52 protein-coding genes are annotated in these 51,935 nt (G+C 64.1%); 30 read left to right on the plus strand and 22 right to left on the minus strand.

Annotated elements, in window-relative coordinates; all coding sequences use genetic code 11:
- Positions 1–46: 46 nt before the first annotated feature.
- Genes OCL88_RS14690 through OCL88_RS14700 form a run of 3 tightly spaced genes read right to left on the minus strand, consistent with a single transcriptional unit; the run spans position 47 to position 2,694 of the window.
- Positions 47–880: an alpha/beta fold hydrolase gene (locus OCL88_RS14690; protein WP_062094554.1), complete on the minus strand. Its 834-nt coding sequence runs from the start codon at positions 878–880 to the stop codon at positions 47–49.
- A 58-nt stretch (positions 881–938) separates the two neighbouring features.
- The gene (locus OCL88_RS14695) at positions 939–1,793 is read right to left on the minus strand and encodes an alpha/beta fold hydrolase (RefSeq protein ID WP_264962985.1); all 855 of its coding nucleotides are present in this window, start codon (positions 1,791–1,793) and stop codon (positions 939–941) included.
- A 10-nt stretch (positions 1,794–1,803) separates the two neighbouring features.
- Positions 1,804–2,694: an alpha/beta fold hydrolase gene (locus OCL88_RS14700; protein WP_264962986.1), complete on the minus strand. Its 891-nt coding sequence runs from the start codon at positions 2,692–2,694 to the stop codon at positions 1,804–1,806.
- Positions 2,695–2,750: 56 nt separating this feature from the next.
- On the opposite strand from OCL88_RS14700, the gene lysS reads away from it, so the two are divergent.
- From lysS to OCL88_RS14730, 6 genes are all read left to right on the plus strand, one after another.
- Positions 2,751–4,280, plus strand: coding sequence for a lysine--tRNA ligase (gene lysS / locus OCL88_RS14705; protein ID WP_264962987.1), 1,530 nt, complete (start codon positions 2,751–2,753; stop codon positions 4,278–4,280).
- 2 nt (positions 4,281–4,282) lie between these two features.
- A complete protein-coding gene (locus OCL88_RS14710; protein WP_264962988.1) occupies positions 4,283–4,456 on the plus strand; it encodes a hypothetical protein in 174 nt (57 codons plus the stop codon).
- Positions 4,457–4,583: 127 nt separating this feature from the next.
- Positions 4,584–4,910 carry a histone-like nucleoid-structuring protein Lsr2 gene (locus OCL88_RS14715; protein WP_264962989.1) on the plus strand — a complete coding sequence of 109 codons (327 nt, stop codon included), beginning with the start codon at positions 4,584–4,586 and terminating at the stop codon, positions 4,908–4,910.
- A 174-nt stretch (positions 4,911–5,084) separates the two neighbouring features.
- Complete coding sequence (locus OCL88_RS14720; RefSeq protein ID WP_264962990.1) at positions 5,085–7,577, plus strand: ATP-dependent Clp protease ATP-binding subunit; 2,493 nt, start codon at positions 5,085–5,087, stop codon at positions 7,575–7,577.
- A 118-nt stretch (positions 7,578–7,695) separates the two neighbouring features.
- Entirely contained in the window at positions 7,696–8,910 is a 1,215-nt protein-coding gene (locus OCL88_RS14725) for a glycosyltransferase (RefSeq protein ID WP_264962991.1), read from the plus strand.
- 65 nt (positions 8,911–8,975) lie between these two features.
- The gene (locus tag OCL88_RS14730) at positions 8,976–11,078 is read left to right on the plus strand and encodes a prolyl oligopeptidase family serine peptidase (protein WP_264962992.1); all 2,103 of its coding nucleotides are present in this window, start codon (positions 8,976–8,978) and stop codon (positions 11,076–11,078) included.
- A gap of 30 nt (positions 11,079–11,108) precedes the next feature.
- Here OCL88_RS14730 and OCL88_RS14735 read toward each other — a convergent pair whose 3' ends face one another.
- A complete protein-coding gene (locus OCL88_RS14735) occupies positions 11,109–11,921 on the minus strand; it encodes an IclR family transcriptional regulator (protein WP_264962993.1) in 813 nt (270 codons plus the stop codon).
- A 275-nt stretch (positions 11,922–12,196) separates the two neighbouring features.
- On the opposite strand from OCL88_RS14735, the gene OCL88_RS14740 reads away from it, so the two are divergent.
- The 11 genes from OCL88_RS14740 (at position 12,197) to OCL88_RS14790 (ending at position 18,977) form a co-directional block, all read left to right on the plus strand.
- Entirely contained in the window at positions 12,197–12,844 is a 648-nt protein-coding gene (locus OCL88_RS14740; protein WP_264962994.1) for a YegP family protein, read from the plus strand.
- 124 nt (positions 12,845–12,968) lie between these two features.
- On the plus strand, positions 12,969–13,274 hold the full coding sequence (locus OCL88_RS14745; RefSeq protein WP_264962995.1) for a DUF3040 domain-containing protein: 306 nt from the start codon (positions 12,969–12,971) through the stop codon (positions 13,272–13,274).
- Between the two features lie 9 nt (positions 13,275–13,283).
- The gene (locus OCL88_RS14750; protein ID WP_264962996.1) at positions 13,284–13,793 is read left to right on the plus strand and encodes an amino-acid N-acetyltransferase; all 510 of its coding nucleotides are present in this window, start codon (positions 13,284–13,286) and stop codon (positions 13,791–13,793) included.
- Between the two features lie 206 nt (positions 13,794–13,999).
- Positions 14,000–15,388 carry an FAD-binding oxidoreductase gene (locus OCL88_RS14755; RefSeq protein ID WP_264962997.1) on the plus strand — a complete coding sequence of 463 codons (1,389 nt, stop codon included), beginning with the start codon at positions 14,000–14,002 and terminating at the stop codon, positions 15,386–15,388.
- A gap of 9 nt (positions 15,389–15,397) precedes the next feature.
- Complete coding sequence (locus OCL88_RS14760; RefSeq protein ID WP_021471353.1) at positions 15,398–15,583, plus strand: hypothetical protein; 186 nt, start codon at positions 15,398–15,400, stop codon at positions 15,581–15,583.
- Positions 15,584–15,669: 86 nt separating this feature from the next.
- Positions 15,670–16,671 (plus strand): dihydroxyacetone kinase subunit DhaK, encoded by a 1,002-nt coding sequence (gene dhaK / locus OCL88_RS14765; protein WP_021471352.1) that lies wholly within the window; start codon positions 15,670–15,672, stop codon positions 16,669–16,671.
- A gap of 3 nt (positions 16,672–16,674) precedes the next feature.
- Positions 16,675–17,328 carry a dihydroxyacetone kinase subunit DhaL gene (dhaL, locus tag OCL88_RS14770; RefSeq protein ID WP_264962998.1) on the plus strand — a complete coding sequence of 218 codons (654 nt, stop codon included), beginning with the start codon at positions 16,675–16,677 and terminating at the stop codon, positions 17,326–17,328.
- Positions 17,325–17,999, plus strand: coding sequence for a dihydroxyacetone kinase phosphoryl donor subunit DhaM (gene dhaM, locus OCL88_RS14775; RefSeq protein WP_264962999.1), 675 nt, complete (start codon positions 17,325–17,327; stop codon positions 17,997–17,999). The genes dhaL and dhaM overlap by 4 nt, the downstream gene beginning before the upstream one ends.
- Before the next feature lie 89 nt (positions 18,000–18,088).
- The gene (locus tag OCL88_RS14780) at positions 18,089–18,265 is read left to right on the plus strand and encodes a CsbD family protein (protein WP_021471349.1); all 177 of its coding nucleotides are present in this window, start codon (positions 18,089–18,091) and stop codon (positions 18,263–18,265) included.
- An 84-nt stretch (positions 18,266–18,349) separates the two neighbouring features.
- On the plus strand, positions 18,350–18,610 hold the full coding sequence (locus tag OCL88_RS14785) for a DUF4235 domain-containing protein (RefSeq protein ID WP_166184763.1): 261 nt from the start codon (positions 18,350–18,352) through the stop codon (positions 18,608–18,610).
- Positions 18,611–18,614: 4 nt separating this feature from the next.
- Positions 18,615–18,977, plus strand: coding sequence for a VOC family protein (locus OCL88_RS14790; protein ID WP_264963000.1), 363 nt, complete (start codon positions 18,615–18,617; stop codon positions 18,975–18,977).
- Between the two features lie 14 nt (positions 18,978–18,991).
- Here the strand turns inward: OCL88_RS14790 and OCL88_RS14795 are convergent, their stop codons facing one another.
- Positions 18,992–19,504, minus strand: coding sequence for a VOC family protein (locus tag OCL88_RS14795; protein ID WP_264963001.1), 513 nt, complete (start codon positions 19,502–19,504; stop codon positions 18,992–18,994).
- Positions 19,505–19,574: 70 nt separating this feature from the next.
- On the opposite strand from OCL88_RS14795, the gene OCL88_RS14800 reads away from it, so the two are divergent.
- Positions 19,575–20,387 (plus strand): helix-turn-helix transcriptional regulator, encoded by an 813-nt coding sequence (locus OCL88_RS14800; protein ID WP_264963002.1) that lies wholly within the window; start codon positions 19,575–19,577, stop codon positions 20,385–20,387.
- A 69-nt stretch (positions 20,388–20,456) separates the two neighbouring features.
- On the opposite strand, the gene OCL88_RS14805 is transcribed toward OCL88_RS14800, so the two are convergent.
- The 6 genes from OCL88_RS14805 to OCL88_RS14830 all read right to left on the minus strand — a co-directional run bounded on the left by OCL88_RS14805 (position 20,457) and on the right by OCL88_RS14830 (position 27,987).
- Positions 20,457–22,433, minus strand: coding sequence for an amino acid transporter (locus OCL88_RS14805; RefSeq protein WP_264963003.1), 1,977 nt, complete (start codon positions 22,431–22,433; stop codon positions 20,457–20,459).
- Between the two features lie 149 nt (positions 22,434–22,582).
- A complete protein-coding gene (locus tag OCL88_RS14810; RefSeq protein WP_264963004.1) occupies positions 22,583–23,263 on the minus strand; it encodes a response regulator in 681 nt (226 codons plus the stop codon).
- A complete protein-coding gene (locus OCL88_RS14815) occupies positions 23,260–25,848 on the minus strand; it encodes a DUF4118 domain-containing protein (RefSeq protein WP_264963005.1) in 2,589 nt (862 codons plus the stop codon). The genes OCL88_RS14810 and OCL88_RS14815 overlap by 4 nt, the downstream gene beginning before the upstream one ends.
- 86 nt (positions 25,849–25,934) lie before the next feature.
- The gene (locus OCL88_RS14820; RefSeq protein ID WP_264963006.1) at positions 25,935–26,426 is read right to left on the minus strand and encodes a hypothetical protein; all 492 of its coding nucleotides are present in this window, start codon (positions 26,424–26,426) and stop codon (positions 25,935–25,937) included.
- A 95-nt stretch (positions 26,427–26,521) separates the two neighbouring features.
- Positions 26,522–27,004 (minus strand): hypothetical protein, encoded by a 483-nt coding sequence (locus OCL88_RS14825; RefSeq protein ID WP_264963007.1) that lies wholly within the window; start codon positions 27,002–27,004, stop codon positions 26,522–26,524.
- Between the two features lie 32 nt (positions 27,005–27,036).
- Positions 27,037–27,987 (minus strand): A/G-specific adenine glycosylase, encoded by a 951-nt coding sequence (locus OCL88_RS14830; RefSeq protein WP_264963008.1) that lies wholly within the window; start codon positions 27,985–27,987, stop codon positions 27,037–27,039.
- A gap of 127 nt (positions 27,988–28,114) precedes the next feature.
- Between OCL88_RS14830 and OCL88_RS14835 the strand changes: the two genes are divergently transcribed.
- Positions 28,115–28,783, plus strand: coding sequence for a hypothetical protein (locus tag OCL88_RS14835; protein ID WP_264963009.1), 669 nt, complete (start codon positions 28,115–28,117; stop codon positions 28,781–28,783).
- Positions 28,784–28,799: 16 nt separating this feature from the next.
- Here OCL88_RS14835 and disA read toward each other — a convergent pair whose 3' ends face one another.
- Positions 28,800–29,876 (minus strand): DNA integrity scanning diadenylate cyclase DisA, encoded by a 1,077-nt coding sequence (gene disA / locus OCL88_RS14840; RefSeq protein ID WP_021471338.1) that lies wholly within the window; start codon positions 29,874–29,876, stop codon positions 28,800–28,802.
- Between the two features lie 247 nt (positions 29,877–30,123).
- Positions 30,124–31,503 carry a TrkH family potassium uptake protein gene (locus tag OCL88_RS14845; RefSeq protein WP_413775465.1) on the minus strand — a complete coding sequence of 460 codons (1,380 nt, stop codon included), beginning with the start codon at positions 31,501–31,503 and terminating at the stop codon, positions 30,124–30,126.
- Between the two features lie 386 nt (positions 31,504–31,889).
- Between OCL88_RS14845 and nhaA the strand changes: the two genes are divergently transcribed.
- The 3 genes from nhaA (at position 31,890) to OCL88_RS14860 (ending at position 35,975) form a co-directional block, all read left to right on the plus strand.
- Positions 31,890–33,266: a Na+/H+ antiporter NhaA gene (nhaA, locus tag OCL88_RS14850; protein ID WP_264963010.1), complete on the plus strand. Its 1,377-nt coding sequence runs from the start codon at positions 31,890–31,892 to the stop codon at positions 33,264–33,266.
- Between the two features lie 163 nt (positions 33,267–33,429).
- Complete coding sequence (locus OCL88_RS14855) at positions 33,430–34,353, plus strand: ABC transporter ATP-binding protein (RefSeq protein ID WP_264963011.1); 924 nt, start codon at positions 33,430–33,432, stop codon at positions 34,351–34,353.
- Positions 34,353–35,975: an ABC transporter permease gene (locus tag OCL88_RS14860; RefSeq protein WP_264963012.1), complete on the plus strand. Its 1,623-nt coding sequence runs from the start codon at positions 34,353–34,355 to the stop codon at positions 35,973–35,975. Before OCL88_RS14855 ends, OCL88_RS14860 begins: the two co-directional genes overlap by 1 nt.
- A gap of 89 nt (positions 35,976–36,064) precedes the next feature.
- On the opposite strand, the gene radA is transcribed toward OCL88_RS14860, so the two are convergent.
- From radA to OCL88_RS14895, 7 genes are all read right to left on the minus strand, one after another.
- Positions 36,065–37,438, minus strand: a complete 1,374-nt coding sequence (gene radA / locus OCL88_RS14865; RefSeq protein ID WP_021471333.1) for a DNA repair protein RadA — start codon at positions 37,436–37,438, stop codon at positions 36,065–36,067.
- A gap of 94 nt (positions 37,439–37,532) precedes the next feature.
- A complete protein-coding gene (locus tag OCL88_RS14870; RefSeq protein ID WP_264963013.1) occupies positions 37,533–37,814 on the minus strand; it encodes a hypothetical protein in 282 nt (93 codons plus the stop codon).
- Positions 37,815–37,843: 29 nt separating this feature from the next.
- Positions 37,844–39,142, minus strand: coding sequence for a Y-family DNA polymerase (locus OCL88_RS14875; RefSeq protein WP_264963014.1), 1,299 nt, complete (start codon positions 39,140–39,142; stop codon positions 37,844–37,846).
- Positions 39,135–39,566, minus strand: a complete 432-nt coding sequence (locus OCL88_RS14880) for a LexA family protein (RefSeq protein ID WP_031216180.1) — start codon at positions 39,564–39,566, stop codon at positions 39,135–39,137. Before OCL88_RS14880 ends, OCL88_RS14875 begins: the two co-directional genes overlap by 8 nt.
- A 129-nt stretch (positions 39,567–39,695) precedes the next feature.
- On the minus strand, positions 39,696–40,181 hold the full coding sequence (locus OCL88_RS14885) for a GNAT family N-acetyltransferase (RefSeq protein ID WP_264963027.1): 486 nt from the start codon (positions 40,179–40,181) through the stop codon (positions 39,696–39,698).
- A 23-nt stretch (positions 40,182–40,204) separates the two neighbouring features.
- On the minus strand, positions 40,205–40,558 hold the full coding sequence (locus OCL88_RS14890) for an ArsR/SmtB family transcription factor (protein WP_264963015.1): 354 nt from the start codon (positions 40,556–40,558) through the stop codon (positions 40,205–40,207).
- Between the two features lie 47 nt (positions 40,559–40,605).
- Positions 40,606–41,343, minus strand: coding sequence for an aquaporin (locus tag OCL88_RS14895; RefSeq protein WP_264963016.1), 738 nt, complete (start codon positions 41,341–41,343; stop codon positions 40,606–40,608).
- Between the two features lie 45 nt (positions 41,344–41,388).
- Between OCL88_RS14895 and OCL88_RS14900 the strand changes: the two genes are divergently transcribed.
- The 4 genes from OCL88_RS14900 to OCL88_RS14915 all read left to right on the plus strand — a co-directional run bounded on the left by OCL88_RS14900 (position 41,389) and on the right by OCL88_RS14915 (position 45,172).
- The gene (locus OCL88_RS14900; RefSeq protein WP_264963017.1) at positions 41,389–42,063 is read left to right on the plus strand and encodes an ArsR family transcriptional regulator; all 675 of its coding nucleotides are present in this window, start codon (positions 41,389–41,391) and stop codon (positions 42,061–42,063) included.
- 181 nt (positions 42,064–42,244) lie between these two features.
- The gene (locus tag OCL88_RS14905; protein WP_264963018.1) at positions 42,245–42,667 is read left to right on the plus strand and encodes an arsenate reductase ArsC; all 423 of its coding nucleotides are present in this window, start codon (positions 42,245–42,247) and stop codon (positions 42,665–42,667) included.
- A 37-nt stretch (positions 42,668–42,704) separates the two neighbouring features.
- Entirely contained in the window at positions 42,705–43,682 is a 978-nt protein-coding gene (gene trxB / locus OCL88_RS14910) for a thioredoxin-disulfide reductase (protein WP_264963019.1), read from the plus strand.
- Positions 43,683–43,783: 101 nt separating this feature from the next.
- Positions 43,784–45,172: an FAD-dependent oxidoreductase gene (locus tag OCL88_RS14915; RefSeq protein ID WP_264963020.1), complete on the plus strand. Its 1,389-nt coding sequence runs from the start codon at positions 43,784–43,786 to the stop codon at positions 45,170–45,172.
- Positions 45,173–45,477: 305 nt separating this feature from the next.
- Here OCL88_RS14915 and OCL88_RS14920 read toward each other — a convergent pair whose 3' ends face one another.
- Both OCL88_RS14920 and OCL88_RS14925 read right to left on the minus strand, forming a co-directional pair.
- Entirely contained in the window at positions 45,478–46,185 is a 708-nt protein-coding gene (locus tag OCL88_RS14920; protein ID WP_264963021.1) for a phosphatase PAP2 family protein, read from the minus strand.
- A gap of 59 nt (positions 46,186–46,244) precedes the next feature.
- The gene (locus OCL88_RS14925) at positions 46,245–47,372 is read right to left on the minus strand and encodes an FUSC family protein (RefSeq protein ID WP_264963022.1); all 1,128 of its coding nucleotides are present in this window, start codon (positions 47,370–47,372) and stop codon (positions 46,245–46,247) included.
- 217 nt (positions 47,373–47,589) lie between these two features.
- Here OCL88_RS14925 and pstS point away from each other — a divergent pair, with 217 nt between their 5' ends.
- The 4 genes from pstS (at position 47,590) to pstB (ending at position 51,726) form a co-directional block, all read left to right on the plus strand.
- On the plus strand, positions 47,590–48,711 hold the full coding sequence (gene pstS, locus OCL88_RS14930; RefSeq protein ID WP_264963023.1) for a phosphate ABC transporter substrate-binding protein PstS: 1,122 nt from the start codon (positions 47,590–47,592) through the stop codon (positions 48,709–48,711).
- 137 nt (positions 48,712–48,848) lie between these two features.
- A complete protein-coding gene (gene pstC / locus OCL88_RS14935; protein WP_264963024.1) occupies positions 48,849–49,781 on the plus strand; it encodes a phosphate ABC transporter permease subunit PstC in 933 nt (310 codons plus the stop codon).
- Positions 49,782–50,885 carry a phosphate ABC transporter permease PstA gene (pstA, locus tag OCL88_RS14940; protein WP_264963025.1) on the plus strand — a complete coding sequence of 368 codons (1,104 nt, stop codon included), beginning with the start codon at positions 49,782–49,784 and terminating at the stop codon, positions 50,883–50,885.
- Between the two features lie 61 nt (positions 50,886–50,946).
- Entirely contained in the window at positions 50,947–51,726 is a 780-nt protein-coding gene (gene pstB, locus OCL88_RS14945; protein ID WP_021471317.1) for a phosphate ABC transporter ATP-binding protein PstB, read from the plus strand.
- The last annotated feature ends 209 nt before the right edge of the window (positions 51,727–51,935 follow it).

Below are 51,935 nucleotides of genomic sequence, written 5' to 3' on the forward strand. Positions count from 1 at the left end.
GCCCCGCCAACAGACGGGGCTTTCAGCGTTTAACCACCCAGACGGGCTACCCCGCGAAGAACTCCGACAACTCCGTGATCAGCTTGTCCGGAGCCCTGTTCGGACCGTCATGGCCGAACCCCGGGAGGATGGTGTAGCTGGAGCCGGACAGGACGTCGTGGATCTGGCCACAGGCCACCCCGAAGTACGCCGGGCTCTTCTCGCCCACCACAATGAGTGTCTCCAGCGGCAACTCCAGGAACGGCTCCGCCGGCATGTCCGCCGCGATCACTGCTTTGATCTCGCGCACGCCACAGGTCATCAACTCCCGCATCTGCTTACCCAGTGGAGTGCCGGCCGTCAGCTTGGTGGCCAGTGTCAGCATGGACAACGGCATGCGCGAGAAAGCGCCGCCGGTCTCAACCCCCTTGATCAATACGGCAAGGCCGCGGTCATAGTCGCCGGCCGCCGTCGCGCGTTCATACTCCGGGGTCCAGTCCGCCTTGACACTGTGGTTGACGGAAACTGCGGGGTCGTAGACGGCCAAGCGCTCCACGGGTAGGGTCCGAGCGGCGTGCAACGCCACTGCGCCGCCGAACGAGTGGCCGAACACATCGGTGCTGGAGGTGTGCTTCATGACGGCATCCAGGTCCCGGATGTCGGCCTCGAGTGTGTAATCCTCCGGCTGCGGAGACGAGTCGCCGCGCCCCCGGCGGTTGAACGTATGAACGGGACGGCCGAGGGATTCGCTCAGCTTCTGCGCGAACCGGGTGTAGTCCGAAGCCGTCACCATGGAGGCGGGCACGACGACGACGCCGGACCCCTTCGCCGCCAGGTCACCGCCCGTGGTGAAGAGTTCGAGGTGTCCGCCGTCAGGTGTGGTGATAATCTCGCGCGTCATGAACCGAGCCTAGCTGAGGCACCTGAACACGAACACTGTGTCCACCGACCGCTGAAACCTACTTCTTGAAGTACTCGGAGATATCGCTGACCAGTTCCTTGACGGCCGCGGGGACCGAACCATGGAAGCCTTTTGGCGAGACCTCAAGCGTGCTGCCCGGGACCGCCCTGTTGAGCCGGGACGCAGCCACCTTGTAGAACTGCGGACTCTTTTTACCCACCATGAAATGCGTCGTGGGCGGGAGTACGGAGAAGTCCCGGGGCGTGGCGTCGGCTTCGAAGGCAGCCTTGAGTTCTCCTACGCCCGAAGGCAGGAGATCGCGGAACAGTCTGTTGACCTTGGTCCTGGAGACCACTGCCATGAGTCCTGCGAGGATGGGCTCGGGCACGCGGGAGAGCGCGGTCCCGGGATTCATTCCCCGCTTCATTCGGGCCATGGCGCGGCTGACGTCGCCTTTATTCACGGCATCGGCAAAGCCGTCCAGCCAGTCCGTGTCCATGCTGCCGTCGATGTTCACGGCGGCGTCATAGACGGCGAGCTTGGCCGGCTCATTGCGTGTACCGGCAAAGGCTTGTGCAGCGTTGAGGGCGACCGCCCCGCCAAGGCTGTGGCCAAGGATGTTCCGGGCGTCGGTGGCGTCCATGATGGTCCGGACGTCGGCGATCTCCGTGGCCATGGAGTAATTGTGCGGCTGGTCTGTGGATTTGCCCCGGCCGCGGCGGTCATAGACGTCCACGGCCCAGCCCTCGCCCAGTCCCTTCGCCAAGGCCACAGAGAACGGGCGGTAAATCAAAGCTGTCAGGAATGCCCCGCCGATCAGGATCACGCGTCGTTCCCCGGGCGCGTCCGCCGTCCCGTAGCTGTACAAGGCGAGTTTGCCGCCGTCGTGCGTTCTGACTTCCTGTTCCCTCACCCGGATTATCCTAGGCGCCTACGGACGCGGGGACGTGACCTCCGGAGAGGAACCGTGCCACCCGGGAGGCCAGCCGCCGGCCCGGACGCAGCGGACCTTCGTGGAATTGCAGGGGGACGATCGCGAAGTCGATAGCGGAAACGGCGTTGGCGAGGGTTCTCCCGGTTTCGGCGAAGTACGAGGGACTCCACCCTCCACTCAACATCAGTGTCGGTGTGTGCAGTGACCGGAAATCGTTGAGTGAAACGTCCGCTGCCAGGACCGCGCGCATCTCGGTCACCGCGGTGGGCAGAAGCGACCGCATCTCGAACCCCAGCCGGGTCTGGGCGGAGATGATACTGAGTGTTCGCAATGCGCTCATGGGCAGGTAGGAAATGGGTCCTGCGGTGCCCAGGCCCTGGACCAGATGGGCCCAGGCTTGGTCCAGCTGCCCCGCCGTGACGGCTTCTTCCAGTTCCGGGCGCCACCGGCCGTGGAGGTTGCCGGACAGGGACACCGCGGCGTCGTAGGTCACCAGGCGGTTCATCTTCGACTTCAGCACCGCGTTCAGGGCAACGAAGCCGCCATAACTGTGAGCCACCACGTCAGTGGAACCGCTCTTGTCCATCACTGCGGCGAGATCGGCAACCTCAGTCTCCACTGAGTAGTCCGGCGGCTGCGGTGCGGACCTCCCTCGGCCGCGTCGGTTGTAGCAATGAACGGGGCGGTTCAGCATGCGGCTCAGGTTCCGCGCGAACGGCCAGTACAGGGAGTCGGTCACCAGGGTGCCATGGATCATGACGACGCCGGACGGTTCAGCGGGTGCCTGCGACCCCGGAATGGCGGCATTCGACAGGGGTCGGAAGGTGTGCACCTCAAGCTGCCCACCGCCGTCGTTCGTTTCAACAGTCCACGTCTCCACAGCCCGAGTCTATGTCCGGAAGTAGTGGCCCGTAATCAGCGGTAAACTTAAGGACTGTGACTTCCGCAAACACCCCCGCCCTGAACACCTCCGCAGAGCCTGCCGATGCCAGCGAACAGATGCGCATCCGTATGGAGAAGCGCGCCAAGCTGATTGAGCGTGGTTCGGAGGCCTATCCCGTGGGCGTTGAGCGGACTCATTCCCTTGCCGAAATTCGTGAAAAGTACGCCCACCTCGAGGCGGACGACACCACCGGCGACGTCGTCGGTGTGACCGGACGCGTCGTGTTCATCCGCAACACCGGCAAGCTGTGCTTCGCCACCCTCCAGGAAGGCGGCGTGGACGGCAAGGCCGTACGCCTGCAGGCGATGCTGAGCCTGGCGAACGTCGGCGAGGAAGCTCTGGCCGAATGGAAGGCCCTGGTTGACCTGGGCGACCACGTGTTCATCAAGGGCGAAGTGATCTCTTCCCGCCGTGGCGAACTGTCCGTCATGGCCGAGTCCTGGTCCATGGCGTCCAAGGCCCTCCGGCCCCTCCCGGTGCTCCACGCGGAACTCAACGAGGAGACCCGGGTCCGTCAGCGCTACGTGGACCTGATGGTCCGCGACGAAGCCCGTGAAATGGTCTACACGCGCGCTGCAATTACCCGCTCCATCCGGGACACCCTGGACCGCCGCGGTTATGTGGAAGTCGAAACCCCCATGCTGCAATTGGTGCATGGCGGCGCAACGGCCCGCCCCTTCGAAACCCACATGAATGCCTTTGACCAGAAGATGACGCTGCGCATTGCCACCGAGCTCTTCCTGAAGCGCGCTGTGGTGGGCGGCATTGACCGCGTTTATGACATGGGCAGGGTTTTCCGCAACGAAGGCGTGGATTCGACGCACAGCCCGGAATTCACCACCCTGGAATGCTACGAAGCCTGGGCGGACCAATTCGTCATGGCCGAGCGCATGAAGGAAATCATCCTGAATGTGGCTGACGTCGTGGGGACGCGCACCATTCAGACGGAAGCCGGCGAGATCAACCTCGACGGCGAATGGTCCTGGCTTGCGGTGTACCCGGGGCTTTCCGAAGCAGTGGGGGTCGAAATTACCCCGGACACCACGGTGGAGGAATTGCGGGACATTGCAGCCCAGCATGAGGTCAAGGTGGATCCCAAGTGGGATGCCGAGAAGCTCGCGGTGGAATTGTTCGGGGAAATCGTCGAGCCAACCCTGTTGAACCCGACGTTCGTTTATGATTACCCGCCGTCGGCGCAGCCCCTTGCCCGTCCGCACCGTGAGGACGGCCGGTTGATCGAAGCCTGGGACCTCATTATCGGCGGCATGGAGCGTGGCACGGCGTTCTCCGAGCTGATTGACCCGGTCATCCAGCGCGAGCGTCTCGTGGAGCAGTCAAGGCGCTCAGCGGCCGGTGACGACGAAGCCATGCACCTGGATGAGGACTTCCTCCGCGCCCTGGAATACGGCGCTCCACCGATGGGCGGCATTGGCCTGGGCATTGACCGCCTTGTGATGATGTTTACCGGCGTGGGCATTCGGGAGACCATCCTGTTCCCGTTGCTGAAGCCTGAGGGGCACTGATCATGGAGTACATTGCCGTCCTGGCGCCCTCCGTTGTTGTTGGTTTGATCTTCTGGTTTGCCATGAAGTCCATATTCAATGCCGACAAATCCGAGCGCGAGGCTGAAGCCCGGGCGCAGGCGGAAGCAAATCTGCGCAATTCGGGTCCTGATGCCGAGGGCCCTGCCGCTAAATAGCCTGTGAATTGGCTGGCATTGGGGTTTTATCCACATATGCCTTTGACGCGCATGGTTGCTGTGAACGATAATCAGAAATACAACATGGGGATTTCTGATTATCAACCCTCCAAAAGAGAGGCTACTCATGGCACAAAAAGTAAAAATCATCCTTGTCGATGACTTGGATGAAGGGGCAGCTGACGAAACTGTCCGTTTTGGCCTGGACGGCGTGAGCTACGAGATGGATTTGTCTTCGGCCAACGCTGCTTCCCTGCGTCAAGCCTTGGAGCCTTACGTCGCCAAAGCCCGGAAGACCTCTTCCGGACGCGCAACGAGGGGCCGCACTGCAGCCACCCGTAACCAGGATTCCGCGCAGATCCGCCAGTGGGCCCGTGACAACGGTTACACGGTAAACAGTCGCGGACGCATTCAAGCTGAAATTCAGGAAGCGTACCAGAAGGCGAATTCCTGAGTCGCCGCCTCAAAGCCCCGGCCAAGTGCCGGGGCTTTGGTTTTAACGCGGACGTTCAAGAACCCGCTTCCCGGGCGGGAGCAGGGGTCCATGTTTCCCCTGTGGCGAACACGCTCCAAAAGTCCTGCTTCGGCACGTAGCATCAAAGTACGTCGTAGCTAGGAGTGTGGCGAAATGTTTGAGAGATTTACGGACCGTGCCCGTCGCGTGGTCGTCCTTGCCCAAGAAGAGGCACGGATGCTCAATCACAACTACATCGGTACTGAACACATCCTCTTGGGTTTGATCCATGAGGGTGAAGGTGTTGCCGCCAAGGCGCTTGAGTCCTTGAGCATTTCGCTCGACGGCGTCCGGGAACAGGTGCAGGAGATCATCGGCCAGGGCCAGCAGGCTCCGTCCGGTCACATCCCCTTTACCCCGCGTGCAAAGAAGGTGCTGGAGCTTTCGCTTCGCGAGGCCCTTCAGCTCGGACACAACTACATCGGCACGGAGCACATCCTCCTCGGCCTCATCCGTGAGGGCGAAGGCGTGGCAGCCCAGGTGCTGGTGAAGCTCGGCGCGGACCTCAACCGTGTGCGCCAGCAGGTTATCCAGCTGCTCTCCGGCTATCAGGGCAAGGAAACCGCGGGTTCGGGATCCGGCCAGGGCCAGCAGGAAGGCACCCCTGCCGGTTCCGTGGTCCTGGACCAGTTCGGCCGCAACCTGACGCAGGCTGCACGCGAAAACAAGCTCGATCCCGTGATCGGCCGCGAGCAGGAGATGGAACGCGTCATGCAGGTCCTCTCCCGCCGCACCAAGAACAACCCGGTCCTGATCGGTGAGCCCGGCGTCGGCAAGACCGCCGTCGTCGAGGGCCTTGCCCAGGCGATCGTCCGCGGGGACGTTCCGGAGACCATCAAGGACAAGCAGCTCTACACGCTGGACCTTGGCTCCCTGGTTGCAGGTTCCCGCTACCGTGGTGACTTCGAAGAGCGCCTGAAGAAGGTCCTCAAGGAAATCCGCACCCGTGGGGACATCATCCTGTTCATCGATGAGATCCACACCTTGGTTGGTGCGGGTGCTGCAGAGGGCGCCATTGACGCTGCGTCCATCCTCAAGCCGATGCTGGCCCGTGGCGAACTCCAGACCATTGGTGCCACCACGCTTGACGAATACCGCAAGCACATCGAGAAGGATGCTGCGCTGGAGCGCCGCTTCCAGCCCATCCAGGTCAAGGAACCTTCGGTTGCGCACGCGATCGAGATCCTGAAGGGCCTGCGGGACCGTTACGAGGCACACCACCGCGTGACGATTACCGACGGCGCCCTCGCCTCCGCAGCGCAGCTGGCCGAACGCTACATCTCGGACCGCTTCCTGCCGGACAAAGCGATTGACCTCATCGACGAAGCGGGCGCCCGCCTGCGCATCCGTCGCATGACCGCTCCGCCGGAGCTCAAGGCCATGGACGAGCGCATCGCCGACGTGAAGCTGGAGAAGGAATCGGCCATTGACGCCCAGGACTTCGAAGGCGCCGCTTCGCTGCGCGACAAGGAGCAGAAGCTCATTGCCGAGCGCGCAGAGAAGGAGCGCAACTGGAAGTCCGGCGGCATGGACGACATCTCCGAGGTTGACGAGGACCTGATCGCAGAAGTCCTCGCGAACTCCACGGGCATCCCGGTCTTCAAGCTCACCGAGGAAGAGTCCTCGCGCCTGCTGAAGATGGAAGACGAGCTGCACAAGCGGGTCGTCGGCCAGGACGAGGCCATCAAGGCCCTGTCGCAGGCTATCCGCCGTACCCGTGCAGGCCTGAAGGACCCCAAGCGTCCGGGTGGTTCGTTCATCTTCGCCGGCCCCACCGGCGTCGGAAAGACCGAACTCGCCAAGGCACTTGCGGAGTTCCTGTTCGGTGAAGAGGACGCCCTCATCACGCTGGACATGTCCGAGTACTCCGAGAAGCACACGGTTTCGCGCCTCTTCGGTGCCCCTCCGGGCTACGTCGGGTACGAAGAAGGCGGCCAGCTGACCGAGAAGGTCCGCCGTCGTCCGTTCTCCGTGGTGCTGTTCGACGAGGTTGAGAAGGCGCACGCCGATCTCTTCAACTCGCTCCTGCAGATCCTCGAAGACGGCCGCCTGACCGACTCCCAAGGCCGCGTGGTGGACTTCAAGAACACCGTGATCATCATGACCACCAACCTGGGTACCCGCGATATCTCCAAGAGCGTCGCAACCGGCTTCCAGTCCGGCACGGACACCCAGACCGGCTACAACCGGATGCGTGCCCGGGTCACGGAAGAGCTGAAGCAGCACTTCCGTCCCGAGTTCCTCAACCGTGTTGACGACGTCGTGGTGTTCCCGCAGCTGACGCAGGACGAGATCATCGAGATCGTGGACCTGTTCGTCACCCGCCTGGAGCGTCGCCTCAAGGACAAGGACATGGGCATCGAGCTCACCAAGGCCGCCAAGGTCCTGCTCGCTACCCGTGGTTACGACCCCGCAATGGGTGCCCGGCCGCTGCGCCGCACCATCCAGCGCGAGATCGAGGACCAGCTGTCCGAGAAGATCCTGTTCGGCGACATCCACACCGGCGACATCGTTGTGGTGGACGTCGAGGGTGAAGGTGACGACGCCAAGTTCACGTTCGAAGGCAACGCCAAGCCGCGGATTCCGGAGATCGCTCCGTCCGCATAAAGGTGGAAGCGCCATAAAGCAGAGTGCCCCGCACATTCTCCTAGGAGTGTGCGGGGCACTTGCTTGTTGTCGGGATCTGGAATCCCGCGGGCCCGGGTAACAGGCAGCAGGAGGGTTGATGCGGGTATTGATGGTGGCCCCGGGAACGCGGGGAGACGTGGCTCCCATGGCGGGACTGGGCAGCAAGCTGCAGGAGCACGGGTTTGAGGTTGCCGTGGCCGGCAATCCTGCCTACGAATCGGTGGTGGTGTCGGCAGGATGCGAGTACAGGGAACTCCCTGGCAGCCTGACCCGGATTATCCAACGCGGTTCGGCGGGAGCGGAGCCGGCCGTCAGCGGGATGCTTGAGTCCTGGCGTGGGTTGCGCACCTACATGGACCAGGCAGCCACGGGAACTTTGGCTGCGGCAGAACGTGGAGCGGACCTCATCATGGCCAACTCCGTGGCGCCCTACGCTTATGACGTCGGTGAAGCGCTGGGCATCCCGGTCCTCGGTGCCCACCTGCAGCCCGTTGAGCCAAGCGCCGCGTATCCGCCGGTGATGTTGGGATCCGCCCGCAACCTGGGGCGGCTGGGCAACAGGCTGATTGGCGAACGGGTGGCTGGCGGACCCGCGCCGTACGACGCCCCGAGCGCACGTATACGCCGGGAGTTGGGGCTTCCGAAGCTGTCGCGCCAGGCCGCTGACCGACGTCGGCGCAGCAACAAGGCGACCATCCTCCATGGCATCAGCCCCACGGTCCTGCCGCGCCCGGCGGATTGGCATGACGGCCTGACGATGGGCGGCTACTGGTGGCCGCCGGCAAGGCCGGAGTGGAAACCGGACTCCTCATTGGTGGATTTCCTTGCCGCCGGACCGCCCCCTGTCTACGTGGGATTTGGCAGCGGCGCGCAGCTGGACGCAGACCTGGCGCTGGAAGCCGTCAGGCTCGCCGGTGTGCGCGCCGTCTTGCAGGGCGGGGGCGTGCAGGAGCCTGACGCCATCAGCGTCGGGGATGTGCCGCATGAGTGGCTTTTCCCGCAGATGGCGGCCGTCGTGCACCATGCCGGATCAGGTACGACGGCGGCTGGTCTCCTCGCCGGGGTCCCGACCGTTTGCGTACCGGTCTTCACGGACCAGCCCTTGTGGGCCTCCCGGGTGGCCGCCCTTGGTGCAGGCCCTTGGCCCATCCCTTTCAAGCAACTGGCAGCGGGGCGCCTCGCAGCGGCAATCAAAGCCGCGGTCAGCACGCCGTCGTACGCTGACCGGGCGCGGGTCCTGGCCGCCAGCATCGCCGCGGAAGACGGCGTGGCTCCGGTGCTGGATGCACTCCGGAGAGTCCAAAGGATGTGAAAGCACTGTTTCACTCTTAGTGAACTACCCTGTGATGCGCGGCACATTCCCTGTTGAATCAGAGCATGGACTCGACTGACTCTCACAACCCGGGCAGGCAACCGGAGACGCCTTTCCACGATCTGGAGCACTATCTTTCAGTTCCTCGCGTGGGCGGACTCACCCTCAGCCCCGACGGCAAGCGGCTGGTCACCACCGTTGCCACCCTCAATGGCAAGGGAACCGAATACGTCACGGCTCTGTGGGAGCTGGACCCGGCCGGGGAGAAGCAGGCCAGGCGCATCACCAGGAGTGCCAAGGGAGAGGCCGGCGCCGCCTTCGCAGCCAACGGCGACCTCTACTTCACGTCGGCGCGCCCCGACCCGGAGACCCCCGATGAGGACCCTGTCAGCGCCTTGTGGTTGCTGCCGGCGGACGGGGGAGAGGCCCGGGTGGTGCACTCGCGGGCAGGCGGAGTCAATGCAGTCCTCGCCGCCAAGGACGCCGATGCGACGTTCGTTGTGGCGGAGGTCCTGGCCGGTTCCACCAACGAAGAGAATGACAAGGAGCGGCGGAAAGCCCGCAAGGACAACAAAGTTTCGGCGATCCTGCACAGCGGCTACCCCGTCCGATACTGGGACGCGGACCTGGGCCCGTCGCAACCGCGCATCTTCGCTGTGGAACCCGGCGAACAGAACCAGCCTGGGAAGCCTTCCACCGTGGATGCCCAACCGCCGGTAGAACTGCGGAACCTGACCCCCGGCGTCGGAGGTTCACTCCGGGTAGCACAAACCGTGGTGAGCCCCGATGGGAAGACCATCTACACGAGCCTCACCAAGGCGCTCGCCAAGGCTGACAGCCGCGAGGTGCTCGCCGCCGTCGACGTATCCACCGGCGCCGTGAAGGTACTGCTGGACCGCGAAGGCATGAGCTACTTCCCCGGGCCGGTCAGCCCTGACAACCGCACCCTGGTTGTGCAGAGCGAAAGCGACACCACGCCCACCCAGGCCCCGCAGGTCAAACTGCACCTGCTGGACGTTTCAGATGGCGAGACCACGGAACTGGCCCCGCTCGCACACGAGTGGGACCGCTGGGCGCACCCGGTTGCCTGGCTTCCGGACGGCAGTGCCGTCCTGGTGACAGCGGACGACGACGGCGCGTCGCCGGTTTTCCGGATCAACGTCGCTGACGGTGCGGTGACGCGACTGACGAAGGATGCGGCGGCTTACACGGACGTGGCCGTCTCCCCGGATGGGGCAAGCGTCTTCGCGCTCCGGAGTTCCTACGACTTCCCGCCTGAAGCTGTTCGGATCGATGCTGCCACCGGCGACGTGGTCCGCCTGCCTGCTCCGGCGGAACGTCCGGTGCATCCCGGTCGCTTGGAGCGGGTGGAGGGGACCGCTGCCGACGGTTCACGGGTACCGGCATATCTTGCGCTGCCGGACGATGCGACGGGCGATCAGCCGGCACCCCTCCTCCTTTGGATCCACGGCGGTCCGCTCGGTTCCTGGAACGCCTGGACATGGCGCTGGAACCCATGGCTGCTGGTGGCGAAGGGGTATGCCGTGCTGCTGCCGGACCCGGCGTTGTCCACCGGCTACGGGCAGGACTTCATCCAGCGCGGATGGGGTGAGTGGGGAAAGCGCCCGTTTGATGACTTGATGGCCATCACCGATGCAGTGGTGGCCCGTCCGGACATCGACGAAGCGCGGACCGCTGCAATGGGCGGCTCGTTCGGCGGCTACATGGCGAATTGGGTTGCCGGGAAGACTGATCGATTCAATGCGATCGTCACTCATGCCAGCCTGTGGGCATTGGATCAGTTCGGCCCCACCACCGACGCGGCCCAGTACTGGCTCAAGGAAATGACTGCGGAGATGGCGATGGAGAATTCGCCGCACCTGAACGTGGGAAACATCAAGACGCCCATGTTGGTGATCCACGGCGACAAGGATTACAGGGTGCCGATCGGGGAAGGGCTGCGTCTTTGGTACGAGTTGCTCTCATCCTCCCAGCTTCCGGCCGACGAGAATGGCCAGAGCCCGCACCGGTTCCTCTACTTCCCGGACGAGAACCACTGGGTGCTCCAACCCCAACACGCGAAGATCTGGTACGGGGTGGTTGAGCACTTCCTGGCCAAGCAGGTGCTGGGGCGGGGCGTGGAGCTGCCGGAGGAGCTCGGCCTCTAGGGAGCTGCCGGCGCGCCTCCGGGATTCAGTTCATGGTGCCGGGACCGGGGCCACCTTAGGCAGGTGGCCCAGGCGGGCGGAGACGGTCCGCGCGGCGGCCAAGACTCTTTCTGTGTACAGTGCGATGCGCTCGGGATCCGTCCGGGACCGGGGTGAAGACAGCATGATGCACCCGACTACCTCGTCCCGGTAGTCGCGTACCGCCGCGGAGATCCCAACCTCCTCCTGCGAGGTGAACCCGTCGTTGATGGCGTAGCCGTCCTCCCTCACGGTGGCCAGGTGCTGCCCGAAGTCAGCCTCCAGTCCGGACGCCGGCCGTCGGGTGATCCACCCTGCCTGTAGTGCTTGTTCCACGTCGGGGGCAGCAAGCTGGGCGAGAAACACGCGTACGGAGGCGCTCTCGTAGTCGTTGTAGCGGGTCCCGATCGGCGCTGTGTGTTTCACGGGGTGCGGGCTGGGAATCTCTTCAACCACTATGGCCGCCATGCCGTTCCATACGGTCAGTGCGCTTGTTTCGCCCGTTGCTGCGGCTAGTTCCTGCAGATCGGCGTGCGCGGCGCGGCGAACGTCAAGCTCTGCGAGCAGGGGTCCGGCAAGGGTGATCAAACCCAGCCCGAGCCGGAAGCGTCCGGTCTCTTCGTCACGCTCCACATAGCCCGCGTTCGCGAGGCCGGTGAGGATCCTGGAAACAGTGCTCTTGTGGAGATTTACTCTCTGCGCAATCTCCGTCACGCCCAACACGGGGCGTTCAAGCGAAAACGCTTGCAGAACCCCGAGGCCATTCAGCAGCGATGCCGCAGCTCCTTGCAGTGGTTCGTCATTAAGCCGTGGCCTGCCGGGCATGTCTGTCCTAGGTGCTTGGGTCAGCTGCTCTTGGCAGCAGAGAGTGACGTTCCGAGGAGGAACCGGATGCTCCCATTTTAGTGACTTTTAAGCAGGACCTCGCTGACCACGAACCAACCGACGCCTTTGACTTGTTGCGGAGTTAGCAACTATATTGTTTATATAGCAACGGTTATCCAAGGCTGAAGTCATGGTTTTCCGAGTGTGTGCGGGAGACCGCAGGGACAAAGGCGGGCTGGGGGCCGCTGCCGGAGTTCAAGAGAAGGGGCCTTCCAATGGCGGGACAATTCGAAATCTACAAGGACGGCAATGACTTCCGATTTCGCCTGACCGGCGACGAACGGGAGATCCTGGCGGTGTCAGGGGCGTTCCCAGGGAAGATGCAGGCGGCGAAGGCCATCATGGCGGTCCGCGAAAATGCAGCCACCGGACACATCGTGGACAAATCCATCATCGAGGAGCAATCCAAGCAGGCCGGAAAGGCGCACTCGCCGCTGACCCGCAGTTCGCCCCGGCAGTCCCTGCGTACTGCAATGGCGAGAGGCGGTGAGACGGCCTCCAAACGTTCCGGACCGCGCCGAGGCGGTCCGGCCTCCACCCGGGGATTGAAGCTAAGGTTCCTGGTTCGCCTCAACTTGGAGTTGGATGGCGCGCGCGTCCTGATCCGGGGCCGCGTCAGTGAGCACAATCTGACAGCTATATATGCGGTGGCGCGACGCGCAGCGGCCCTGCCTGGCCGTGGGGGCGTTGTGCTCGACCTTACCGGCGCCGCTGTGGGCGGGACGGCCTTGCGTGAACTGCGCTCTGCCGCGTTGAAGGGCGAACTGCCGGGGGTCGCAGGGCGGGCAGCCGTACCGTGCAAGCTGGACATCCTGGAGCCCGTTGCATCGCACATGGCCAAGGCCGCTTCCCTGCCCGGCTAAAGGCGCGCGCAACTCGTGGAAACGAGAACATTCAAACGTCACGCAACGCTCAAGGTGGCGTTGGTTTTCAGTGGTTGGGACCCATCTCCCGCAACGACAGGCTGGGTCCCCGGAGGAGGGCCCAGTGCAGTTGTCAGACAGAGAGCGCAACATACTTGAAGGACTGGAGTCGCAGCTGATGGCTGAGGACCCGGAACTGGCCCGCAAGCTGGCTTCCGGTTTTGATCGGCAGAGGCTTCCTGCCGAGGGCTTCATCGGTTCTTTTGCCCTGATGATCGGACTGGTGGTGCTAATGACGGGCGTCGCGGCGCACATGACGGTTGTGGGCGTGGGCGGTTTCTTGCTCATGGGGACTGGTTCCTACCTGCTGGTCCGGACTTGCTTCGACGCAGGCGGTCGCTGGAGCGGGCGGGGGCGGGTTCGTGGCTAGGATGGGGGAGTGGATTCCGCCTTCAGCATTCGCCCTGCCCGTACCAGCGACGTCGCGGCGATCAAGGGGCTCGTAGCGCCGTTGGCCGAGGAGAGGATCCTCATCTCCAAGGAGACCGTGGCGTACTACGAAAGCCTCCAGGAGTTCCAGATCGCCGAGTCGGACGACGGCGAAGTTATTGGCTGTGGCGCCCTGCACGTCATGTGGGAAGACCTCGCCGAAATCCGCACACTCGCGGCCGCAGACTCCTGGCGGGGCAGAGGCGTGGGCCACGTTCTGGTGGAAAGCCTCGTGGAAAAGGCGCGGACCCTCGGCGTCAGCCGCGTATTCTGCCTGACGTTCGAGGTGGACTTCTTTGTCCGCCATGGATTCGAAGTCATGGCCGACCAGTCCGCCGTTGATCCCGAGGTGTATTCGGAACTGCTGCGCTCGCATGACGAAGGGGTAGCGGAGTTCCTTGATCTTGCCCGGGTAAAACCCAATACCTTGGGCAACACCCGTATGATCAAGCACCTCTAGCCCCACCTCCAACAATTCCCGGACAAGCGCCAAAATTATGGGTGATTTAAAATATCTTCTCTTATCTAAATTTGATGGATAAACTGATTCAGGCTTGCTGGGGAGCTTCCGCCACATCGGTTCATCGAGAGAAGATCATGCAGTCCCACGCGTCCTTTCTAGGCATTTCAAGCGTTTCAGAACTCAAGCTCAGCGTCCGCGGTCCAGTGTTCACGCCTACCGATCCAGGGTTCGCTGAAGAAGTAGCGGCCTTCAACCTTTCAACACAGCACCAGCCGGATGTTGCGTTCGGCGCCCTCGACGCCGAGGACGTTGCAACCGCGGTGAAATGGGCAGCGGAGCAGGGCATGCCCGTTGCCGTGCAGTCCACCGGCCACGGTGCCTCCAATGCAATTCAGGGCGGCTTGCTGATCAGCACCCGCCGGATGTTGGAACTGAGCATAGATCCCGTCGAAAGGACCGCCCGCGTTGGTGCGGGCGTCCGATGGAAGGCGGTGGTTGACCACGCTGCAACCTTCGGCCTGATGGGTCTGTGCGGTTCCACCACGGACGTGGGCGTGGTGGGCTACACGCTTGGCGGCGGCCTGCCAATCATGGGCCGCAAGTACGGCTTCGCTTCCGACCACGTCATCGCCTTCGAACTCGTCACGGCCGACGGCACCCAACGGCGCGTGTCCAAGGACGAGAACCCGGAACTGTTCTTCCTCCTCAGGGGCGGAAAGGGCAACCTGGGGATCGTCACGGCAATCGAGTTCCACCTGTTTCCCGGCGAAGACATCTTTGCCGGCGGCGTCTATTTTGACGGCCAGCATGCTGCCACCGTCCTCGATCAGTTCAGCCGGTGGGTGGACACCCTCCCAACGGAAGCATCGGCGTCGTTGGCTTTCCTGCGGCTGCCGGACATGGACATCATCCCGGAACCACTCCGCGGGAAGTTCGTGGTGCACCTCCGTTATGCGTACCAAGGTGATGCGGCAGTGGCCACCCAACTTCTGGAGCCCATGCGCCAGTGCGCCCCCTTCATGATGGATGCCACGGGTCCGCTTGAGTCAACGCAGTTCGATTCAATCCACCAGGACCCCGACCAGCCGGTTCCGGCCCGTGAACGGGGTTTCCTGCTGGACCGGCTGGATGGCCAGGCCAAGGAGGCCATCCTGCGGCACTTTGGTCCCGGCGTCGAAAGTCCCGTCCTCATGGCAGAGCTCCGCCTCTTGGGCGGTGCGCTGGCAGTATCGGCTGACGGTAAGGACAGCGTCAGCGGCCGCGACGCGGCCTTCAGCTTCTTCATGGCAGGGATGGCCGTCCCGCCCCTGGCGGAGCTGCTTCCGCAGGTGTACGACGCCGTCCAGGAGGATCTGCGCGAGGCCTCCAGCGGTTCGACTTTCGTGAACCTGCACGGGCACTTTGTTGATGCCGAGGACCGCGAGCGGGCTTGGGCGCCAAGCATCCGGGAGCGCCTGAAGAGGGCCAAAGCGGAAGTCGACCCGGACAACATGTTCAGCTTTGGGCATGTCGTAGGGCTGCCGGTCATCGATCAGACCGTACTGCTCGAGGACGTTGTCACGACCGGCGGCGACGCCGTGCCGGGTAACTAGGAACGCGCCGTGCAAGACCGAGTAACGTTCCCGGACTTCTCCGCGTTCCAGATTGAGATCCCCTACGGTTCCTGGCTCCACGAGTCGGGATGGTCCGGAGGGCACCCGTCCCACGAGATCTCCTCCGACTTCTGGCCCGACGTGCAGGCCAGCCATGATCGGGAGCCCTCCGACGTTGCCAAACAAGGCGGCTAAGAGGACCCCTTGGAGGCCTACCATGGCCGCGGCTGCCGGTAGTAGGGTCAGAGCACCAGACCACTGCAGGCTCAGGAGCATCGACCATGAAAAAGCTCATCAATGATCCACGTGCGGTGGTGGACGAATCCGTCGAGGGTTTCGGTATGGCGCATGCCGACCTCGTGGACGTCCACCCCGATCCCAAATTCGTCGTCCGCAAGGGTGCGCCGGTGAAGGGAAAGGTCGCCTTGGTATCGGGCGGGGGCAGCGGCCACGAACCGCTGCATGCTGGCTTCGTTGGACTCGGCATGTTGGACGCCGCAGTGCCGGGAGCCGTATTCACCTCGCCCACACCGGACCAGATCATCCCGGCGACCACCGCGGTGGACTCCGGTGCCGGCGTCGTCCACATCGTGAAGAACTACACCGGTGACGTCCTGAACTTCGAGACCGCAGCGGAAATGGCCCAGGCCGAAGGCGTGGCCGTCCGCTCGGTGCTCGTGAACGACGACGTTGCCGTGGAGGACTCGCTGTACACGGCCGGGCGGCGCGGCGTCGGCGGGACGGTCCTCGTGGAGAAGATCGCGGGGGCCGCCGCCGAACGGGGCGACGACCTTGATGCCGTAGCCGCCATCGCCGAGCGCGTGGTGGCGAACGTCCGGACCATGGGCGTGGCACTCTCCGGTTGCACGGTCCCGCACGCGGGCACACCGAGCTTCGAACTCGCTGATGACGAGATTGAGATCGGAATCGGCATCCACGGCGAACCCGGCCGGCACAAGATTGCCATGGAACCCGCGGATGCCATCACGGACCGGCTGCTGGAACCTGTGCTGGAGGATCTTTCCATCGCCTCCGGGGACAAGGTCCTGCTGTTCGTCAACGGCATGGGCGGCACGCCCCTGAGTGAGCTGTACATTGTCTACCGCCGGGCGGCGCAGGTGCTCGCCGAACGGGGCGCCACTGTGGAGCGTTCGTTGGTGGGCAATTACGTGACCTCCCTGGAGATGCAGGGTTGCTCCGTGTCGGTGCTTCGCCTGGACGATGAACTGACCACCCTTTGGGACGCTCCCGTCCATACTGCGGCCCTTCGTTGGGGAGTGTGAGACGTGGGGTTGGGTGTTGATTGGGCCGTGAGGTGGCTGAATCTCTCAGCTGAGGCTATGGCCGAACATCGTGTGGAACTGATTGAACTTGACCGGGCAATCGGGGACGCGGACCACGGAGAAAACATGGACCGCGGCTTCCAGGCAGTTATGCAGAAACTCAACGAGTCACCACCGGAAACGGCCGGGGCAGCGTTGAAGGCTGCGGCCATGGCGCTGATGTCCAAGGTGGGCGGTGCCGCAGGGCCGCTTTACGGGACTGCCTACCTCCGTGCTGCCACCTCGCTGGGGGATGCGGTCGAGCTCGACGCCGGAGCAGTGGCGTCCGCCTTGGCGGCTGCCCGTGACGGAGTGGTGGCGCGCGGAAAGGCCGAATTGGGTGACAAGACCATGGTGGACGCCTGGTCTCCGGCCGTGGAAGCAGCCCAAAAGGCTGCGGATAACGGCGAGGACGCGTTGTCCGCCCTGCAGGCGGCTGCAGAGGCTGCGGAAACAGGTGCCGTGGCAACCGACCCGCTCGTCGCCCGCAAAGGCCGGGCCAGCTACCTGGGTGAACGCAGCGCAGGACACCGGGACCCGGGGGCTGCGTCCACGGCGCTTTTGCTCCGGGCGGCTGCGACGGCGGCGGACGGCGCATCCGGCGGTACCGGCGGATGACGGTTGGGATCGTGGTCGTCTCGCACAGCAGCAAGATCGCTGAGGGTGCAGTTGAGCTGGCCACCCAGATGGCGTCCGACGTCGGACTCGTCGCCGCCGGGGGAACTGACGACGGGCGGATCGGCACCAGCTTCGAGAAGGTGCTGGCCGCCGTCGAGCAGTCCCTGGCCGAAGCCGCAGGCGACGGCGTGGTGGTGCTGACGGATCTGGGTTCGGCGGTGATGACCGCGGAGTCGGTGAAGGAGTTTGCCAGCGAACCGGACGCGGTGCACCTGGCTGACGCGCCACTTGTGGAGGGGCTCGTTGCCGCGGCCGTCGCTGCCCAGGGCGGTGCCGGCGTCGAGGAGGTGCGGAAGGCCGCTGAAGCGGCCGGAGGTGCCATCGCCGCGCCGGAGGCAGCGGGAGCGGAGGAACCGGACGTGACAGCCGATGTCGAGCTCATCAATCCGCTGGGGATGCACGCCCGGCCTGCTGCGAAGATCGCCGGAGGGCTTTCCGGAATGGACGCAGAGGTGACCATCAACGGCGCCGATGGAGCATCGATCATGGAACTCATGACCCTGGCTGCAGGGCAGGGTGCCACGCTCCATGTTGAGGCGCGCGGCGAGGATGCGCAGAAGGCCGTTGACTACGTCCGCGGCTTGGTGGCGGACGGATTCGGCGAACTCTAATTCGCGACATTTTGCGCCAAGAGATTGATAAGTATCCTGATTAGTGATGTTGTAGTAGTACAGGTTCACTACAAGAAAGAGGTGCAAGCATGGGTGCCGATGACAAGATGGAGAACGCTGGCGACAAGATCGCAGGCAAGGCAAAAGAAGCCGCCGGTAAGCTGACCGACAACGAGCGCCTCGAAGCCGAAGGCAAGGGCGATCAGGTCAAGAGCGACCTCAAGGGCGCCGGCGAGAAGGTAAAAGACGCCTTCAAGAAGGACTAATTTTCACATCGTCAGGGCCGCTGTGTCACAGCGGCCCTGACGTGTTTCTACGCATTGACGATCTTTGAACCCGAGGGAGAATCCGTGAACTTTCTGGTTAAACTTTTCGGCCTGGTGATCAGCCTCGGAGCCGGTGCGCTTGCGAACAAAACCCTTGAGGGACTCTGGGAAAAGAAAACGGGCAGGCCTGCTCCGAAGGACGGGACCGACCTGGACGATGCACTTCCGGGCGTTCTTGTTTTTGCCGTCGTCTCCGCCGCAGTAGGAGCCGTGGTCCACGTCCTTACCCAGCGAGGCACCAAGAGCGCCATTGAGCGCATGAAGAAAACCGCAGATGAGGTCTAGCGAAATGGCTATAGCGAAGCACGCCAGTGTTGTTATCGATTGCCCGGACGCGCGCGCCCTGGCCAACTTCTATGGCGAACTGCTGGGTTGGGAAGTGTCCAACGAAGAGGGCGACTGGATGGACATCCGTCCCGCCGACGGCAGCAACTGTATTTCCTTCCAGCAAGTAGACGTTTACCAGGCGCCGGTGTGGCCCGGCCAGACCATTCCCCAGCAGATGCACTTCGATGTGGTGGTGGAGGATCTCGACGAGGCTGAAAAGGCCGTCCTGGCGCTGGGAGCCAGCAAGGCCGACCACCAACCGGGCGAGACGTTCCGGGTGTTCCTCGATCCGGCCGGGCACCCGTTCTGCCTCTGCCTCTCCTAGGCTGGTTGGCAGGGTTACAGGCTCTGTGCCGCCCATTCTTCGACCCGGCGGTTGCTTTCCTCTTCTGACAGGTCCTCGACGCGGGTCATGATGGACCATCGGACGCCGTACGGGTCGCGGATGCTGGCGAAACGGTCCCCCGAAACGAATGTTGTGAGGGGCTCCCGGATGGTGGCTCCGGCCTGCCCGGCGCGCTGGACCAAGGCGTCCGCATCCTCGCAATAAAGTCCCAGTGAATAGCAATCGTCGTCGCCCTCCGGAGCCGGAACCAAGTGGTAATCCGGGTTCGGCTCGCCGAGCTGCAGGTGGCCGTTGCCGAAGTCGAGCTCAGCGTGGACCACGGCTCCGCCAGCTTCCGTAGAGCTGACCAACCGGGCGCCAAACACTTCCTTGTAGAAGTTGATGGCGTCCTTGGCGTTGGTGACTGCCAAGAACGGCGTGAGACTGGTCAGGCCCTTGGGAGTCCCGTGACTGGTGTACTCCCCGTGGGCTGCTTGGGGTGTTCCGGTGCTTGTAGTATCTGTCATATCCCCGACGCTACGCCGCTGCCATTTGCAGGCGCTTGGATATTTACGACAGTCTCTTATGGGGGTGTGCATGGAGGAATCGTTCAAGGGAATTCTGTATCCTGCCCGCCTCCCCACTTTCCACCGGCTGCCCGCTCCCTACGCCGTGGCCCACCTGGTGCAGTGGTTCTGGATACCTGAGTGGGACCTCGGGCCGGGACGCACCTCCCGGCAGCACATCATCGCTTACCCGAACTGCAACCTGGTGGTCGAGCAGGAGAGTGTGGTCTTATCCGGCCCCACCACCCGTGCCGGGCATCAGGACCTGACCGGCCGGGGTTGGGCCGTTGGTGCGCTGTTGCGCCCGGCCGCCACGCCCTTTTTTGCGCCGGAACCGGCCCGGATCACGGACGTGCAGCAGGCTTTTCCTGCCGGGGGGTTGCAAAGTGCCGTCACCGCCGCGATGGGGACCCGATCCGGAAAAACGCACGACGACGGCGGCCACCGTGAGCTCGCTGTGCAGGCCTTTGCGGAATGGCTGGCTTCTTTCGCGGACACGCCACTGACGGAAGAAGCGCTGTTGGCCAACAGCCTGATGGACGTGATCGCAGCGGACCCGCCATTTACCCGGATCGATGAGGTGGCTTCCGCGCTGGCGGTCTCGCCCAGGACGCTGCAGCGGGTTGCGAGGAAGTACATCGGGCTGACTCCCGCGGTGCTGATTCGTCGACGAAGGCTCCAAGAGGCCGCTGAGCTGGCCCGTACGGATTCATCGGCGGACTTGGCCGCGATAGCTGCCGAGTTGGGGTATGCGGACCATGCGCACCTTAGCAATGAATTCCAGAGGTACCTGGGGTTCACCCCCAGCAGCTATCGCCGCGCCCTCGGTGAGGGAGGCCAGTAACTGGCTGCCGCCGTCGTCGCGCCTTAGCGTTTTGCCGATGCTCCCTGTCACCTTCCAGGTCGAGTCCGTTCAGCCTACGTGGACCCACGGGCGCTTGGTGACATCGGGAACGGCTTCACGGAGGACTTCCCTGGTGACGGGCGCAATCTCCCCTTCGCCGAGGACCAGGAACCTGAAGAGATTCGTCAAGGGATTGCCTTCGGTCCAACGGAAGTAAATGTGCGGCATGAGCCCGGTGGCGTCCCTTATGTGGAGAAGGACGGAGGCAATGGTGTTCGGAACCACCGGGCCATGGACTTCCAGGATCTTGTAGCCGTGGCGGGTGACGCCGCGAACGTGGAGCTCTGTTTCGAAATCGGATGAATCGTCCACGATCACTTCGAGGAAGAGGGGATCGTGGGCGAGGGGAAGATGGCTCACCTCGATGGCCGAAGCAAGCTTATCCCGGTAGGCCGCAGCTGAAACACGCAGCGGCTCGTGGGCGATGAGGATGATGGGGCCTTCCCAGGTGGTGGACATGAACTCCAGTGCCTGCTCGTCGAGGTGAACCCGGGTGGCGTGAAGTTCAAAGGAGCGCCGGACGCGGGAGAGCAGGGAAATCACCACGATGCCCAGAATGAAAATTGCCGCAATCCTGATGCCCTCCGGGCGCTCAATGACATTGGTGATGGTGGTGTAGATGAAAACAGCGGCGATGGCACCAAAGCCCACGGTTCGTTTGGGTTGTTGCTTCCGACGGGCCGACAGCGTGACGGCGACGGCGGCGGAGGTCATGAGAACCAGGACGCCGGTGGCGTAGGCACCGCCTTGGGCGTCGACGTCGGCGTCGAAGATGACCGTGATGAAGAACGCCACGAACGTGAAAACGAGCACCAACGGTCGGACGGCTTTGGCCCAGTCCGGGGCCATCCCGTACCGGGGAAGGTATCTCGGTACCAGGTTCAGCAGGCCGGCCATGGCGGAGGCGCCGGCGAACCACAGGATCGCGATGGTACTGATGTCGTAGACGCTGCCGAACCCGGTCCCCAAATACTCGTGGGCGAGGTAGGCCATGGCGCGGCCGTTCGCCTCCCCTCCTGCTTGGAATTGGTGCTCCGGGATGAGGACCACGGTGATGAAGCTGGTGGTGAGGAGGAAGCCGCTCATGATCAGCGCGGCAGTGGTGAGCATGCGCCGGGTTCCCCTGATGCGGCCTGCCGGGTTGGCTTCGGAGTCCCGGGCATCGCCGCGGACTTGGGGCATCACCGCAACGCCGGTTTCGAATCCGGACAGGCCAAGGGCCAGTTTCGGGAAAACAACCAACGCGACCGCCACGGCCATGAGCGGGTTCCCATGGGAGGTCACCAAGGTGTTCCACCAGCCGTTGACGGCCAGCGGATGCGTGAAGACCTGCACCAAGGTCACGGCCACCACCACGGCATTGAGTGCAAGATACAGGGCAACCAGAACGACGGCGACTCCGATTGCTTCCCTGAAGCCCCGCAGGAAAACAGCGCCCAGCAGTGCCAGCAGGAATAGGGTGATCAGCACATTCTGCCCGTGCAACCAGCCGGGAACAACAGGATTCTCAATCAGGTGCGCAGTGGCGTCGGCAGCGGAAAGCGTCATGGTGATCATGAAGTCTGTTGCGGCGAAGCCCAGCAGGACCAGGACCAGGAGCTTGCCGCGCCAGCGGGGCAGCAAGCGTTCGAGCATGGCGATGGACCCTTCACCACGGTGGCTTTCACCGGCTACGCGCCGGTAGACCGGCAGGGCACCGAGAAGGGTCACGGCGACCAGCACCAAAGTAGCCAGCGGCGAGATGACGCCGGCGGCGAGGGCGGCGATGGCCGGCTGGTAGCCCAAGGTAGAGAAATAGTCCACACCCGTCAGGCACATGACCTGCCACCACGCATGCTTCCTGGTATGGGCATCGCCCACAGCACCCGGGCCCTGGTGCAGGCCTTTACTGTCCTGCAGCCCGAACAGCAGCCAGTTCTTCAGGGCCTCCCCGCCTTTCGGGCGTAGTGCAGACGGATCTGCCGGGGGCCTGCTCAACGTGGTCATGGATTCCTTTCCGCGCTGCAAGACGTCGGCATCGCGTTCAGTGCGAAGCTAACACCGGCCATGAACGGCGGATCGGGAAAGGAGTTTTTCTTGATAAATCATTTACGCCCGCCACTTCGGAGCCTCCGCGGGCGCGCGCGCGGCCGGTTTCAGGGCTCGAAGCGGTACCCCATCCCGGCCTCGGTGAGCAGATGTTTGGGCCGGGCCGGGTCGCTTTCGAGCTTCCGGCGCAGCTGCCCCATGTAGACGCGCAGATAATGGGTCTCGTCGGCATAACCCGGCCCCCACACTTTTGCCAGCATCTGCTGTTGGGTGATGAGCTTGCCGGGGTTCCGCACCAGCAGTTCAAGGATCGCCCACTCCCGGGGCGTCAAACGGACCGCGGCTCCGTTCCGAAGCACCTTCCGGTTGGCCAGGTCGACCTCAAAATCCCCGACGTCGACCGTCGGGCCGTGTGCCCCGACGTCGGGGGCCAAGCGGCGCCCGGCGACGCGGAGCCGCGCCAGAAGCTCATCGAGACCGAACGGCTTCGTGACGTAGTCGTCGGCACCGGCATCCAGCGCCCGCACCTTGTCGACGGACCCGTGGCGGGCGGAAAGGACGATGATCGGCGTGGTGCTGGTGCGGCGGATCCTGGCGATGACGTCCACGCCGTTGATGTCCGGCAGCCCGAGGTCCAGGACGATGACATCGGGCGCGCTGGTTTCGGCGTGGTTCAAAGCTGACAGTCCGTCCAACGCCGTCAACACCCGGTAGCCCTCGGCCTGCAGGTTGATTTGCAGGGCCCGAAGGAGCTGCGGTTCGTCATCCACCACCAGAACGGTCCTCATGATGCGCTCCCTACGGCCCTCTTGGACGGGCCGGTGCTCCCCGGACCAGTGCTGCCCGGGCCTGTGGAGAGCGGCAACCGGATCACCATCGTCAGGCCGCCACCCGGCGTCGGTTGGGCAATCAGCTCACCGCCCATCGCTTCGGTGAAGCCCTTCGCCACAGCCAAACCCAAACCTATGCCGGAGCCTTCCGGGGCATCATCAAGCCGTTGAAAAGGCTGGAACATCGCCACCACGCCGCCCTCCGCGACGCCTTGGCCGTGATCGACAATCCGGAGCTCGCCGCAGGGCCGGCCATTCACCATGGCAACCCCGGCGGCGCCGGACGCGCCAACAATGACGACGTCGGACCCGGGTGCATATTTCAGCGCGTTCTCAACGATGTTGGCTATCACCCGTTCAAGCATGCCGATGTCCGCCTCGATCACCGGCATGTTGGGGGCGAGCTCTACCCGGATCCCTCCTGAAGGCAGGCCCCGCAAGGCGTCCTCAATGGCGTCGCGCCACGTCACCGGGGCGGACAACGGAGTGGCCGAACCGCTGGATATGCGTGACATGTCCAGCAGTCTGGCAATCAGTGAGTCGAGCCGGTCGGCATAGGAATCGATGGTGTCCAGCATCTCCGTCTCCAAGGCCTCGGGCAGCCGCCCTTTTTGCCGCTGCAAGGCCGTGACGGCCAGTTTGATGCCGGCCAGGGGAGTCCGCAGGTCGTGGCTGACGGCCCGCAGGATCGACGTTCGGATGCTGTTGCCCTCAGCCAGTTTCCTGGTGCTTCTGAGTCTGTTGTGAAGCAGCTCCCGCTGGCGCAGCAGGAGAAGATGGGCGCCGTGGGCGGACAGGAGCAGCCGATCGCCCGCCGTTAAGGTCCGGCCGGACAGCACCAGCGCAGTATGGGGATCAGCCAGCTCGACGGCGTCCAAACCTGGCGTTGCTGCGTCCGGTGAGGGTGGCCTGCTTCCGGAAAAGGCTTGCAGCTGCCAGGGCCGGTCGTTCACATCGGACGGCCTGGTGAAAAGGCCTGCAGCTTGCACTTGGAAGGTCTCCCGGGTCTTGCCAAGGAAGGCTTCCACGGAATCGTCCGATATCAAGGCGTCTCGGGCCAGGCCGGCCAAGGTCCCGGCCTCGGCCTGGGCCCGGGCAGCTTCGCGGGTCCTCCTCGTGGAAATGTCCACGAGCAGGGACACCGACACTGCTGCGCAGAGGAATACCAGCAATGCAAAGAAGTTCTGCGGGTTGCTGATGCCGAGTGTCCCTACCGGCTCCGTCTCGAAGTAATTCAACAGCAACGAATCCAGAAGGGCTGCCAGCACTGCCGGCCACAGGCCACCAACGAACGCTACGGTCACTACCCCGGTCAGGTGGATGAGTACGTGCGTGGCGAGGTTCAGATCGGGGACAACTGCCAACACAGCGGTACTCAGTGCCGGCAGGAGGAACGCCAGGATGAATCCCGCGATTGTCCTGGTCCGCCCCAATGAGCCGGACGGAAGCTGCGGGAGAGTCCTCGGCCCGGCCGAACGGGAAACCATGTGAACGTCAATATCTCCCGATCCGCTCACGACCCTGTAGCCCACGTTGCCGCCCAACACGCGGCTGGCAAGCCGGCGCTGCGGTACACCCACCACAATCTGCGTAGCATTCACGCTCCGGGCAAACTCCAGTAACGACTTTGCAACGTCCTTTCCCACAAGCGTGTGATAGCTGCCGCCCAACTCCTCAACCAGCCGGCGCTGCTCAACCAACAAGCGGGAATCCGCCGTCGGGCTCTCTCCGGGGCGGGCTACATGGACAGCCAGCAAGTCCCCGCCGTTGATTCGGGACAGGATGCGGAAAGCCCGCCGGATCAACGCCTCGTCGTCCGGGCCGTCGCCCAGCGCCACCACAACGCGCTCGCGGGCGGGCCACGTCGCAGTGATGCCTTCATTGGCCCGATATTCAGCCAATCCCTCGTCCACCCTGTCCGCAAGCCAGATCAAGGCGATCTCGCGAAGAGCAGTGAGGTTGCCAAGCCGGAATTCATTGGCAAGGGCAGCATCCACCATGTCCTGCGGGTAGATGTTCCCGGCCAACAGCCGTTCCTGGAGTAGCTCCGGCGCAATATCAATGAGTTCAATGTGGTCCGCGCGGCGCACAATGTCATCCGGAATGGTTTCCGTTGGCGGTTGTCCCGTTATTGAGGAGACGACGTCGCTCAGCGAAGCCAAGTGCTGGATACTGACGGTTGACAGCACATCAATCCCGGACGCGAGCAGCAGTTCGATGTCCTGCCACCTATGCACGAACCGGCTCCCCGGGGAGTTGGAATGGGCCATGTCGTCCACAACCACAATGTCCGGGTGCCGTCTTACCACTGCGTCCACGTCCCATTCCGGATCCGGGCCACCGGAAAGGCCGTCTTGGCGGTGCCCATTGGCCTCAAGACCCAAGACGAGGCCCTCGATGTCCTTCCTCCCGTGATCATCGATGATGCCGACAACAACATCCCGGCCCAACGCCGCAAGCTGATGGGCTTCCTGGAGCACGGCGAAAGTCTTACCCACACCAGGCGCCGAGCCCAGAAAAACGCGAAGAGTACCTCTTGCCACACTCACAGTCTTGCACTATCAAACGCTGCCGGCGTAGGACGCCGGAATCCTCGGGTCAAGAAACCCGGGTGTTCGGGGGGCGGGCCCTATCCGCCCAGCGGTCGACAGCCCTCGGCCAGCACTTCCACGGGCTTGCCGGCAGGCCTGTGGAAGGAATCCAAATACAGTCTGTAGGAGACAACGCTGGCGCTCGCGGGCCCGGTTGAGCACTCGCATCTGTAAACGAAACGCATCCACGCATGACCGACCAGCGCCCGCGCCCAGGCTTCGCACTCGTCCGCCGGGATCTCCGCGTGCAGCCCGGTTTCCTCGTGGTGGGCGGCCAGGGAAAGCGTGACGCAGGTCCCGGACGGCGCGGGTCCAAGGGCGAACCAACCGAGCTCCAAAACTTCCGCAACCAGCGTCAATTTGATGGTGGCGTCCTCCATGGAAGGGACTGGTCCCAGTCGGTGGAGGCGGCGACCGGAGCGGTGGTCACTCGGCGATGTGAGATCTGCCAGGAGACTCTTCAGCTCCGGCCCATGGGCGTGCTGTATGCGGGCGGCCAATTCCGTTGCGGAGGCAACGCGCGTATCCATGGCTTTTTCCATACTGCGCACGACGCCTCCCAACCGTTACCTACACGCAGGAGCGAGACTACCCGGCGGGGAATTAATTAGCCAGAGCTATGCCACTATTCCTGCCGTAGCCCCGTTTCGTCCAGGACGAGGCTGGCCGTCACGACTCTCTGGCACTGCTCACCGAAGGGGAATCCACCCTTGGGGGTGAAGGTCAGCGTCCGTGACGGAAGAGCAGTTCCTGCCGGCGCGGTGCCGCTCACCGTCGCGTCCAGGGGGGATTCAGCCAACGCCGGCAACTCGAGGAATCCACGCATGGTCCCGTCAGGGGAGGACTTCGCGGAGCACACGCCCTCCGGTGTGCAGCCCTGATCGACGGACACGGAGCCGGGGTACAGCGCCACGTCGCCTTCCGTGCACACCCCGTCCTGGCAGGCTTTGAGGTGGAGCTTGCCCACTGAAGCCGAGTACCCGGCCGTCACCGCCACTGATACTCCGGCAACTTGCCCCATGGCAGGGCAGGCAACAGGGCCTTCCCAGCAGCCGTGCAGCAATCCCACGGTTCCCGCCAGCGTCAACGCCAATGTCATCCTGCCCATGGCTTCAGGGTAGGCGCGCACCCCGGCAAGGACTAGGCCGGAAGCCGCAAACCGCCGTCGTGCATTTCTGCCAGACCGTCCTTCAATAGCCCGTCCAGGGCGCGCTCAAGTTGTTCGGGGGCTGAATTGAGCCGGTGCAGCGCGGCCAGCGGGACTCCGACGCCGGTGGGCGCGAACCCGAGATCCGCAGGCACCTGCTCGAACATCTCGCGCGGAACGGGACCCGCGGCTTCGCGGAGGACGGCCATCACGGCACCGCGGACCTGCCGGTCGGTGCCGTGCCACGCCTGGCCCTTGGGGGTGTACGACGGCGGCGGCTCGCCTGCCGCGAGCCACGCGCAGCTGGCGCGGACCGGGCAGTCCACGCACTTGGGATTGCGGGCCGTGCAAACCATCGCGCCAAGCTCCATGGCGGACGCGTTCCAGCGGACAGACAGCCCACGGTCCTCGGGTAGCAGCGCCTCCGCCAGGCGCATTTCCGCCGCCGTCAGGGCCGGTGCCGGGAGGGCTAGTCCGGAGATGAGGCGGGCATGCACCCGCCGGATGTTGGTGTCCACCACAGTTTCGCGTCGACCGAAAGCAAAAGCCGCGACGGCGGCTGCGGTGTAGGAGCCCACGCCGGGCAAGCCCAGCAGTTCCGCGTAGTTGTCCGGCACCGCACCTTTGTGCTGGTCCCGGATGGCGACGGCGGCCGCGTGCAGGCGGAGGGCCCGGCGCGGGTAGCCGAGCCGACCCCAGTGGCGGACGGCGTCGCCCGAGGGCTGACTCGCTAGATCCGCGGGAGTGGGCCAACGCTCCATCCAGTCGCGCCAGACAGGGAGCACGCGGACCACAGGGGTTTGTTGGAGCATGACTTCGCTGACCAGGATGCCCCACGGGCTGCAGTCAGGCTCACGCCAGGGAAGGTCACGGGCATTGGCGTCAAACCACTGGTCCAAAGCCTTGTGGAGCAGTGATAGATGGCCGGTATTTGTCAGTGTCATGCTGCCCTCTACTGTAGTTGACCCGAGGCCTCCCGCTTGGCGGCCGGGGCACCATGGCGGACGTCACATTGCCGGTAGGCGGCGTGGTGGTGAGGTCCCTTGAGGGTCCGCCGCCTAGCCTAGAAATATGGCCACCCAGGGTAAGCAGCAGTCGTCAGCGCGCTCTTCTGCGCCGACGCAAAAGCGGCGCCCAAGCCCGGCCGTGTACCGGCGTCGGCGTCTCGTTGTCCTCATCGGCCTGCTGGTGGTGATCGCCTTGCTCGTTGCTGGTATCTCAGCCATCACCCGTGCGCTGGCCAGCGGTTCCGAGCCCGAGGCAGTCGCTACACCCTTCCAAACCACGCCGCCGTCCCCGGCTGCTGCTCCGTCCGGCGCAACCGCCACGCCTTCTGCCTCCCCAACGCCCGTTTGCGACTTCAACGGCATGACGGTGGCGGCGAAAACCGACAAGCCGGCATATGGGCCTGAGGAAATGCCCTTGCTCACCATGACCATCACCAACGGCGGATCCGCGCCGTGCGAGGTGAACGTGGGTACCTCCCAAATGGAGTATCTGGTGATGAGCGGTTCGGACCGCATCTTCTCCTCCAAGGACTGCCAGACAGGCGGCGTGGACCTCATCAAGACCATCCAGCCGGGCAAGAGCGAAACCGCGAACTTCCCATGGCAACGCAACCGGACACTGGAAGGCTGCGGTGCGATCAACGCCAAGCCGGGCGGGGGCGGCGCGTACTACACGTTCGAGGCGCGGCTGGGAAACAAGACCAGCCCGAAGGCCGTGTTCCAGCTGAACTAGGCCCGTCTCCGGTCGTTTAGAGGAACCTGTCCAGCAGGCTTGCCTCTGCCATGCGGCTCAAGCCTTCACGGACGGTGCGGGCGCGCTGGTCTCCGATGCCGTCCACGGTCATGAGGTCCTCAATGGTGGCTGCCATGAGGTTCTGGAGGCCGCCGAAGTAATCCACCAACCTGTCGGCCACGGCCTTGGGAACGGACTTCAAACCGGACAGAAGCCTGTAGCCGCGCGGCTGGACCACTGCATCCAGCTGCTCAACGCCACCGGCGAAGCCAATGATGTGGGCGATCTTGCTGAGGTCGATGAGTTCGGTGGGGCCGAGGTTCAGAAGCGCTTGAACGGAGGCCTCAATGTCTTCGGGCGTCGCGTCCGGATCGGCATAATCGCGGATGATGACGTCGATTCCAGGACCCCGGCCCATGGTGAGTTCTTCCACCTGGAGGGACAGAAGGCGGCCGTCCTCGCCCAGTTCCAGGACGTACTGGGCGATTTCCTCGGAGATCCGGCGGACCATTTCCTGGCGCTGCAGCGTCACCGCAACATCCCTGACCGTGACCAAGGCTTCAATTTCCAGGGCCGAAAGCGAGCTGGTGACCTGGTCCAGGCGGGCGCTGTAGCGTTCCAGCGTGGCAAGGGCCTGGTTGGCGCGGGCCAGCACCTTTTCTGAACCCTCCAGAACGTGGCGCAAACCGTTCACGTAGAGGGCGATGATTTGCATTGACTGGCTGACGGAAATGACCGGAACGCCGGTCTGGATGGCCACGCGCTCGGCCGTGCGGTGCCTGGTGCCTGATTCCTGGGTCTCGATGCTCGAATCCGGAACCAGTTGGACAGCGGCCTTGATGATGTTGCTGGCATCCTTGTCACAGACGATTGCGCCGTCCATCTTGGCGAGTTCACGAAGCCGTGTGGGCGAGAACTCGATGCCGATCTCAAACCCGCCCGAGCAGATCGAATCGATGGTGCGGTCCGAGCCCAGTACGATCAACGCGCCGGTACGGCCACGGAGGATGCGTTCCAAACCGTCACGCAGGGGAGTTCCGGGTGCGACTCTGGCCAGAGTCGCCTTGAGCGATTCTTCCGGGCTCCGGGCCATAGGGTTTCCCTTCGAAGGTGCAAGCCACGGCTCACAGACAAGCTGAATCCGGCATCCCGCGGCGTGGAACAAAAATGCCCTGATGACGGCTAGCACCATGATATGGCTTCCGGGCACCCTTAACCGCACCAGCAAGCCCCAAAGTGGGCCATTTCGTTATGTTTGGGATGGCCTCGAAAGTGGATGGCCGGGGTTGTTTGTGGAGTGCACTTCCTGCCTAAGAGTCTGGACCCGGCTGTTTGCCACGTCAGCCGATGATCGGTCTTTCTTCGGGGAGTTGGTAGAGGCGGGGCCGGTTGGAGAGTGCGAGAGCGGAGGCAACTGTGATGGTCCCGATGCGTCCGGCGAACATGAGTGTGATGAGGACTAATTGGGCGTCCGCGGGCAGGTCGTAGGTGATTCCGGTGCTGACGCCGACGGTGGCGAATGCCGAGATCGCTTCGAAAAGGACCCGGTCCAGGCTGTGGTCGGTGAAGATGAGCAGGAGCAGGGTTCCTGTGATGACGGCGCCGACGCCGAGCAGTGCCACTGATAAGGCCTGGCGTTGGGCCGATGAGCTGATGGAGCGGTGGGCTATGGTGACGTGCTCGCGTCCGCGGATTTCGTTCCAAATGGCGAAGGCCAGGAGAAGGAAAGTGGTGACTTTGATGCCGCCGGCGGTTCCGGCGCTGCCGCCGCCGATGAACATCAGGATGTTAGTGACCATGAGTGTTTCGGGTGCTGCGACGCCGTAGTCGATGGTGTTGAACCCGGCGGTTCGCGGGAACACAGTTCCGGCGAACACGGCGAGTACCTTTCCTCCAGCGGGCATCTGGCCGATGGTCTCGTCGCGGTTCCATTCAAAGGTGCCGAAGAGTACTGCACCGAGCATGAGTAGGCCGATGGTGCCGTAGATGGTGAGGCGTAGGTGCACGGACCAGGCTTTGGGTCGGAACCCGTCCTTATAGAGGGCGATAAGCACCGGGAACCCGAGTCCGCCTGTGATCACAGCGAGGCAGATGGGGACGATGATCCAAGGATCTGAGGCAAATCCCATGAGGTTGTCGCTGTAGAGGGCGAAGCCGGCGTTGTTGAAGGCGGAGATTGCGTGGAAAGTCCCATGCCAGAGGGCAGTGCCGGCGTCTGCGTCGTAGGCGATCCAGAACCTGCCGGCCAGGACCAGCGCGGTGACCGCTTCGACGGTCAGCATGATCCGTGCCACACGGAAGAGGACGGAGCGGACATCACCAAAGTTCAGGGTGTGCGTTTCTGTCTGGGCTACCAGTTGTCCCCTGAGGCCGATTGTCTTACGGACCAGCAGCGAGAGCAGCGTCGCCAGGGTCATGATCCCGAACCCGCCAACCTGAATCAGTCCCAGGATCACGACATGCCCGAAAGGAGTCCAGTAGCTGGGCGTGTCAACGGTGATCAGGCCCGTGACGCACACCGCCGACACTGACGTGAACAGGGCAGGGAGCCCGGCGTCATCACCTGTAGCTGTCCTGGATATGGGAAGAGTGAGCAGCCCTGTCCCGAGAAGGATGACGGCGAGGAAGGCCAGGGGAACGGACCGGACTGGGTGAAGAGTGGCGCGGGCCAGCCTACCGCTGTGCCGTCCTGCTTCCTTCCACCACTCATCCGTGCTTATACGGGCGGCTCCTGGTTTCGGTGTTACCTTACGCAACCTCATGTCGCTTCAGCTCAAGTGCCGCATGGGCGCCGGGGACTGTCCGGCGGGAGAAAGCCTACGGTCGTGCAAGGTGTCGTGTGCGTGCATTCGGCGTCGCCTCGTTGTCGTTCCGCTCTGGGCCTGAGCAGCGTAGCACCGGGCCTGGCGGCATTCGGGGGAAAAGTCCGCAGCCTTTACGAATCCTTAACGCCTTGGGTGGGGAGGGCCAAAGAATGGCAGCAACGGAACGTGCTCCGCGCACTGGCAGCCGTGAGCCCGGCAACTGTGTCCCGTAGACTTGGATCCAGGTGAGCCGGGAAGTCTGGTCGGCATGGTTATTTGTCGTCTCGCTTTAGGAGCATTCCATGCCTTTGCCACCTGCCGGTGCCCGGCCCTCAATTCTTGGTCGGGGCAGCTATTCGGAATCGTTGCGTATCGGCGCGATCCTCCGCAAAGAGACCGTCGGCGGCGCCCTGTTGGTCGTTGCTACCGTGATCGCGTTGGTGTGGGCAAATTCGCCGGCGTCGGAGAGTTACTTTGCACTGCGCGACTTCAAGATCGGGTACGAACCGTGGCATCTTGAGTTGAGCCTGGGCGCCTGGGCGGCCGATGGGTTGCTGGCGATCTTCTTCTTCTTGGTCGGTCTTGAGCTTAAGCGCGAGTTTGTTGCCGGCGACCTGCGCGAGTTCAGCAAGTCCGTCGTCCCGATCACTGCGGCGGTCGGCGGCGTAGTGGTACCAGCTCTCATCTATGCCCTTGTCAACGCAGCCAGCCCGGAAACGCTGCGGGGATGGGCGATCCCCACGGCAACAGACATCGCCTTTGCGGTCGCCGTCTTGGCGATCATCGGCTCCCATCTCCCCGCCGCTTTGCGGATATTCCTGCTGACCTTGGCCGTGGTCGATGACCTGATCGCCATCACCATCATCGCTGTCTTTTACTCCAGCGACATCCAACCGGCCCCGCTGTTAATGGCACTCATACCACTTGGGGTGTACGCGTTCCTGGCGCAGAAGTACCGTCGATTCTTCGGCACCAGAGCTGCCGCTGCGTGGCTGATCCTGCTGCCTCTGGGCGTTGTGACATGGGCACTTGTCCATGCCTCAGGAATCCACGCCACAGTCGCTGGTGTTCTGCTGGGCTTGGCCGTGCCGGTCATCCGCTCCAAAGCAAGCGGCGGCCCAACCGCCGGTCCGGGGTTATCCGAGATCTTCGAGCACCGCTTCCGGCCCATCTCCGCAGGTATCGCTGTGCCGGTCTTCGCGTTCTTCTCCGCAGGGGTGGCCCTGGGAGGATGGGACGGCCTGACATCGGCGATGACTGACCCAGTGGCTGCGGGAATCATTATCGCCTTGGTGGTCGGTAAACCCATCGGGATCCTTACGACCACGTGGCTCCTGACCAAAGCCACCCGGGCCGCACTGGATAAGTCGCTGGCCTGGATCGATGTGCTGGGTGTGTCGATGCTGGCCGGGATTGGGTTCACTGTCTCCTTACTGGTTGCCGAGCTAAGCTTCGGACAAGGCAATCCCCATGATGACCACGCCAAAGTCGCGATCCTGGCCGCCTCCCTCGTGGCAGCGCTGCTCGCTGCGGCAGTGCTCAGCACCAGAAACCGCCACTACCGCATGGCTGAAGCCGAAGAAACCGCTGACGCCAACAATGACGGCATCCCCGACGTCTACCAGCAAGACAAACCACAGAACAACGCTGGTGGCGCCGCTAACCAGCCAAAACCGTGACCTTTGTAGTGCCTGGGCCGGCTCTTCCGCGCGTGGTGAGGCACTTGTAGTATGTCGCTTGGAGAGCCGGGAAGCCTGGTCGGCCCACACGCGTGACGGCGTGCGGCTCGCTGCGGCTACCGCCGGGGCGTGATCACTGCGACCCAAAGGAACATGTCCGGCCATGCGCACAGATCCTTCTTCTGTCATCCAGATTTCCCGCCTCGTCAAGAACTTCGGCAGTACCGTTGCCCTTTCAGGGCTGGAGCTGTCCGTCCGTGCCGGCGAGGTTCACGGCTTCCTCGGTCCCAACGGCGCGGGAAAATCGACGACCCTTCGCATCCTCCTCGGGTTGATCCGACCCACTTCCGGGTCGGTGCATGTTTTCGGGACTGACCCATGGGTTGATCCGGTAGCAGTGCACCGGGACATCGCCTACGTCCCGGGAGATGTGACACTCTGGCCTAACCTGACCGGCGGGGAAGTGATAGACCTGCTCGGCGGGCTCCGCGGCGGAGTCGATGAGGCCCTGCGCCGGGAGCTCATCGACGAGTTTGAGTTTGATCCTTCGAAGAAGGCGCGAACTTACTCAAAGGGAAACCGACAGAAGGCGGCCTTGATCGCTGCGTTTTCCCGCCCGGCCAGGCTCTATCTTCTGGACGAACCCAGTTCCGGGCTGGACCCCGTCATGGACGCTGCGTTCCGGCGGCATATCCGCCGGGTCAAAGCGGATGGGGCTACGGTCCTGCTATCGAGCCATGTTTTGGCCGAAGTAGAACAGCTCTGTGACCGAGTCACGATCATCCGGTCCGGGGCCGCGGTCGAAACCGGAACGCTCACGGAATTGCGGCACCTGACCCGCACCAGGTTCCAAGTCACCACGTCCGCAGACCCGCACTCGCTTGCTGCGTGGCCGGGTATCCGGGACTTGCATGTTGACGGATCGACCATTGTTTTCGACGCCGACACTGCGGATCTGCACTCTGTCCTGGATGCCTTGGCGTCAGCCGGAATCACCGCGATCACGGCCGCGCCTCCGTCTTTGGAGGAGTTGTTCCTGCGTCACTACGGCGACCAAATCGCGGGCAAGGAAAGTGAGGCACGGTGATGAGTGCAGTCGGCACACTGGCCCTGCTTCAAGCACGCAGGGACCGTTGGGAACTAGCTGTTTGGATCGGAGGCATCGCAGGGCTGGGATTCGCGGCAGCGACCGCTATATCCACCCAGTTCGGTGCGGACAATGAACGCGCTGCCCTGATCACGGTTGCGGCTGCCAGCCCGGCTTTCCTGTTCCTGCGCGGACTGCCGGACGGCATCAGCACCGGGGCGGTCACCTTTTTTCAGGGCTATTCCTTTATGGCGGTCCTCGCGGGGCTGATGAGCACGTTCCTGGTCATCCGCCACACCCGCGATGACGAAGACCAAGGCCGTGCAGAGTTCATCGGTTCCACCCCAGTGCCTCGCCCGGCGCCCCTGTACGCAGCCCTGCTACTGGGATTATCAGCCAACGCCATGCTGGCTCTTACTGTCGCGGTGGGATTCATTGCGGCAGGTCTTCCTGTTCGCGGTTCCCTGCTGGCGGGAGCAGCTGTCGGAGGAGTGGGGCTGCTTTTCACAGCAGCTGCTGCGGGGGTCGCGCAGATCATGCCCTCGGCCCGAAGCGCTAACGGTACGGCAGCGGCATTAGTCGGGGTGGCATATCTGATGCGTGGTGCGGGGGACGCCCTTGGCACCCCGGATCAGTCCATGTTGCGCGTTGTCCCAGGGTGGCCCTCGCTGTTCTCACCCATCGGCTGGGGCCAACGTATCCGTCCTTATGCGGATACAGACCTGTCTCCGTTGCTTGTTCTCACTGGCGCCGCACTGGCTTTGGCGGCAGTTGCCGTGACACTCAGAAAAGGCAGGGACCTGGGGGACAGCTACCTCCACGCACGAGATAACGGTCCCGAACGCGCAGGGCCGGGCATAAGGTCGGTGATGGGCCTTGCATGGCGGCTCCAGCGGGGAACGCTGGTTGGGTGGTGCTTCACGGCGGCCGTGCTGGGTCTGGTGGCCGGAGCGCTGGGGCCGGTGATCAGGGACGCCCTCGTAGGAAACCCCTCAATCGCCGAGCTGATTTCCCGGATTGTCCCCGTCAAAGCCAACATGATTGACCTGTTCACCACCGCCATGCTCGGCCTTGGTGGTGTGATGGCAGCCGCCTCCGGCATCCAGGCCGTGCTCCGGCTTCGGGCCGAAGAAGTCGAAGGGCGGGCCGAACTGCTGCTGTCAGTACCCACACCACGTATCCGCTGGCTTACCGGCACCTTGGCCGTCGCAGCGCTCTCCACCGCCGCCATTCCTGTCATCACCGGGGCTGTAGCTGCCACCGTGCTTGCGGTCTCACAAGCAGGCGGGAGCAGCCCGGACATAGTGGTTGCCGCCTGCCTGGCGCACGTCCCTGCAGCACTGGTGTTCCCAGCGCTCACCGCGCTCGTGTTCGCCTTCACGCCCCGCTTTTCCAGCCCCGTCGGGTGGGCGGCACTGGGGGCCGCGCTCGTCCTCGCACAGTTCGGCGAACTTCTCGGCCTGCCCGCCTGGCTCCGGGACTTTAGCCCGTTCCGGCATTCCTCGGCCATGCCGGTCGAAACTTTCAACCTCCAGGGCGCCCTGCTTATGTCCGGTACGGCCCTCATAGTGGCTGCGCTCGCGGGCCGCGCCATCTACCGCAGGGACCTCACCGTCCCATAAAGAGCTTTAATGTTCGCACTGCAGCTCGTCCACGGACGAGCTGCAGTGAGGCGCGCTCAAGGCCGTACCGCGCAGCTGGATGGCACAGCTTAGGTGATCAGCAGTTCCAGCGCCTCCGCGAGATGGCCAACCTCACGCACCGAGAAGCCTTCGGGGATGACCCCGGCTCCCGCGGGACTGGCCGGAACGATCGCGTGCGTGAAGCCGAGCCGATGGGCTTCCTGGATCCGCTGGTTGATGCCGGGCACAGGACGGACTTCACCTGCCAGCCCCACTTCGCCAAACGCGATCAGGCGCTGCGGAAGGGCCTTGCGGGACTTGGCAGATGCGACAGCGAGGGCCACCGCCAGGTCCGTTGCGGGTTCGCTCAGTTTCACCCCGCCCACGGTCGCCACATAGGAATCGTCCTTGTGCAGCATGCATCCCGCCCGCTGCTGGAGCACGGCCAGCAGCATGGCAACACGGGAACTCTCCAAGCCGCTGGTGGCCCGCCGCGGTTGGGCGTTGGCGCTGTCCGCCAAGAGTGACTGCACCTCTGCAAGGAGCGGGCGCCGCCCCTCCATGGTGACCGTGATGCAGGTACCCGAAACGGGCTCGCGGGTCCGCGAAACAAACAGCCCGCTGGGGTCGGCCAGCCCCTCGATTCCGGCCTCGTTCAGGTCGAAGCAGCCGACGTCGTCCGTGGCGCCGTAGCGGTTCTTGACGGCGCGAAGCAAGCGAAGCCGTGAGTGGCGCTCGCCTTCGAACTGGCACACAACGTCCACCAGGTGTTCAAGGAGCCGCGGCCCGGCAATGTTTCCGTCCTTGGTGACGTGGCCAACCAGGAGAGTGGTCATGTTGCGGCGTTTGGCAGCGGCGATGATCGAAGCCGCGACTTCGCGCACCTGGGAAACACCGCCAGCGCTGCCTTCAACGTCGGCACTGCTCAGCGTCTGTACCGAGTCCACGATGAGGAGTTTGGGTTCCAACTTTTCCACCTGGCCAAGCGCCTGGCCCAGATCCGTCTCTGCCGACAGGTAAAGGGTGTGCGCCACCGCGTCGATCCGCTCGGCCCTCAACTTCACCTGTGCAGCGGACTCTTCACCCGTGATGTAGAGGACGTCCTGCCCTGTGCGGGCAAACTTCGCGGCGACGTCCAGCAGGAGTGTGGACTTCCCGACGCCGGGTTCGCCGGCGAGCAGGATGACGGCGCCGGGGACCAGCCCTCCTCCCAGGACGCGGTCGAGTTCGTCCACGCCGGTGGGCAGGAACGCTGCGGTTGTCCCGTCTACCTCAGCGATCCGGCGGGCCGGCTCCAGCACTGTAGCGGCCGCCGTCGTGCGCGCAACCGTGGCGCCGTACTCCTCGACTGTTCCCCAGGCCTGGCACTCGCCGCATCGACCCACCCACTTGATGGCGGTCCAGCCACATTCGGCGCATTTGTAAGCGGGTGTCTTGGATGCACGGGACGTCTTGGAAGCCATGCGTTCAAGGTTAGCCGGGGGGACTGACAGGATGAGGCGGCGATCTGTTCCGAGAGTTGATCCGGGACAGGGGTGCGGTACGGGTCCTCGGGCATCAGCGGATTGATTCGAGCCGCCACGCGGCGTGCAGCGGCTCCCGGCGAAGTGTGAAAGTCCGCAGTTCCGCCCCTGCCGTGGGGAGTCTGGCTTGGACTTGCCAGTGCTCGCGCGGGGTGTCACCTGCGGCGTCTTGCGTGAACCAGTGGTCGGCGTGAATGTCCGGGTCCACCATCCAGATCCCTCCGTCATGCCGGATGGCCATCGGGGTGCCGTCGGGGCTGAACCGGACAGCGACCTCATGGAGTGCGCAGTTCGGGTGTTCGGGTGCCAGGGTCATGAGGGGCTTCTTTCTACTTGTCAGCCGGGTCAGGCGGCTTTGACGAGGGGGAGTTCGTCCCAGTGGGTGGTGTATCTGGGGGAGAGCATGTCGCGTTTCATGGTCCAGTCGGGTCCGCCGCGGATGCCTGCGTGCCCGAGGCCGATGGTTCCGCGTCCATAGCGTTTGGAGACGTCCTCGAGCAGGGTCCCAACGCCGCGTTCCTCGTGGGGATTCCGGAACAGTTCCAGCGGCTTCTGGTTCCCGGTGGGACGCAGGTCGGTGACCATGATTCCCGCCCGGACGTACTTCACGCCTTCATGGATTTGGGGGAGCAGTGCGTGGGCGGCCTTGGTGAGCAGCACGGGGTCGGCGGTTGGTGCGGGCAGGGTCAGGCAGACTGACGGGAAGGATTTCTCGTTGGGGTTGAAGTGGGACGTCGCGGCGAACGCGGTCAGGACCTTGGCCTGCAGATCGTGTTTTGCCAGGCGTGCAGAGGCCATCTGGGCGTAGACGCTCATGACCTGCCGCAACCCCGCCGCCGTGGTGATCGGCGTGGAGAAGGAACGGGAGAAGATCAGTTGGTCCCTGCCGACGCGTTCCTCTTCCATGGGGATGCAGGGTGTGCCTTGCAGTTCCAGGACGGTGCGCATCATGACGATGGAGAATTTGTCCCGGATCGCCACGGGGTTCGCCCGGGCCAGATCCAGAATCGAAAAGATGCCCATCGCGTTCAGGCGCTTGGTGAGCCGGGTGGCCACTCCCCAAATTTCGATCACGGAAAGCCGCCCCATCAGCGCTTCGCGTTGTTCCGCGGGTACTGATTCCCACCTGCATACGCCACGGAAGGCCGGATTGTGCTTGGCCCATTTGTTGCACAGCTTGGCCAGGGTCTTGGTGGGGGCTATGCCGACGCAGACGGGCACGCCGACGTGTCGCCGGCAGGCCGTACGAATGGTCCGGCCCAGCTCCAGCAGTTGCTCCGGTTCGCCTTTGACGCCCAGGAATGCTTCGTCGATTGAGTAGACCTCCAACCAGGCCGAGTAGCGGCCCAGCAATTCCATGACCCGGGCGGAGATGTCGCCGTAGAGTTCGTAGTTACTGGAGAGGGCCACCAGACCCCATTCCTTGGCGCGGGGCCGGAGTTTGAACCACGGCTCGCCGAGGCCGATTCCCAGCTTCTTGGCTTCGGGGGAGCGGGTGACCGCGCAGCCGTCATTGTTGGAGAGCACTATCACCGGTTTGCCTTCCAGGGACGGGTTGAAGGCGCGCTCGGCCGAAGCGTAGAAGCAGTTAACGTCCACGTGCGCGATTTCCTGCATCCGGCGCATCAGTGCTGGCTTAGACATGGTGCAGGCACCTCGTGGCCACGCCCCAGATGGTGAGTTCGGACAGCGCCGGAACCACGATGTCCGGAAAACGGGGATTGTCTGCCTGCAGAATCACGGCAGTGGGGGTGATCCGGAGCCGTTTGATGGTCAGTTCCCCGTCAAGCACCGCGATCACCACGGAGCCGTCCTTCGGTTCCAAGGCACGGTTGACGATCAGTTCGTCCCCGTCACTGATCCCGGCCTGCTCCATCGACTGCCCGGTAACCCGCACGATGAATGTGCTGGTCACATCTTTAATCAGGTGCTCGTTGAGGTCGATCCGGCCCTCAAAGTAGTCCTGTGCCGGCGAGGGATAACCGGCGGCCACCGCGACCGGCGCCACCAGGATCCTCACCAGAGACAGCCCCGCATCTATCACGCGGGGGCCAACTATCACGCCCACAACACACCTTTTATTCGAATTTATGTTCGAATTTAACTGTACTGCAGGCGGCCGACAAAATAGCTTCTTAATCGAACGCATCCGAGGCGACTCTTCGCTGTGGCCCGGCCGCCAGTGGTTACGAGGCCATCAGATCAGTGCGGAACGCCGTTCAATGAGGAGTGTGTCGCGCCATTGCCCGGCGAGTGGACCGTGCGGCATGCGGGCGATGCGATTGCGGCGTCCGACTACTGTGAAGCCGTGGGCCTTGTGGAGTTTGAGGCTGGGTTCGTTTTCGGGGAAGACGCTGGATTGAATAGTCCAGATCCCTGCGCTCTCGGTGGAGGCGATCAGTGCCTGGAGCAGGGCGGCGCCGATGCCCTGACCGTGGGCGTCCGTGCTGACGTAGATGGAGTGTTCGACCACTCCGGCGTATGCGGTCCGGGATGACACCGGCGTGACGGCTGCCCAGCCCAGAGCGGCCCGGCCTGGCAGGCCAGCGACGTGGCGGTGGCCGGGGAGCCGCGTGGTGTTGAACGCCTCCCAGTCGGGGGCGGTCGATTCGAACGTGGCGTGGCCGCCGTCGATCCCTTCCTGGTAGATCCTTCGCACCGCGGGCCAGTCCCCGGGCTGCATTGCCCTGATCGGCGCTGCGGGGCTCACAGCGCGGCGAGTGTCGCGGCGACCTCATCGAGGGCGCCGGGGACGAGGGAGAAGTAGGCCCACGTGCCGCGCTTCTCCCGGTGCAGCAGCCCGGCCTCTACCAGTACTTTGAGGTGGTGGGACACGGTTGGTTGGCTCAGTTCCAGCGGCCCGGGGAGGTCGCATACGCACGCTTCGCCTGTGGATGAGGCCTTGACGATGGAGAGCAGCCGGAGCCGGTTCGGGTCCGCCAGGGCTTTGAAGACCAGGGCCCGCTGCTTGGCGTCCTCGGCATCGAGGGCAGCGGCGTCGGGGGCGCAGCAGCCACGATCGGCGGTAGTAGCCGGTTCGATGGTCAGCGGAGAAGTCATCTCCCCATTATGCCCGAATATTGACAAGCATCAATATCAAGTTACGGTCAGGCCGTCTCTTTGGCCGGGTGCGGAACGACGACGTCGTCCGGGGCGCTCCCTGCCGCGGGGAACAGGGCCAGTAGTAGGCCCAGGCCCAGTGCGGCACCAGTGATCTGGGCGAGGATGAAGCCGGGAACGGAGACCGGGGCGATGCCTGCGAAGGTATCGGTGAAAATCCGGCCGATGGTCACGGCTGGGTTCGCGAACGAGGTCGAGGACGTGAACCAGTATGCGGCCCCGATGTATGCCCCGACCGCCGGGGCGGCCAGCAGTCCGCGGTTTGTGCGGGCCAGGGAGAAGATGAGAAGGATGAGCCCGGCGGTGGCGACGACTTCGGCAACCAGGTGCCCGGGCGTGGTGCGGTCCTTGGTTGAGATCGAGGTCCCGAGGTCGAACATCACGTTGGCCAGGATGCTGCCGCCGATCGCGCCAGCGACCTGCGCCGCTGCGTAGGTGCCGAGTTCGGTCAGGGTCAGTCCGGTACCATGGCGCCGGCCCAGGAACCAGTCCGCCGCGGAAACTACCGGGTTGAAGTGCGCCCCGCTGACGGGGCCGAACGCCAGGATCAGCACCGTGAGCCCCAGCACCGTGGCGGTGCTGTTTTCCAGCAACTGCAGGCCGACGTCGTTCGGGGACAACTGCTGCGCGGCGATCCCGGACCCGACCACGACGGCGACAAGCAGGCAGGTGCCGATCAGTTCGGCCAAGGCGCGGCGCCACAATGGCGGCTGCTGTGAAGTCATGCCACAAGCTTGACCCGGAAAATTAACTCAGTCAAAATTGAACCAATGGAAACTGAACGAAATACCTTTGACGTTCGGCTAGCGAAGCATGCGGCCCTGGCCGACGCTGCCCGGCTGCGGATCGTGGATCTGCTCACCCTGGGTGACTACTCGCCCGGCGAACTGCAGGCCGAGCTTCGCATCCCCTCCAACCTGCTCTCCCACCACCTGCGCACCCTCGAGGTTGCAGGCCTGGTCGGGCGGCACCGCTCCGAAGCGGACAAGCGCCGCAGCTACCTCAGCCTCACCCCTGGCTCCCTGGATGGCCTCACTCCCGGTGCCGGGCATGCCGTGCACCGGGTGTTGTTCGTGTGCACCCACAACAGTGCCCGCTCCCAACTGGCTACCGCCCTCTGGCGGCAGGCGAGCGATATCCCGGCCGCTTCCGCGGGCACCCACCCTGCCGAGCGCATCGCGCCCGGGGCTGTTGAGATCGCGGCCAGGCACGGGCTGGACCTCGGCCCCCGCGCTCCGCAGCACCTGGATGACGTCGCCGACGGGCGCGACTTCGTCATCACCGTCTGTGACAGTGCCCACGAAGAGCTCGCCTCCCCGCCAAGCAATATTCACTGGTCCGTTCCGGACCCCGTCCGGTCCGGAACCCCCGCCGCTTTCGAGCACGCCTACCAGGACATCACCCGCCGAATCAGCGACCTCGTCCCACGTTTGCACGCCGCCTGAACACCCACTCCACCCCCCCCAACGCCGGGGCCAAGCCTTGCCTCATCTAAATATTGACAATCATCAATGTTTTGGGAAATACTCCCTACATCGACGAACATCAATATCTGGAGGGTGTGGGTTGCGGCCCGGAATACCCAAGCCGAACAGCTCACCCAACCCAAACCCAGGAGAACTCCTTATGAGCAGCGAAACCGTCAAGAAGCCGTCCGTTCTGTTCGTCTGCGTCCACAACGCCGGCCGGTCCCAGATGGCCGCAGCGTTCCTGACCACTCTGGCGCAAGGCGCGATCGAGGTCCGCTCCGCCGGTTCCCAGCCCGCGGACAAGGTTAACCCCGCAGCCGTCGAGGCCATGGCCGAACTCGGCATCGACATGTCCGCCGAGATCCCGAAGGTCCTGACCACCGAGGCCGTGCAGGACTCGGACGTTGTGATCACGATGGGCTGCGGGGACGAATGCCCGTACTTCCCCGGCAAGCGCTACGAGGACTGGGTCCTGGAAGACCCTGCAGGGCAGGGTGTGGAGGCGGTCCGTCCGATCCGGGACGAGATCAAGAGCCGCATCGAGGATCTGATCGCTTCCCTGATCCCAGCCGCCAAATAACCCGCCCCTTTTTCGTCTCTCTTTTAGGAGCAGTTTCGTGAGCAACGAACAACTGATCATCATCGGTTCCGGCCCTGCCGGGTACACCGCGGCCATTTATGCCGCCCGCGCTGGCCTCAAGCCTTTGGTCCTGGCCGGGTCCGTCACCGCTGGCGGGGCGCTGATGAACACAACTGAGGTGGAGAACTTCCCGGGCTTCCCGGGCGGGATCCAAGGCCCCGAACTGATGGACGGTCTGCAGGAACAGGCTGAGAAGTTTGGTGCGCAGGTGGTGTTCGATGACGTCACCGAAGTTGATCTCACCGGTCACCTTAAGCGCGTGGTCACGGGCGCCGGCGAGACGCATGAGGCCCCGGCGGTCATCCTCGCGACTGGCTCGGCTTATAAAGAGCTCGGCCTGGCCGAAGAGAAGAAACTGTCCGGTCACGGGGTGTCCTGGTGTGCCACCTGCGACGGGTTCTTCTTCAAGGACCAGGACATCATCGTCGTCGGGGGCGGGGACTCCGCCATGGAAGAAGCGACGTTCCTGACCCGCTTCGCCAAGTCCGTCACCGTCGTGGTCCGCAAGGACGAACTCCGGGCCTCCCGGATCATGGCCCAGCGCGCCAAGGACAACCCCAAGATCAGTTTCGCCTTCAATTCCGCCATCACCGCCATTCACGGCGACACCAAGGTCACCGGTGTCACCCTCACCGACACCCGCACCGGAGCGACCCGGCAACAGGCCGCGACCGGGATCTTCGTCGCGATCGGGCACCTGCCCCGCACCGATCTGGTCACCGGACAGGTCGAGCTGGACGACGAGGGCTACATCAAGGTTGACTCACCCACCACGCTCACCAACCTCTCCGGTGTTTTCGCCTGCGGGGACGCCGTGGACCACCGCTACCGGCAGGCCATCACGGCCGCCGGCACCGGATGCGCGGCAGCATTGGACGCCGAACGCTACCTCGCCGCGCTGGAGGACTCAGACAGCATCGCCACCGCCCTGGTCGCAGAACCCACGCACGCCTAAGCGCACGATCAGGGGAGGGGGGTGACGCCTGCCGGACCCATAAGGACCGGCAGGTCCCTTCCCGAAACCACCGCACCAACGGACACAGAACAGAGGACAGCATGGATAAGGCCTCCAACCTTCCCGTCGCCGTGATCGGCGCCGGCCCGGTAGGGCTCGCCGCCGCAGCGCACCTGCTCGAACAAGGCCTGGACCCGGTCATCTTCGAAGCAGGCCCCACCGCGGGATCCGCGATCGAGCACTGGCGGCACATCCGGCTGTTCTCCCCGTGGCGGTTCAACCTTGACGCCGCAGCCGTGCGGCTACTCGAGGCTACGGGGTGGGAACACCCGCGCCCGACCGCCCTGCCCTACGGTGGGGAATTGATCGATAATTACCTCGCGCCGCTGGCCGCCACAGAACCGATCGCGTCCTGCCTCCACACCAACGCACGGGTCATTGCCGTCACTCGGAATGGCCTGGACAAAACCCACAGCAAGAACCGGGACACCACTGCATTCACCGTCCGCGTCGACCACGGCAACGGGGAGATCCGGGACCACGCCGTGGCCGCGGTCATTGACGCCTCAGGAACCTGGTCCACGCGCAACCCGCTGGGCACGTCCGGCCTGCCCGCCATCGGCGAAGAACAAGCCGGTACGCGGATCTCCTCGCCCCTGCCCGACGTCACCGGCCGGGACCGCGAAGCATTCGCCGGCCGCCGTGTGCTGGTTGTCGGTGCCGGCCACTCGGCGGCGAATACCCTGATTAACCTGGCCGACCTGGCCAAAACAGAGCCCACCACCCGGGTCCTCTGGGCCGTCCGCGGCGCGAGCGCTGAGAAGGTCTACGGTGGCGGTGACGCCGACGGGCTCCCGGCCCGCGGCCAGCTCGGCTCCCGCCTGCGTCGCCTCGTCGAAGCCGGAACCATCGAACTGCATACCGGGTACGGGATCAGCACCATCAAAACCCTCAACACGGGAGTCACGGTCGAGGCCGTGGACGGCCGCACCCTCGAGGCCGACGTCATCGTCCCGTGCACCGGGTTCCGGCCCGATCTGGATATCCTGCGTGAACTGCGCCTGAACCTGGACCCGGCCGTTGAAGCACCCACCGAACTTGGCCCCCTCATCGACCCGGAATTCCACTCCTGCGGGACCGTCCCACCCCACGGCGCGAAGCTTCTCGCCCACCCGGAAAAGGACTTCTACATTGTCGGGATGAAGTCGTACGGGCGGGCCCCGACGTTCCTGCTTGCCACCGGCTACGAGCAAGTCCGCTCCGTCGCGGCCGCCCTTGCCGGAGACCAGGAAGCCGCCGACACTGTCCATCTGGACCTGCCCGAAACGGGTGTTTGCTCCACCGATGCCGGCACCAGCTGTGATATCCCCACCAACAAAACTGAAGAGCAAGAGTCCCAAAGTGGTTGCTGCTCGGCTCCGGAGCCGGCGTTCGTCGGGTTCCCGACCGGGCTGGCCCACGGACGCTCGGGCCAGAACCAGTCCAATTAAAGAGATGAAGTGACGGCCAGCCGGCCTTGAAGCCGGCGGCGGCTGGGGGGAGAGTCTCGGTCTCAGAAGACTCTGTCGCCGCCGGCTTCGTCATGGGCCGGACCGCCCTACGGCGGCCGGAGCACCGGTTGTGGAGACCACCGATGCGGTGTTGCGAAGTGGAATTCCGGCGATGCTTGGGGCTTGTCCGGCCTTCCAAGAAACAGTTAACCGTCCGGCGGAACGGGGAACACGAGTAGTCGGTACTCGTTAAATCGGCGCCTCGAAGGGGCCCACTACTTGGTTCTACCCGCCAGCCGGAAAACCTACCCTCCCCGCCCGTTCCTCGCGGCATCCACGAACACCGCCAGGCCCAGGACACCGAGCGCAACTCCCAGCGAAGCCACAACGTCGGTGAGCCAGTGATATCCCAGGTACAGCCGGCTGTAGGCGACCAGCAGCGTCAGAAGAGCGGCGGCGCCATACGCCAGGACCGCCGTCGTGCGCGTTCCGGAACGCGAGCACAGCAGGTAGGCGAGGACGAACGCCAGTACCGAGGCGCCGAGGGTGTGGCCGGAGGGGAAGGACAGGGCGTCGTCGGGCCCAAGCAGAAAATCCGTGGAGGGTGGCCTGGAACGCGTCACTTCCAGTTTGACCACGGTGGCAAGCACTACTGAGACAACCATGGCGCCCAGCAGCACGGCAGGACGCCACAGCTCCCGTTTCCACGCCGCCCAGACCACGGCAATCAGCCCCGCGGCGATCGACGTGACCGTTGGCGATGTCAGTGCCGAAACTGCCGCGAGGAAGCCGTTGACCAAAGGACTGCGCGAATCCACGAGCAATGTGTGGACGGTTCCGTCAAGGGTGGCAAGCCCGCTGGAGGACAGGACAGCGGCAAACATCAACCAGAAAATGGCATCTCCGGCCACGAACAGGGCTCCGGCCCAAAGGAACAGCACGCGCTGGCGGGGCCGCAGGGGCGGGCCGGGCCGGAAACGCGCGGGGGAACGCATTGATGACGCAGGGAGCATCGCTCCATTATCCACAGCGGACTTGAGCCTTCGCTGGGAGCGGCGCGCAAAGCCCAAAGTCAGAGCCGCGGCAAAACCGAGCGTGCCTCTTCCGGCTCCAGCCCGCTGGCTTCAAGCAGGTCCACCAGGAGCGGCCTGAACAGCATCACCACCGCCTCCCCCTCCAACCGCTGCACATCGAGCATCTTCGGGTGCACGCGCGAGGCCACCATGGTCAGCTCGGTGCGGGCACGCCGCATGTGGGCCCGTCGCGCGCCGTCGTTCTGCTCCGCCAAACCGAGGGCCAGCTCATCGATTGCTGCGGCGGTCTCCTGCAGGACTTCGGCGATGTTGTCGATCGCCTCATCGGAGAGTGCCGCGTGGTTGATCGCGCTGGTCAGCCTGCGGGCAAAGACCCGGCTGTTACGCAGCGCGAGGTCGATGTACTCCAGGGAATGTTCCAGTCCCGCCAGTTCATCCCTGTGCCTTCGATGCGCGGGAGCGAGCGTTGCCACCTCGCCTGACGCCCGCAGCGTCTGCCGCATACGATCCACCAGCGCCTGGCAGTTGCGGCCGCGGATCAGCGCATGCCACGCGGCGGTGGAGTCACTGTCGATCATCGCCTTCGCGCAGTCGCGCAGGATTTCCGCCAGCTCGTCCAGGATCTCCCGAATGTCCTTCCGGGGCTCCCTGCGTGGGTCCTTCGGCATGAGGACGGTCACCAGGAGCGCGAACACTCCGCCCACCACTGCGTCCAGGCTGCGCGTGAACGGCCCGCCGGCCGGCGCCGGCAGCAGCACTACCAAGAGCGACTGCAGGCCCAGCTGGGTGGTGAAGATGGTGCCGCTGTCCAGGAACCTGGCCAGCAGGATGGAGAAAAGAAGTACGACGGCGGCCTGCCAGATTCCGGCGCCCAGCCAGTGGAGCAGGAGGTCGCCTACAACGATGCCTAGCGTGCAGCCCAAACCCACCTCGATCACGCGACGCAGGCGTGGATCGCGGGAGAACCCCAGCGCAATCAAGGATGACGTTGCGGCGAACAGGGGGCCTTGGTGGCCAAGGACGTATTCGGCAAACGCGTAAGCGCCCACCGCGCAGACGGTCATCTGGATGGCGGGCACCAGTGAGTTCCGGCTCCGCACCAGGCCGGTCCTCAGCCGGGTACGGACAAACCTCTTGCTTGCGGAGAGTCCCTTCGTGGCGGCCATGCCTTCCAGTCTATTTGTGAAAACGCGCCACCAACCTCAAGGTGGCACGCGCCACATAACCCAATGGTCCGCCGTCGTTCACTTTCCGTTCACTTTCCGCCACAGGTCCCGTTACCTGCGCTCCATACCTTCAGTTAAGGCACAAAAGGTCCACAGATCACCCGCGCCGAAATCTCCGTTCGGCAGCATCTGAAATCCCTGGAAGGGGCACATACAAGTGAAGGCAACTCACTTCGGCCGTACTGCGGCCATCGCGGTCATCGCAGCTGGCGCACTCGCGCTCACCGCTTGTGGTTCCGACAACGCAACCGGCACCTCCGCCGGCACGCAGTCCGCCGCATCCGGTACCAAGGTCACCGGCACCCTCACGGGCATCGGCGCCTCCTCCACCGGCGCCGCAATGGATGCTTGGAAGGCCGGTTTCTCCACTGCCAACCAGGGCGCAACCGTTCAGTACTCCCCGGATGGTTCCGGTGCGGGCCGCAAGGCCATCGTTGACGGTTCGGCCCAGTTCGCCGGTTCCGACGCCTACCTGAAGGATGAGGAACTGGAGGCCTCCAAGGCCAAGTGCGGTCCCGATGGCGCAATCAACATCCCGGTCTACATCTCCCCGATCGCTGTTGCTTTCAACGTCCCGGGCATCACCGAACTGAAGCTTGACGCAGCCACCGTAGCCAAAATCTTCCGCGGCGAGATCACCAACTGGAACGATCCCGCAATCGCAGCCCTGAATTCCGGCGTCACCCTGCCGGACCTCAAGGTCACCCCGGTCAACCGCTCTGACGACTCCGGCACCACCTCCAACTTCACCGACTACCTCGCAACTGCTGCTCCCGAGGTTTGGACGGATAAGGCTGCAGGCGTTTGGCCCGCATCCCTGAAGGGCGAGAACGCCAAGGGCACATCCGGCGTCGTCAAGACCGTCACCGACACCCCCGGTGCCGTGACCTACGCTGATGACTCCGCTGTCTCCGGCAAGCTGGGCACCGCATCCATCAAGGTAGGCGAAGAGTTCGTCAAGATTTCCGCTGAGGCCGCTGCCAAGGCTGTTGAAGCCGGCAAGCCCGTTGATGGCCGCGCCACCAACGACATTGCCATCAAGCTGGACCGCAAGACCACCGCTTCCGGCGCCTACCCGGTAGTGCTCGTCTCCTACCACGTTGTGTGCACCACGTACGAAACCAAGGATGTGGCTGACCTGGTCAAGGCCTTCGAAACCTACGTCGTCTCCGACGAGGGCCAGAAGACCGCCGCTGACGCCGCAAAGTCCGCACCGCTTTCCAAGGCGCTGCAGGACAAGGCCAAGGCCGCCATCGAAACCATCAAGGCCAAGGCCTAAGGTTTCCCGGCGGGCTTGCCCGGACCGGCTGAACACTGAAGTTCCCTGTCCCGGATGCCGGTGGCCAGAAGCCACCGTTCCGGGGCAGGGAACTTAGCCATGTAAGACCAGTTCACTCCAGACTTAAGGACCGTGAAGTGACCACCAACTCCCTGACAACCTCCCAAGGCGCAGGACGCGCCGGGGACAAGGTTTTCTCCGGGGCCGCCTTGGCCGCAGGGTGCCTGATTCTCGCGGTTCTCTTCGGAGTCGCGCTGTTCCTGGTCGTCCAGGCCATCCCGGCTCTCGTTGCCCCTCCGGAGGACATCCAAGGCGGGCACGGCTTCTTTGCCTACATCGCCCCGATCGTGGTGGGTACGCTCATTGCCGCCGTGATCGCCCTTGTCATCGCTACTCCTGTGGCAATCGGCGTGGCGCTGTTCATCTCGCACTACGCTCCCCGCCGGCTTGCCTCGGGCCTGGGCTACGTGGTGGACCTCCTGGCCGCCATCCCTTCCGTTGTTTACGGTGCCTGGGGTGCAGCGTTCCTCGCCAAGGAAATCTCCCCGGCCTACGACTGGCTTGCCAACAACCTGGGCTGGATTCCGATCTTCCAGGGCCCGGCCTCCGCCACCGGCAAGACGATCCTCACCGCGGGCATCGTCCTGTCCGTCATGGTCCTTCCCATCATCACCTCTCTGTCCCGCGAAATCTTCCTGCAGACCCCCAAGCTGCACGAGGAAGCCGCGCTGGCACTGGGAGCGACCCGCTGGGAAATGATCCGCATGGCCGTCTTCCCGTTCGGCCGCCCGGGCATTATCAGCGCCATCATGCTGGGCCTGGGCCGGGCGCTCGGCGAGACCATGGCCGTCGCGCTGGTGCTCTCCTCGGGCGCCCTGACTGCGAGCCTGATCCAGTCCGGCAACCAGACCATCGCCGCGGAAATCGCCCTGAACTTCCCGGAAGCAAGCGGCCTCAAGGTCAACACGCTGATCGCCGCAGGCCTGGTGCTGTTCGTCATCACCCTTGGCGTGAACATGATCGCCCGTTGGATCATCACCAAGCACAAAGAATTCTCGGGAGCCAACTAAATGACCGCCACAGCAGTCCGCAAGCGCTCCGCGCTCACCAAGGGCCAACTGCCAAAGTTCGCGCCCTACGTTGTCCTGGCCGTCGCGCTGATCGTTGGCGCGGCCATTCTGGCCTTGATTGGCTTCAACGCCTTCGGCTGGGGGCTTGTCTCCGCGATCCTCTTCACCGTCGGCCTGGTGGCGTGGAGCGGTGCCGTTGAAGGTGCCCGCAAAGCCAAGGACAAGCTGGCCACCTGCCTGGTGGTCGGGGCCTTCCTGGTGGCGCTCCTGCCCCTGGTTTCCGTGATTTGGACCGTTCTGGTGAACGGAATCCCCGGGCTTGTCACTCCGGGCTTCCTGAGCACGTCCATGAACGGGGTCACCGGCGTCTACGACAACAAGGCAGTCGAGGAAGGCGGCGCGGTCTTCGGCGGTATCTACCATGCACTGTTGGGCACCGTCCAGATCACGCTCCTGGCCACTGTCATTTCCGTGCCCGTCGGGCTCCTCACCGCCATCTACCTGGTGGAGTACGGCGCAGACCGACCTTTGGCCAAGGCGATCACCTTCTTCGTGGACGTCATGACCGGCATCCCGTCCATCGTGGCCGGCCTGTTTGCGGCTGCGTTCTTCTTCGCAGTCGTGGGCCCCGGCACCAAGACCGGTGCGGTGGCCGCCGTCGCGCTTTCAGTCCTGATGATTCCGGTGGTTGTCCGCTCCAGCGAGGAAATGCTCAAGATTGTCCCGAACGAGCTTCGCGAGGCATCCTACGCGCTCGGTGTCCGGAAATGGCGCACCATCCTGAAGGTTGTTATTCCGACGGCGATCTCCGGTATTGCTTCCGGCGTCACCTTGGCAATCGCCCGGGTCATCGGCGAAACCGCGCCGATCCTGGTGACGGCCGGTTTCGCTACCACCATCAACAACAACGTGTTCGGCGGCTGGATGGCCTCCCTGCCCACGTTCATTTACACGCAGATCCTGAACCCGACGTCGCCGTCCAACCCCGGCCCCTCGGACCAGCGTGCGTGGGGTGCGGCCCTGGTGCTGATCATCCTGGTGATGCTCCTGAACCTCGGAGCACGCCTGATCGCCCGTCTCTTCGCTCCGAAAACAGGCCGCTGACCGGGCCCACGGCCCGTCCCGCCCCAAAAACTTCCAGACCCCCAAGGAACAAAGGAACACCATGTCCAAGCGCATCGACGTCAAAGACTTGAATGTCTACTACGGCAACTTCCTGGCCGTTGAAGACGTCAACATCAACATCGAAGCCAAGTCCGTCACGGCCTTCATTGGCCCGTCCGGCTGCGGCAAGTCCACCTTCCTCCGGACCCTCAACCGCATGCACGAGGTCCTTCCCGGCGCCCGTGTTGAGGGCGAGGTCCTGCTCGACGGCGATAACCTCTATGGCCCCGGCGTGGACCCCGTGACCGTGCGCACGCAGGTTGGCATGGTCTTCCAGCGCCCCAACCCGTTCCCCACCATGTCTATCCGCGACAACGTGCTGGCGGGCGTGAAACTGAACAACAAGAAGATTTCCAAGGGCGCAGCCGATGCCTTGGTGGAGAAGTCCTTGGTTGGAGCCAACCTGTGGAACGAGGTCAAGGACCGCCTGGACAAGCCAGGTTCCGGCCTTTCGGGTGGCCAGCAGCAGCGTCTGTGCATCGCCCGCGCCATTGCCGTGGAGCCGCAGGTGATCCTGATGGACGAACCGTGCTCTGCGCTGGACCCGATCTCCACCCTCGCCGTGGAGGACCTCATCAACGAGCTCAAGGACCAGTACACCGTGGTGATCGTGACACACAACATGCAGCAGGCGGCCCGCGTTTCGGATAAGACGGCGTTCTTCAACATTGCCGGTACGGGCAAGCCGGGCAAGCTCATCGAGTTCGCGGACACCACCACCATCTTCAACAACCCGTCCCAAAAGGCCACCGAGGACTACGTGTCCGGCCGCTTCGGATAAGGGTTGTCCAGGCTCCGGTTTCCGTAGGGGACCGGCGGATCACGACGGCGGCCGTCGCCTTGGGGGTACGGCCGCCGTCGTCTTTTTCGTACCCGGCCCCGCACCCAAGTAGGTCGCATTTGTGCGCGTTTTGACCGCTCTAAACGCGCGGAACTGCGACCTAGCGGTTCCGCGCCGTCGGCGCCCCATGGAGTGGGGAAAGTGTGCGT

Source organism: Paenarthrobacter sp. PAE-2 (genome assembly GCF_026013155.1).
GTDB lineage: Bacteria > Actinomycetota > Actinomycetes > Actinomycetales > Micrococcaceae > Arthrobacter > Arthrobacter ureafaciens.

Bases quoted from the DNA above. Each gene is read 5' to 3' on its own strand.
- OCL88_RS14830 (WP_264963008.1), bottom strand. From the start codon at position 27,987: ATGACACTGACAAATACCGGCCATCTATCACTGCTCCACAAGGCTTTG.
- OCL88_RS14715 (WP_264962989.1), top strand. From the start codon at position 4,584: ATGGCACAAAAAGTAAAAATCATCCTTGTCGATGACTTGGATGAAGGG.
- OCL88_RS14810 (WP_264963004.1), bottom strand. From the start codon at position 23,263: ATGAGGACCGTTCTGGTGGTGGATGACGAACCGCAGCTCCTTCGGGCC.
- OCL88_RS14735 (WP_264962993.1), bottom strand. From the start codon at position 11,921: ATGCCCGGCAGGCCACGGCTTAATGACGAACCACTGCAAGGAGCTGCG.
- OCL88_RS14800 (WP_264963002.1), top strand. From the start codon at position 19,575: ATGGAGGAATCGTTCAAGGGAATTCTGTATCCTGCCCGCCTCCCCACT.
- OCL88_RS14790 (WP_264963000.1), top strand. From the start codon at position 18,615: ATGGCTATAGCGAAGCACGCCAGTGTTGTTATCGATTGCCCGGACGCG.
- OCL88_RS14905 (WP_264963018.1), top strand. From the start codon at position 42,245: ATGAGCAGCGAAACCGTCAAGAAGCCGTCCGTTCTGTTCGTCTGCGTC.
- OCL88_RS14885 (WP_264963027.1), bottom strand. From the start codon at position 40,181: ATGCAGCCCGGGGACTGGCCCGCGGTGCGAAGGATCTACCAGGAAGGG.
- pstA (WP_264963025.1), top strand. From the start codon at position 49,782: ATGACCGCCACAGCAGTCCGCAAGCGCTCCGCGCTCACCAAGGGCCAA.
- OCL88_RS14895 (WP_264963016.1), bottom strand. From the start codon at position 41,343: ATGACTTCACAGCAGCCGCCATTGTGGCGCCGCGCCTTGGCCGAACTG.
- OCL88_RS14860 (WP_264963012.1), top strand. From the start codon at position 34,353: ATGAGTGCAGTCGGCACACTGGCCCTGCTTCAAGCACGCAGGGACCGT.
- OCL88_RS14875 (WP_264963014.1), bottom strand. From the start codon at position 39,142: ATGTCTAAGCCAGCACTGATGCGCCGGATGCAGGAAATCGCGCACGTG.
- OCL88_RS14795 (WP_264963001.1), bottom strand. From the start codon at position 19,504: ATGACAGATACTACAAGCACCGGAACACCCCAAGCAGCCCACGGGGAG.
- pstB (WP_021471317.1), top strand. From the start codon at position 50,947: ATGTCCAAGCGCATCGACGTCAAAGACTTGAATGTCTACTACGGCAAC.
- OCL88_RS14915 (WP_264963020.1), top strand. From the start codon at position 43,784: ATGGATAAGGCCTCCAACCTTCCCGTCGCCGTGATCGGCGCCGGCCCG.
- OCL88_RS14780 (WP_021471349.1), top strand. From the start codon at position 18,089: ATGGGTGCCGATGACAAGATGGAGAACGCTGGCGACAAGATCGCAGGC.
- dhaK (WP_021471352.1), top strand. From the start codon at position 15,670: ATGAAAAAGCTCATCAATGATCCACGTGCGGTGGTGGACGAATCCGTC.
- OCL88_RS14825 (WP_264963007.1), bottom strand. From the start codon at position 27,004: ATGGGCAGGATGACATTGGCGTTGACGCTGGCGGGAACCGTGGGATTG.
- nhaA (WP_264963010.1), top strand. From the start codon at position 31,890: ATGCCTTTGCCACCTGCCGGTGCCCGGCCCTCAATTCTTGGTCGGGGC.
- OCL88_RS14720 (WP_264962990.1), top strand. From the start codon at position 5,085: ATGTTTGAGAGATTTACGGACCGTGCCCGTCGCGTGGTCGTCCTTGCC.
- OCL88_RS14820 (WP_264963006.1), bottom strand. From the start codon at position 26,426: ATGGATACGCGCGTTGCCTCCGCAACGGAATTGGCCGCCCGCATACAG.
- OCL88_RS14725 (WP_264962991.1), top strand. From the start codon at position 7,696: ATGCGGGTATTGATGGTGGCCCCGGGAACGCGGGGAGACGTGGCTCCC.
- OCL88_RS14730 (WP_264962992.1), top strand. From the start codon at position 8,976: ATGGACTCGACTGACTCTCACAACCCGGGCAGGCAACCGGAGACGCCT.
- OCL88_RS14690 (WP_062094554.1), bottom strand. From the start codon at position 880: ATGACGCGCGAGATTATCACCACACCTGACGGCGGACACCTCGAACTC.
- OCL88_RS14710 (WP_264962988.1), top strand. From the start codon at position 4,283: ATGGAGTACATTGCCGTCCTGGCGCCCTCCGTTGTTGTTGGTTTGATC.
- OCL88_RS14855 (WP_264963011.1), top strand. From the start codon at position 33,430: ATGCGCACAGATCCTTCTTCTGTCATCCAGATTTCCCGCCTCGTCAAG.
- OCL88_RS14805 (WP_264963003.1), bottom strand. From the start codon at position 22,433: ATGACCACGTTGAGCAGGCCCCCGGCAGATCCGTCTGCACTACGCCCG.
- OCL88_RS14920 (WP_264963021.1), bottom strand. From the start codon at position 46,185: ATGCTCCCTGCGTCATCAATGCGTTCCCCCGCGCGTTTCCGGCCCGGC.
- disA (WP_021471338.1), bottom strand. From the start codon at position 29,876: ATGGCCCGGAGCCCGGAAGAATCGCTCAAGGCGACTCTGGCCAGAGTC.
- dhaM (WP_264962999.1), top strand. From the start codon at position 17,325: ATGACGGTTGGGATCGTGGTCGTCTCGCACAGCAGCAAGATCGCTGAG.
- OCL88_RS14890 (WP_264963015.1), bottom strand. From the start codon at position 40,558: ATGACTTCTCCGCTGACCATCGAACCGGCTACTACCGCCGATCGTGGC.
- radA (WP_021471333.1), bottom strand. From the start codon at position 37,438: ATGGCTTCCAAGACGTCCCGTGCATCCAAGACACCCGCTTACAAATGC.
- OCL88_RS14740 (WP_264962994.1), top strand. From the start codon at position 12,197: ATGGCGGGACAATTCGAAATCTACAAGGACGGCAATGACTTCCGATTT.
- OCL88_RS14870 (WP_264963013.1), bottom strand. From the start codon at position 37,814: ATGACCCTGGCACCCGAACACCCGAACTGCGCACTCCATGAGGTCGCT.
- OCL88_RS14925 (WP_264963022.1), bottom strand. From the start codon at position 47,372: ATGGCCGCCACGAAGGGACTCTCCGCAAGCAAGAGGTTTGTCCGTACC.
- OCL88_RS14900 (WP_264963017.1), top strand. From the start codon at position 41,389: ATGGAAACTGAACGAAATACCTTTGACGTTCGGCTAGCGAAGCATGCG.
- OCL88_RS14835 (WP_264963009.1), top strand. From the start codon at position 28,115: ATGGCCACCCAGGGTAAGCAGCAGTCGTCAGCGCGCTCTTCTGCGCCG.